At 69.0% G+C, this 54,328-nt stretch carries 52 protein-coding genes, 1 tRNA gene and 1 pseudogene (2 of these 54 only partly in view); 24 read left to right on the forward strand and 30 right to left on the reverse strand.

The features are described 5' to 3' along the window. On the reverse strand, positions 1–375 hold the 5' portion of the coding sequence (locus SGCZBJ_RS13900; RefSeq protein WP_165799325.1) for a putative Ig domain-containing protein. The gene continues 8,298 nt to the left of window position 1, outside the view; the window shows 375 of its 8,673 coding nt (coding positions 1–375); its start codon is at positions 373–375; the stop codon falls past the left edge of the window. A gap of 426 nt (positions 376–801) precedes the next feature. Here SGCZBJ_RS13900 and SGCZBJ_RS13905 point away from each other — a divergent pair, with 426 nt between their 5' ends. Beyond that, a complete protein-coding gene (locus SGCZBJ_RS13905; RefSeq protein WP_101718594.1) occupies positions 802–1,419 on the forward strand; it encodes a phage tail protein in 618 nt (205 codons plus the stop codon). A gap of 97 nt (positions 1,420–1,516) precedes the next feature. Here SGCZBJ_RS13905 and SGCZBJ_RS13910 read toward each other — a convergent pair whose 3' ends face one another. Further along, complete coding sequence (locus tag SGCZBJ_RS13910; RefSeq protein WP_101718595.1) at positions 1,517–1,801, reverse strand: DUF6916 family protein; 285 nt, start codon at positions 1,799–1,801, stop codon at positions 1,517–1,519. 96 nt (positions 1,802–1,897) lie between these two features. Between SGCZBJ_RS13910 and SGCZBJ_RS13915 the strand changes: the two genes are divergently transcribed. Beyond that, positions 1,898–2,422: a GNAT family N-acetyltransferase gene (locus SGCZBJ_RS13915; RefSeq protein WP_101718596.1), complete on the forward strand. Its 525-nt coding sequence runs from the start codon at positions 1,898–1,900 to the stop codon at positions 2,420–2,422. 746 nt (positions 2,423–3,168) lie between these two features. Beyond that, on the forward strand, positions 3,169–6,285 hold the full coding sequence (locus tag SGCZBJ_RS13920; RefSeq protein WP_101718597.1) for a TonB-dependent receptor: 3,117 nt from the start codon (positions 3,169–3,171) through the stop codon (positions 6,283–6,285). Between the two features lie 272 nt (positions 6,286–6,557). On the opposite strand, the gene divL is transcribed toward SGCZBJ_RS13920, so the two are convergent. Further along, positions 6,558–8,867: a cell cycle protein kinase DivL gene (divL, locus tag SGCZBJ_RS13925; RefSeq protein WP_101718598.1), complete on the reverse strand. Its 2,310-nt coding sequence runs from the start codon at positions 8,865–8,867 to the stop codon at positions 6,558–6,560. A 118-nt stretch (positions 8,868–8,985) separates the two neighbouring features. On the opposite strand from divL, the gene SGCZBJ_RS13930 reads away from it, so the two are divergent. The 5 genes from SGCZBJ_RS13930 to SGCZBJ_RS13950 all read left to right on the forward strand — a co-directional run bounded on the left by SGCZBJ_RS13930 (position 8,986) and on the right by SGCZBJ_RS13950 (position 11,702). After that, positions 8,986–9,399, forward strand: coding sequence for a metallopeptidase family protein (locus SGCZBJ_RS13930; RefSeq protein ID WP_101718599.1), 414 nt, complete (start codon positions 8,986–8,988; stop codon positions 9,397–9,399). Then, the gene (locus SGCZBJ_RS13935; RefSeq protein ID WP_101718600.1) at positions 9,396–9,806 is read left to right on the forward strand and encodes an SWIM zinc finger family protein; all 411 of its coding nucleotides are present in this window, start codon (positions 9,396–9,398) and stop codon (positions 9,804–9,806) included. Before SGCZBJ_RS13930 ends, SGCZBJ_RS13935 begins: the two co-directional genes overlap by 4 nt. Positions 9,807–10,069: 263 nt before the next feature. Further along, positions 10,070–10,261, forward strand: a complete 192-nt coding sequence (locus tag SGCZBJ_RS13940) for a hypothetical protein (protein WP_240621507.1) — start codon at positions 10,070–10,072, stop codon at positions 10,259–10,261. A 27-nt stretch (positions 10,262–10,288) separates the two neighbouring features. Further along, positions 10,289–11,182 (forward strand): LysR substrate-binding domain-containing protein, encoded by an 894-nt coding sequence (locus tag SGCZBJ_RS13945; protein ID WP_101718601.1) that lies wholly within the window; start codon positions 10,289–10,291, stop codon positions 11,180–11,182. Positions 11,183–11,216: 34 nt separating this feature from the next. Continuing rightward, the gene (locus SGCZBJ_RS13950; RefSeq protein ID WP_101718602.1) at positions 11,217–11,702 is read left to right on the forward strand and encodes a tetratricopeptide repeat protein; all 486 of its coding nucleotides are present in this window, start codon (positions 11,217–11,219) and stop codon (positions 11,700–11,702) included. Here SGCZBJ_RS13950 and SGCZBJ_RS13955 read toward each other — a convergent pair. After that, the gene (locus SGCZBJ_RS13955) at positions 11,699–12,403 is read right to left on the reverse strand and encodes an NAD-dependent deacylase (protein WP_101718679.1); all 705 of its coding nucleotides are present in this window, start codon (positions 12,401–12,403) and stop codon (positions 11,699–11,701) included. The genes SGCZBJ_RS13950 and SGCZBJ_RS13955 overlap by 4 nt on opposite strands. A 166-nt stretch (positions 12,404–12,569) precedes the next feature. Here SGCZBJ_RS13955 and SGCZBJ_RS13960 point away from each other — a divergent pair, with 166 nt between their 5' ends. The 6 genes from SGCZBJ_RS13960 to SGCZBJ_RS13985 all read left to right on the forward strand — a co-directional run bounded on the left by SGCZBJ_RS13960 (position 12,570) and on the right by SGCZBJ_RS13985 (position 18,266). Next, positions 12,570–13,694 carry a ferritin-like domain-containing protein gene (locus SGCZBJ_RS13960; RefSeq protein ID WP_101718603.1) on the forward strand — a complete coding sequence of 375 codons (1,125 nt, stop codon included), beginning with the start codon at positions 12,570–12,572 and terminating at the stop codon, positions 13,692–13,694. Between the two features lie 132 nt (positions 13,695–13,826). Then, positions 13,827–14,348 carry a lipocalin family protein gene (locus tag SGCZBJ_RS13965; protein WP_101718604.1) on the forward strand — a complete coding sequence of 174 codons (522 nt, stop codon included), beginning with the start codon at positions 13,827–13,829 and terminating at the stop codon, positions 14,346–14,348. Next, on the forward strand, positions 14,345–14,905 hold the full coding sequence (locus tag SGCZBJ_RS13970) for a lipocalin family protein (protein ID WP_101718605.1): 561 nt from the start codon (positions 14,345–14,347) through the stop codon (positions 14,903–14,905). The genes SGCZBJ_RS13965 and SGCZBJ_RS13970 overlap by 4 nt, the downstream gene beginning before the upstream one ends. A 43-nt stretch (positions 14,906–14,948) precedes the next feature. Continuing rightward, complete coding sequence (gene mmcB / locus SGCZBJ_RS13975; RefSeq protein ID WP_101718606.1) at positions 14,949–15,422, forward strand: DNA repair putative endonuclease MmcB; 474 nt, start codon at positions 14,949–14,951, stop codon at positions 15,420–15,422. A gap of 268 nt (positions 15,423–15,690) precedes the next feature. Beyond that, positions 15,691–16,215: a hypothetical protein gene (locus tag SGCZBJ_RS13980; RefSeq protein ID WP_101718607.1), complete on the forward strand. Its 525-nt coding sequence runs from the start codon at positions 15,691–15,693 to the stop codon at positions 16,213–16,215. A 26-nt stretch (positions 16,216–16,241) separates the two neighbouring features. After that, the gene (locus tag SGCZBJ_RS13985; RefSeq protein ID WP_101718608.1) at positions 16,242–18,266 is read left to right on the forward strand and encodes a TonB-dependent receptor plug domain-containing protein; all 2,025 of its coding nucleotides are present in this window, start codon (positions 16,242–16,244) and stop codon (positions 18,264–18,266) included. Positions 18,267–18,470: 204 nt separating this feature from the next. Here SGCZBJ_RS13985 and SGCZBJ_RS13990 read toward each other — a convergent pair whose 3' ends face one another. After that, positions 18,471–19,115: a hypothetical protein gene (locus SGCZBJ_RS13990; protein WP_101718680.1), complete on the reverse strand. Its 645-nt coding sequence runs from the start codon at positions 19,113–19,115 to the stop codon at positions 18,471–18,473. Between the two features lie 270 nt (positions 19,116–19,385). After that, on the reverse strand, positions 19,386–21,584 hold the full coding sequence (locus SGCZBJ_RS13995) for a 3-hydroxyacyl-CoA dehydrogenase NAD-binding domain-containing protein (protein WP_101718609.1): 2,199 nt from the start codon (positions 21,582–21,584) through the stop codon (positions 19,386–19,388). A gap of 29 nt (positions 21,585–21,613) precedes the next feature. On the opposite strand from SGCZBJ_RS13995, the pseudogene SGCZBJ_RS26530 reads away from it, so the two are divergent. After that, positions 21,614–21,709, forward strand: a pseudogene (locus SGCZBJ_RS26530) (hypothetical protein); the annotation flags it as partial. Between the two features lie 14 nt (positions 21,710–21,723). On the opposite strand, the gene SGCZBJ_RS14000 reads toward SGCZBJ_RS26530, so the two are convergent. From SGCZBJ_RS14000 to SGCZBJ_RS14025, 6 genes are all read right to left on the reverse strand, one after another. After that, positions 21,724–22,929 carry an acetyl-CoA C-acetyltransferase gene (locus SGCZBJ_RS14000; protein ID WP_101718610.1) on the reverse strand — a complete coding sequence of 402 codons (1,206 nt, stop codon included), beginning with the start codon at positions 22,927–22,929 and terminating at the stop codon, positions 21,724–21,726. Positions 22,930–22,953: 24 nt separating this feature from the next. Then, entirely contained in the window at positions 22,954–23,445 is a 492-nt protein-coding gene (locus SGCZBJ_RS14005) for an OsmC family protein (protein ID WP_101718611.1), read from the reverse strand. 1 nt (position 23,446) lies between these two features. Next, on the reverse strand, positions 23,447–23,812 hold the full coding sequence (locus SGCZBJ_RS14010) for a hypothetical protein (RefSeq protein WP_101718612.1): 366 nt from the start codon (positions 23,810–23,812) through the stop codon (positions 23,447–23,449). Further along, on the reverse strand, positions 23,812–24,975 hold the full coding sequence (locus SGCZBJ_RS14015) for an acyl-CoA dehydrogenase family protein (protein ID WP_058348047.1): 1,164 nt from the start codon (positions 24,973–24,975) through the stop codon (positions 23,812–23,814). The genes SGCZBJ_RS14010 and SGCZBJ_RS14015 overlap by 1 nt, the downstream gene beginning before the upstream one ends. Positions 24,976–24,977: 2 nt before the next feature. Next, positions 24,978–26,771: an acyl-CoA dehydrogenase C-terminal domain-containing protein gene (locus tag SGCZBJ_RS14020; RefSeq protein WP_101718613.1), complete on the reverse strand. Its 1,794-nt coding sequence runs from the start codon at positions 26,769–26,771 to the stop codon at positions 24,978–24,980. A 100-nt stretch (positions 26,772–26,871) separates the two neighbouring features. Next, positions 26,872–27,351 carry a MerR family transcriptional regulator gene (locus tag SGCZBJ_RS14025; protein WP_101718614.1) on the reverse strand — a complete coding sequence of 160 codons (480 nt, stop codon included), beginning with the start codon at positions 27,349–27,351 and terminating at the stop codon, positions 26,872–26,874. 191 nt (positions 27,352–27,542) lie between these two features. On the opposite strand from SGCZBJ_RS14025, the gene SGCZBJ_RS14030 reads away from it, so the two are divergent. Next, positions 27,543–28,166, forward strand: a complete 624-nt coding sequence (locus SGCZBJ_RS14030) for a S24 family peptidase (protein WP_101718615.1) — start codon at positions 27,543–27,545, stop codon at positions 28,164–28,166. Between the two features lie 18 nt (positions 28,167–28,184). On the opposite strand, the gene SGCZBJ_RS14035 is transcribed toward SGCZBJ_RS14030, so the two are convergent. The 7 genes from SGCZBJ_RS14035 to SGCZBJ_RS14065 form a co-directional block, all read right to left on the reverse strand. Beyond that, positions 28,185–28,394 carry a hypothetical protein gene (locus SGCZBJ_RS14035; RefSeq protein WP_058348051.1) on the reverse strand — a complete coding sequence of 70 codons (210 nt, stop codon included), beginning with the start codon at positions 28,392–28,394 and terminating at the stop codon, positions 28,185–28,187. A gap of 329 nt (positions 28,395–28,723) precedes the next feature. After that, the gene (locus SGCZBJ_RS14040; RefSeq protein WP_101718616.1) at positions 28,724–30,382 is read right to left on the reverse strand and encodes a lysine--tRNA ligase; all 1,659 of its coding nucleotides are present in this window, start codon (positions 30,380–30,382) and stop codon (positions 28,724–28,726) included. 45 nt (positions 30,383–30,427) lie between these two features. Further along, positions 30,428–30,853 (reverse strand): RES family NAD+ phosphorylase, encoded by a 426-nt coding sequence (locus SGCZBJ_RS14045; protein ID WP_101718617.1) that lies wholly within the window; start codon positions 30,851–30,853, stop codon positions 30,428–30,430. After that, complete coding sequence (gene parS, locus SGCZBJ_RS14050; protein WP_101718618.1) at positions 30,850–31,281, reverse strand: type II RES/Xre toxin-antitoxin system antitoxin; 432 nt, start codon at positions 31,279–31,281, stop codon at positions 30,850–30,852. The genes SGCZBJ_RS14045 and parS overlap by 4 nt, the downstream gene beginning before the upstream one ends. Before the next feature lie 187 nt (positions 31,282–31,468). Next, positions 31,469–33,421, reverse strand: coding sequence for an acetate--CoA ligase (gene acs / locus SGCZBJ_RS14055; RefSeq protein ID WP_101718619.1), 1,953 nt, complete (start codon positions 33,419–33,421; stop codon positions 31,469–31,471). A gap of 345 nt (positions 33,422–33,766) precedes the next feature. Then, complete coding sequence (adh, locus tag SGCZBJ_RS14060) at positions 33,767–35,287, reverse strand: aldehyde dehydrogenase (protein WP_101718620.1); 1,521 nt, start codon at positions 35,285–35,287, stop codon at positions 33,767–33,769. A 300-nt stretch (positions 35,288–35,587) separates the two neighbouring features. Then, positions 35,588–36,523 carry a GAF domain-containing protein gene (locus SGCZBJ_RS14065; RefSeq protein WP_101718621.1) on the reverse strand — a complete coding sequence of 312 codons (936 nt, stop codon included), beginning with the start codon at positions 36,521–36,523 and terminating at the stop codon, positions 35,588–35,590. A gap of 215 nt (positions 36,524–36,738) precedes the next feature. Here SGCZBJ_RS14065 and SGCZBJ_RS14070 point away from each other — a divergent pair, with 215 nt between their 5' ends. After that, on the forward strand, positions 36,739–37,488 hold the full coding sequence (locus tag SGCZBJ_RS14070) for a creatininase family protein (RefSeq protein ID WP_101718622.1): 750 nt from the start codon (positions 36,739–36,741) through the stop codon (positions 37,486–37,488). A 120-nt stretch (positions 37,489–37,608) separates the two neighbouring features. Here SGCZBJ_RS14070 and SGCZBJ_RS14075 read toward each other — a convergent pair whose 3' ends face one another. The 6 genes from SGCZBJ_RS14075 to tsaD all read right to left on the reverse strand — a co-directional run bounded on the left by SGCZBJ_RS14075 (position 37,609) and on the right by tsaD (position 42,438). Next, positions 37,609–38,571: a KpsF/GutQ family sugar-phosphate isomerase gene (locus SGCZBJ_RS14075; RefSeq protein ID WP_101718623.1), complete on the reverse strand. Its 963-nt coding sequence runs from the start codon at positions 38,569–38,571 to the stop codon at positions 37,609–37,611. A 220-nt stretch (positions 38,572–38,791) separates the two neighbouring features. Further along, positions 38,792–39,583, reverse strand: coding sequence for a class I SAM-dependent methyltransferase (locus SGCZBJ_RS14080; protein WP_101718624.1), 792 nt, complete (start codon positions 39,581–39,583; stop codon positions 38,792–38,794). 57 nt (positions 39,584–39,640) lie between these two features. Continuing rightward, complete coding sequence (locus SGCZBJ_RS14085; protein ID WP_101718625.1) at positions 39,641–39,997, reverse strand: Rieske (2Fe-2S) protein; 357 nt, start codon at positions 39,995–39,997, stop codon at positions 39,641–39,643. Positions 39,998–40,005: 8 nt separating this feature from the next. Further along, on the reverse strand, positions 40,006–40,287 hold the full coding sequence (locus tag SGCZBJ_RS14090) for a YciI family protein (protein ID WP_101718626.1): 282 nt from the start codon (positions 40,285–40,287) through the stop codon (positions 40,006–40,008). Between the two features lie 58 nt (positions 40,288–40,345). Continuing rightward, complete coding sequence (locus SGCZBJ_RS14095; protein WP_101718627.1) at positions 40,346–41,338, reverse strand: NAD(P)H-dependent glycerol-3-phosphate dehydrogenase; 993 nt, start codon at positions 41,336–41,338, stop codon at positions 40,346–40,348. Beyond that, positions 41,335–42,438: a tRNA (adenosine(37)-N6)-threonylcarbamoyltransferase complex transferase subunit TsaD gene (tsaD, locus tag SGCZBJ_RS14100; protein WP_101718628.1), complete on the reverse strand. Its 1,104-nt coding sequence runs from the start codon at positions 42,436–42,438 to the stop codon at positions 41,335–41,337. Before tsaD ends, SGCZBJ_RS14095 begins: the two co-directional genes overlap by 4 nt. Before the next feature lie 71 nt (positions 42,439–42,509). Between tsaD and hemC the strand changes: the two genes are divergently transcribed. The 7 genes from hemC (at position 42,510) to SGCZBJ_RS14135 (ending at position 49,713) form a co-directional block, all read left to right on the forward strand. Next, on the forward strand, positions 42,510–43,478 hold the full coding sequence (gene hemC, locus SGCZBJ_RS14105; protein ID WP_101718629.1) for a hydroxymethylbilane synthase: 969 nt from the start codon (positions 42,510–42,512) through the stop codon (positions 43,476–43,478). Then, positions 43,475–44,182 carry a uroporphyrinogen-III synthase gene (locus tag SGCZBJ_RS14110; RefSeq protein WP_101718630.1) on the forward strand — a complete coding sequence of 236 codons (708 nt, stop codon included), beginning with the start codon at positions 43,475–43,477 and terminating at the stop codon, positions 44,180–44,182. Before hemC ends, SGCZBJ_RS14110 begins: the two co-directional genes overlap by 4 nt. A gap of 44 nt (positions 44,183–44,226) precedes the next feature. Continuing rightward, the gene (locus SGCZBJ_RS14115; RefSeq protein ID WP_101718681.1) at positions 44,227–45,165 is read left to right on the forward strand and encodes a COG4223 family protein; all 939 of its coding nucleotides are present in this window, start codon (positions 44,227–44,229) and stop codon (positions 45,163–45,165) included. Further along, on the forward strand, positions 45,162–46,715 hold the full coding sequence (locus tag SGCZBJ_RS14120) for a heme biosynthesis protein HemY (RefSeq protein WP_101718631.1): 1,554 nt from the start codon (positions 45,162–45,164) through the stop codon (positions 46,713–46,715). Before SGCZBJ_RS14115 ends, SGCZBJ_RS14120 begins: the two co-directional genes overlap by 4 nt. Before the next feature lie 40 nt (positions 46,716–46,755). Further along, positions 46,756–46,831, forward strand: a tRNA-Thr gene (locus tag SGCZBJ_RS14125). A 258-nt stretch (positions 46,832–47,089) separates the two neighbouring features. Further along, the gene (locus tag SGCZBJ_RS14130) at positions 47,090–49,012 is read left to right on the forward strand and encodes an acyltransferase family protein (RefSeq protein ID WP_101718632.1); all 1,923 of its coding nucleotides are present in this window, start codon (positions 47,090–47,092) and stop codon (positions 49,010–49,012) included. A 65-nt stretch (positions 49,013–49,077) separates the two neighbouring features. After that, positions 49,078–49,713: a glutathione S-transferase family protein gene (locus SGCZBJ_RS14135; RefSeq protein ID WP_101718633.1), complete on the forward strand. Its 636-nt coding sequence runs from the start codon at positions 49,078–49,080 to the stop codon at positions 49,711–49,713. Between the two features lie 31 nt (positions 49,714–49,744). On the opposite strand, the gene SGCZBJ_RS14140 is transcribed toward SGCZBJ_RS14135, so the two are convergent. The 5 genes from SGCZBJ_RS14140 to sdhA form a co-directional block, all read right to left on the reverse strand. Next, the gene (locus SGCZBJ_RS14140; protein WP_101718634.1) at positions 49,745–50,065 is read right to left on the reverse strand and encodes a 2Fe-2S iron-sulfur cluster-binding protein; all 321 of its coding nucleotides are present in this window, start codon (positions 50,063–50,065) and stop codon (positions 49,745–49,747) included. Positions 50,066–50,091: 26 nt separating this feature from the next. Next, on the reverse strand, positions 50,092–51,321 hold the full coding sequence (locus SGCZBJ_RS14145; protein ID WP_101718635.1) for an NAD(P)/FAD-dependent oxidoreductase: 1,230 nt from the start codon (positions 51,319–51,321) through the stop codon (positions 50,092–50,094). Between the two features lie 77 nt (positions 51,322–51,398). After that, complete coding sequence (locus tag SGCZBJ_RS14150) at positions 51,399–51,836, reverse strand: hypothetical protein (protein ID WP_101718636.1); 438 nt, start codon at positions 51,834–51,836, stop codon at positions 51,399–51,401. A gap of 116 nt (positions 51,837–51,952) precedes the next feature. Then, positions 51,953–52,735, reverse strand: a complete 783-nt coding sequence (locus tag SGCZBJ_RS14155; protein WP_101718637.1) for a succinate dehydrogenase iron-sulfur subunit — start codon at positions 52,733–52,735, stop codon at positions 51,953–51,955. 10 nt (positions 52,736–52,745) lie between these two features. Next, positions 52,746–54,328: the 3' portion of a succinate dehydrogenase flavoprotein subunit gene (sdhA, locus tag SGCZBJ_RS14160; RefSeq protein ID WP_101718638.1), read on the reverse strand. Its footprint extends 205 nt past the window's final position; the window shows 1,583 of its 1,788 coding nt (coding positions 206–1,788); its start codon lies off the right edge, out of view; the stop codon is at positions 52,746–52,748.

Consider the following 54,328-nt stretch of genomic DNA (forward strand, 5'->3'; position numbering starts at 1 on the left):
GGTGCCGTTGACCAGGCTGCCGATCGAGATGTCGCTGGCGCCTCTATATAGACGCGCGTTCAGATTGGAGCCGATGATCGTGGCGGTGACGGTGATCTGCTCGCCCACCGTATAGTTGTACTTGGCCCCGCCGTTGTACCAACTGGCTCTCGCCGCGTGGTTCGATAGCTGGGTCAAGAGCCCGTTCAGGGTGGTGAGGCCGCTCGTCATCCGCGCGTCCGTGGTGTTGAGCACGCCGGCCGTGTAGCTCGAACTCTGGTTCAGGGCGCCGGCGTTGATCGCATCGCAGTACGCCGAGGCGAAGGCCGCCGAGGGTCCGACCGCAGCCGCCAGCAGGGCGACCATGGCCATGACCATGTAGCGCGCACGCTGCATGACCGTGCGTTCACGGCCACGCTGGACTTGCGCCGCGCCAGACTGTGTTTCGCCAGACCGCGCTGCAGTCGCGTCACCCCGCAGAACGCGGGTCAGCCACCCCTGGAACATCTATTCCCCCAAACCCCAATTATCCACGCGCGGTCGTCCGCCCCGGACTCTACATCCGCGCGCATTACCCGCTCACTACACGTAACTGTACATTATGCACAGCCCCAAGGCGTTTCCCGTGTGAATTGTCACATCGCGCGCCAAGAGTGTGTCCCAAAGTTGAGACACCGATGTGCGCGACCGGTTTTCAAGGGATTTCCGGGACTTGCCGCGCGCCTGATCGGAGCCGGGGCCTACAGGTGAAACGAGCGTCTTGCGCGCTACGGGCGTCGCTGTGTAGCCTGGCAACTCAACATTGTGGGAGGGCCTGACGCCATGGACTTCTATATGGCTATGATCGTGCAGTTCGCGGGTAATTTCGCCCCGCGCAACTTCATGTATACCAACGGACAACTGATCGCGATCTCGCAGAACACCGCGCTGTTCTCGCTGCTGGGGACCACCTTTGGCGGCAACGGCCAGACCACCTTCGGCCTGCCGGACCTGCGCAGCCGCACCTTCATCGGCCCCGGCCAGGGCCCCGGCCTGCCGGCCTACGTCCAGGGCGAGATGGCCGGTACGCCGACCACCACCCTGAACATCACCAACCTGCCGGCTCACAACCACGCCGCCGTGTTCACCCCGACGGGTTCGCCGACCGTGAACGTCTCGGCTCTGGCCAACGTCGCCAACGGCTCGCAGATCGTCCAGCCGACGGCCGGCGCGCACCTCTGCAACGCCTATGACCCCATCAACCTGACCGAGGCCGGCGTCTACGCACCGGCCGCCGCCACGGGCACCGCGGTCAATCTGGCCGCTGGCAGCGTCACCGGCATCTCCGGCAGCGTCACCGTCGGCATCACCGGCAACAACGCGCCGTTCGACAACATGCAGCCCTACCTCGGCCTGCAGTCGATCATCTGCGTCGCGGGCATCTTCCCCTCGCGCAACTAATCGACGGAAACGAAAGACGCCGGCCCGTGGCTTCCCACGGGCCGGCGTTTTCTATTTCAGCCCAGGCCTTTTGAACTCTGGCCTTCGCCGGCGGGCATCAGTTGAAGACCGCCTGATAGACCCGGGCGCCCGGCAGCGGCTTCAGCTGGGTGATGACGATCGTATGCGGGCCGCCCTTGCCGCAGTCGAATTCATAGGCCCCGTCGATCAGGTTGATGTTCATCGGCGCCTCGAACATCAGCGAGAAGGGCTCGCGGATGTCGTGCGCGAACCCGGGACGGAAAATGGCCGCCAGCGTGATCTCCACCGGATGCGGAATGGTCGCCACCCGCACCTGCTTGCCCACCCACGGTTCGAAATCTTCCGGCTTGAGCAGCAGCATGGCGTCCCCCTCGTCTGTCCTGAACTTGTCTTGGCCGATCGCGCTGGAAGCGCAACCTATGCGTCGATCTAGCCCATTCACCCGCGAGTCGTCGCGATGAAAACACCGTCCGACATGCCGCCCCTGCCCGCGGCCCTGCAGGCCCGCGACGTGGCCGTCCGCCCGATCGAGGACAGCGATGCGCCCCTGCTGATGGACTGGCACGCAGCCTTCCGGGGCGCGTCCTTCCTGGCGATGGGCTGGCCCCGCGAGCAGGTGGCTGCGATGATGGCCGACCAGCTGCGTATGCAGCAGATCCACATCGCCGGCGCCTATCCCAGGGCCGACCGCTGGCTGGTGCTGGCGGGCGACATTCCGGCCGGCCAGCTGCTGCTGGACCGCGCCCGGGACGACTGGCGGCTGATCGATCTTCTGCTGGCGCCGGAGGCCCGGGGCCTTGGCCTGGGCTCCGGCCTGATGGCGTGGATCCAGGACGCGGCCGCCCGGGCCGGCGCCGCGTCGATCACGCTGGACGTCGGGTTCGACAACGCCCCGGCCCAGGCGCTCTATCGCAAGGCCGGCTTCGTCGAGACGCCGTCGGAGACCGAGATCGCCGTCGCCATGCGCTGGCGTCCGGCCTGACCCGCCCCGCCCCGTCCCGGCGGGGTGTTCGGTGGCGCACAAACAAAACCCGCCACGCGTAGTTCCAATCCAATCCGTGAAGTCCGCCGGCCCCGCCGCGCGCGTCTTGGCGCGCCGGCCAGGCCGATGATCCTGGTCCTCCCGTTTCCCCTTCCCAGACAGGCCCGTCCTAGGGTCGAGACCTGCCGCCTGAGCCCGTCCACTAGGACCACGCCGCCCATCTGGCAAGATGAATCCCGCTTTCTGCGATGTAGTTTCATAAGTTGAGAATAGCACGTATCGATAGTTTCAAAATGGAAACGATTCGAAATCAAAATAACTGACCAGTTTTCACTACCGCAAAGACTGACGAATACATGGTTATGTTGCCAAAACTCAGACAACAGAGATTGACAACAGCGCCCATCCGATAAGATTTTTGACGCCGTCGCAGAGATCAAGAGATCCGCGACGACCGTGAAGACCGCTCTACACCCGCGACGGCGCGAAAACCCCCGCCCGACCGCGACACGCCGAAGCCAGACGCCGGACATCCGGCGACCGGCCAGCGCTCCGACGCCCGCCGCGTCGCCCGAGCCCCGGCGTCCATGCAAGCCCGCATCGACATCCGTTCCGTCGCGCCCTGCCGGTCGCGGCCGCCGCGTCGCCGCGCCTTGCCTCCAGCCATCCACCAACACGCCCAAGGGCCCCGCGGCCCGGCGGCGAAAGAAGGCGGGACACCGCCAGTCTCTCATCGGAGGAAACCCATGAAACACCAACTGCTGGCGACCACGGGCCTCGCCGTCGCCATCCTGGGGACCGGCGCGCCCGCCGCCCTCGCCCAAACCGCCGAACAGACCCCCGCGACCACCGTCGAGAACAAGGTCGAGGAGATCGTCGTCGTCGGCACCCGCGCCAGCCTGCAAAGCGCCATGGGGCGCAAGAAGCGGGCCGGCACGATCTCGGACTCCATCGTCGCCGAGGACATCAGCCAGTTCCCCGACAAGAACGTCGGCGAGGCCCTGGGCCGGGTGACCGGCGTGCAGCTGGCCCGCGACTTCGGCGAAGGCAACGCGGTGTCGATCCGCGGCGTCGAGCCCGACCTCAACCGGGTCGAGATCAACGGCATGAGCACCCTGTCGACGGCCGGCAACCTGCAGGTCTACGGCGGCGGCGGCCGCTCCAACGACTTCCGCGAACTAGCCTCGGAGCTGGTCAAGTCGATCGACGTGTTCAAGGGCTTCACCGCCGACATGACGGAAGGCGGCGTCGGCGGCACGGTCAGCGTCACCACCCGCAAGCCGCTGGACTTCAAGAAGCCGACCCTGTCGTTCACCGGCTCGATGCAGAACCTCGACACGGCCAAGGGCTGGAAGCCGCGCGGCAATATCTTCGCCGCCACCCAGCTGTTCGACGGGCGCCTGGGCCTGATGGCCAACGTCACCTACGACAAGGTCGACACCCGCGGCGACTATGTCCGCAACTCGTCCTGGGGCCGGTTCGCCGACTTCGACAACTCGGCCGACAAGACCGTCGACTACTATTCCACCGCCTACAGCCAGGACATCGTCGACCTGGCCAGCGGGGTCAGCACCTATGCCGGCTGCTCGTCGCTGGTGACGCCCGACGCCACCCAGATCTCGACCAGCAACCTGCGCACGGCCTGCCAGAGCCAGTGGTACGACTACGCCCCGCGCGTGGCCCGCTACGGCGTCTGGACCCGCACCGACGAGCGGATCTCGGCCGAGTTCACGGCCCAGTACAAGTTCAGCGACAAGATCGACGCCTGGGTCAGCTACAACCGCAATGAGCGCAGCCAGCAGCTGAACGACATCAACTACGGCACCGACTTCACTTCGGCGACCAGGCTGCGCAACACCGCCGCCAACGGCACGTCGTGCTCAAGCACCGACACCACCGCCGGCTCGGTGGTCACCGACGCCAACCACAACGTCATCCAGTACACCCTGGGCAACTGCCTGACGACCTCGGGGGCCGGCGGCTACAACGGCTTTGGCATCAGCGCCCGCGACTTCGCCTACGAGTCCACCAGCGACTACTACAACATCGGCGCCAACTACCGCGGCGACCGCCTGCAGATCGAGTTCCAGGCCTCCAGCGCCGAGACCTCGACCGTCTCGCAGACCAACAATGTCAGCGTCAGCTTCGACACGCCCGGCATGACGGTGACGCTGGACCCGTCGACCGGCAATCCGTCCTTCACCTTCGCCCAGGGTTACAGCCCCTCGGACGCCTCGGCGATCCGCCAGTGGCAGATCCAGTACCGTCCGTCGAACTCGCAGTCGGAGGAGAAGCAGTACAAGATCGACTTCGACTACGAGGTCGACCTGCCGTTCCTGAAGAAGATCGAGTTCGGCGGCCGCGCCACCGACTTCTCGACCTCGGGCTACGGCTATGGCGGCTACATCATCGACGGCGGCGCCAACGCCTATTCGACCACCGACGACACGGTGATCTACAGCAACGCGGTCAATTCGACGGCGACGATCCTGGCCAGCCAGACGGCCGACCAGACCAATCCGACCAACGCCTCGGCCGCCTACACCACCGGCTACTGGTCGACGAGCGAGACCTGGTCGCGGGCGTTCTCCAACGCCGTCTTCGCCCAGGCCATGACCCAGCTGCCCGACGCCTTCTATTTCGGCGGCGGCAAGCTGCCGACGACCTGGCTCTATCCGAACTTCAACTCTGTGGCCCAGTACCTCGACACGTCGCACTTCAACCTGAACAACCTGGAAAGCACGACGGGCAACGACGGCAATACCTACGAGCAGATCCCCTACCGGATCCAGGAACAGACCGACGCCCAGTACCTCAAGTTCAACTACGCCTTCCCGCTGCTGGGCTACGACGTGAACGGCAACTTCGGCTGGCGTCGCGTCCACACCAAGACCCAGGGCGCCGGCGCCCAGACCCGCAGCGAGACCTATGCGGCGACCAACGGCGGCGCCTCGACCACCTACGTGCTGAGCAACAGCATCGCCACCATGACCAAGGACTACACGGTGTGGCTGCCCAGCTTCAACGTGGGCCTGTGGCTGGCGCCCAACAAGCTGGCCGCCCGCGCCGGCTTCGCCCAGCTGATGGCCCGGCCGCGCATGGACTACCTGATGCCGACGGTCAGCTGCACCACCGACAACTCGCCCGACGCCAACGGCGAGTTCGACGAACCCAGCTGCACGGCCGGCAATCCGGAACTGAAGCCCTATCGCGCCAACCAGTACGACCTGTCGTTCGAATACTATCCCAACAGCGACACCCAGATCTCGCTGGGGCTGTTCTACAAGGACATCAAGTCGTTCTATGTCTCGTCGCGCACCCTGATCGGCAAGGTCGACTACTACGGCGACGGGGTGCTGTATAACTACAGCACCTACATCAACGGCGACGGGGCCAAGATCTCGGGCCTGGAGCTGACCGGCAAGACCGCCTTCACCTGGCTGCCGGGGGCGCTGTCGGGCCTGGGCGTCGACGCCAACTACACCTACCAGGAAGCCAAGGACGTCGAGCTCTATTCGACGCTGGACGGCTCGCCCCTGCCCTTCCCGGGCCTGTCCAAGAGCAGCGCCAACTTCACGGTCTGGTACGACAAGGGCCCGATCAACGCCCGCCTGGCCTACAACTACCGCTCCAAGTACCTGGTCTCGGCCGCCGACACCTCGGGCCAGCCGGTGTTCCGCGACCCGACCGGCTATCTGGACGGCAAGATCACCTGGAAGCCGGGCCCCAAGGGCCTGTCCTTCTTCGTGGAAGGCAAGAACCTGACCAAGGAGGAGGAACGCTCCACGGCCGGCGACATCCGCCTGACCGAGCTGGGCTACTTCGGCCGCCGGTTCTTCATGGGCTTCACCTACAAGTATTGAGGGTGAGCGGGGCTCCCGGGCGACCGGGAGCCGTCTCCATGCGACAAGGGCCTCCCGAGGATCTCGGGAGGCCCTTTTTCATTTCACTTCGTTATCCCGGCCATACGCCCGCGAAGGCGGGCGGGAGAGCCGGGACCCAGGGGCCAACCGCAACGCCTCGGCCACGCCCTGGTGGCGGCGAACCCGACCACGGCGCCCAGTCGCCTGGGTCCCGGCTCTGCGCGCTACGCGCTCCGGCCGGGATGACGACGGGGTGGGCGATCAGGAAGACCCTAGAACCCGAACTCCGGCTGAGCCGCGCCCGGATGCTGGGTCTCGGGCAGGTGGCAGGTGAAGGTCGAGCCGGCGCCGGGCTCGCTCTCCAGGGCCACCCAGCCGCCGTGCAGCTCGACCAGCGCCTTGACCAAGGCCAGGCCCAGGCCCGGGCCGCCGCGGTCGCGGCCGACGAAGCGGTCGAAGATGTGGGCCTGGACGTGGAAGGGCACGCCCCGGCCGGTGTCCTTGACGTGCAGCTTGACCTCTCCGAGGGCGCGCTGGGCCGAGATCGTCACCTTGCCGCCCGGCGGGGTCTGGCGCAGGGCGTTCTCGACCAGGTGGTCGACGGTCTGGTTCAGGCGCTTGGCGTCGCCGCGGATCAGGCCGACGTCCTCATCGCAGATCACCTCCAGCGTCACGCCGCCGATCTCGGCGTCCTTGCCGCCGCGCTGATAGGCGCCCTGCAGCAGGTCGACGACGCGGATGTCCTCGATCTCCAGCGCCATCTCGCCGGCGTCGATCTGGGCCATGTCGAGCACATCGTCGATCGAGCGGGCCAGCTGGGTGGCGGCGGCGCGCACGGCGGCCACGTGGCCCTTGCCGCGCTCGTGCAGGCCCTCGGCGCGCTCGAGCAGTTCGGAATAGCCGATGATCGTGGTGAGCGGCGTGCGCAGTTCGTAGGAGACGTTGCCGACGAAGTCGCGCTTGAGCCGCTCGGCCTCGGCCAAAGCCGCGGAGCGGTCTGCAAGAGCGCTTTCCAGGTGGCGGGTGTCGGTGACGTCCGCGAAGGCGATCAGGGTCGCGCCGTCGGGCAGCGGCCGGCTCTGGTAGACGACGATGCGGCCGTCGGACGTGCGCACCTCGCCCGAGGTGGGGGCGCGCATCTGCGGATCGGGGTCGGCGACCCGGCCCTTCAGCTCGCGCCAGAAAGACAGGTCGTGCAGGCGGCGCACGCACAGCTCGACGACACCCTCGAAGTCGCCGGCGGCCTGCAGGGCCTGGGGCGTGACGTTCCAGAAGGTCTCGAAGGCCTCGTTGTGCAGGCGCAGGCGGCCGTCCGAGCCGAACACGGCCACGGCGTCGTTCAGCTTGTCGAGCGTGGCCTGCTGCACCTGGATCAGGGCGTTGTACTGGGCCTTCAGGCGCAGCTCGCCGGTGATGTCGGAATAGAGCAGCAGCATGCCGCCCAGCGGGTGGGGCTGGCGCACGACCTTCAGGGTGCGGCCGTCGGGCAGGTCCCACAGCTCGTCGGCCTGGGGACCCAGGTCCTCGTAGCGGGCCAGTTCGGCGGCCTTCCACCGCGCATAATCAACCGTTTCGGGAAGCCTGCGGCGCTGGCGCAGGCGGTCCAGCACCTCGCCGTGGGTCGGGCGCTCGGCCAGCCAGGCCGGCTCCAGGCCCCAGAGGTCGGCGAAGGCGGTGTTGTGGAACGACAGGCGGCGGCTGGCGCTGAAGATCGCCACGCCGTCGGCGATGTGGTTGAGGGTCTCGTCGTGGGCCGCGACGTGGTTCTTCAGCGTCTCGCGGACGTCCTCGACCTCGGTGACGTCGGCGCTGAACACCCCGGCCCCGCCGCCGTCCAGCGGCTTGACGGTGAAGCGGAAGGCCCGGCGGCGGCCGTCGATCGGCGTCCAGCGCACGGTCTCGCGGCGCTCGGCCTTGGCGGCGGCCTCGACGGCCAGGGCGTCGACGGCGCGGTCGAAGGTCTTGCCGGCGCGCGCGGCCTCGCCGGCGTTGTCGACCCCCACGGCCCGCAGATAGGCGCCGTTGGCCCAGGTCGGCGCGCCGTCGGCGGCGGCGATCCAGGCCGGCTCGGACAAACCATCGACGAAGGCGGCGAAGCGGGCGGCGCTGGGCAGGCCCAGGTCGCCGGTCTGGGCGGCCAGGCGCAGCCAGGCCAGGGCGCCGGCCGCGCGGCCCTCGACGATGACCCGGCCGCCGGGGCCGCGGGCCTCGAAGGCGCAGGCCTCGCCGCGCTCGAACAGGGCCTTCAGGCGGGCGGCGTGGTCGGGATCGCCGGCGATCAGGGCCTCGACCAGGGCGTCGGGCGTGGCCTCGACGTTCAGCACCTGGGCGCAGGCGTGCAGGCTGTCGTCGCCCGACACCAGGCGGGCCGCGCCGTCCTCGACCGCCACCAGGGCGTTGTCGAAGGCTTCAGCCGAGGCCTGGGCGGCCACGGAGCCGTTTTCCAGAGCGTCGAGGCGCAGCCTCATGCCGGCCAGGCGGGCGTCGAAGGCGCGCCGTTGAGCGAGGGCCCACAGGGTGGCGCAGATCGCCAGGCAGACCGCGCCGGCCGTCGCGGCCAGGATCAGATCGAGCGATGTCATCCGGCGTGTCGCTAGCCCCAAAGGCATAAGGGTCGAATCAGATTTGGCAGCTTAGACCGCGCGTGGCGAGAGCGCGATCAGGCCTTCCCCGAGCCACGGATCACGCTATCTCAGGATCATGACCTGGACCGACCGCCTCGCTCCCTCGCTGGCCCCGTCGCTGGACGACTTCGCCGCCCTGGCCAAGGCCGCCTTCGACGCCCTGCCCGACGAGTTCCGCCGCCTGACCGGCGACGTCGTCTTCCGCATCGACGACTTCGCCACCGACGAGGTGCTCGACAGCCTGGGCATCGAGGATCCGTTCGAGCTGACCGGCCTCTACCAGGGCGTGGACCTGTCGCGCCGCTCGGTGCTGGACTTTGGGGCCCAGCCTTCGATGGTCTTCCTCTATCGCCGGCCGATCCTGGACGAATGGTGCGAACGCGGCGATGTGACCCTCGGCGCGCTGATCGAGCACGTGCTGGTCCACGAGATCGGCCATCACTTCGGACTGTCGGACGACGACATCCACCGCATCGAGGACGAGGCATGAGCCTTTTCGACACCGAGACCTGGCGCGAGCGGATGGACGAGCGCTGGTTCGAAAGCGGCGCGGCCATCGCCGACAAGGGCGACGTCGCCCTGGTGTCGATCGAGGACGACGCGGTCAGCGCCCACGTCACCGGCAGCGCCGGCGACCTCTACGTGGTCGAACTGCGCGCGCCCGCCGGCGAGGGCCGCTGCGACTGCCCGGGGTTCGAGAAGTTCGGCGCCTGCAAGCACCAGGCGGCCGTGGTCGTGGCGGCCAACGCCCTGGACGAGCCGGGCCTGCAGGCGGTGCGCGATCGAATGTCGAGGCTGCGCGACGGCCTGGCGCTGGACAGCCGCGAGGCCCTGGTCGAACGACTAGTGGATCTGGCCCGTCGCCACCCGAAAGTGCTCGCCATTCTGGAAGGCTGACCGCCGATATTCAAAATATATGGAGCAATAGTTTCCAGATATACCTGGAACCCCGTCCATATTTTGCCCCAAAATTCGCCCAACGAACGGTGCGTAAATACACAACATCCCCCGTCGCGGGAGTTTGCGATTGAATATCACGGATTCTGCGCAATACTTCCCGCAGATTCGTCGGAGGTCGATGCAACACCGCTGACGACTGGCCTGGATGCGCTCGCTCGCCGCGCGCAGTCTTGCCAGCCGCGTTGCGAGAGATTGCGTCAGTGTCCATCCCGCGCCCCAAGGCAAGCAAGCCGGAGAACAAGGCCTTCGTGGTCGCGTTATCGGTGTTGCAACTGACGGTCGTGGTGATCGTATGGTTGGCGGCTCTCGTTCCAGCGGCGCTGGCGGCCCTGGCCGTCATTCTCTGGAAAGCGGCCCGCCCGACCGTCCGGGGCAAGTTTCCGCCCGCCTGAGTTTTCCGCCGAGTTTCGCGCCACCCCATGGAACTGCGCCACGTCCGCTATTTCGTCGCCCTCGCGGAAGAGCTGAACTTCACGCGGGCCGCCGCGCGCCTGGGCATCGGCCAGCCGCCGCTGAGCCAGCAGATCCGCGACCTGGAAAAGGAGATCGGCTATCCGCTGTTTCTGCGCCGGCCGCACGGCGCCGAGCTGACCGAGGCCGGGCGCGCCTTCCTGGCCGAGGCCCGGCTGATCCTGGAACAGGCCGAACGGGCCAAGGAGGCCGCGCGCCGCGCCGGCGGCGGCCATGTGGGCGCCCTGCGGGTGGGCTTCACCTCGTCGGCCAACTTCCACCCGGCGGTGACCGAGGCCTTCGCCGTCTTCCACTGGAAGTATCCCGACGCCAGCCTGATCGTCGAGGAGAGCCACTCGGCCCGCCTGGCCGAGCGCCTGCTGTATTCGGAGCTGGACGCGGCCTTCGTGCGCCCCGGCAATGTCGCGGCCGAGGGGCTGGACCTGCTGGCCCTGGGCGAAGAGCCGCTGATCCTGGCCCTGCCTGCCGGCCACCGCCTGGCCGCCCAGGCCCGCGTGCCGGTGGCGGCGCTGGCCGGCGAGCCGTTCGTGATCTTCTCGCAGGGGATAGGCCGCACGTTCCTGGGCCTGATCCGCGAGGCCTGCGCCCAGGAAGGCTTCGAGCCGACCATCGGCCAGGAGACGCCGCACATCGTGGCGATGATCAACATGGTCGCCGCGGGCCTGGGCGTGGCCATGGCTCCCGGCTCGATCGCCCAGTTGGCCGTGCGCGGGGTGGTCTATCGCCCCCTCGACGGCGCCGTGCCGAAGGTGCCGCTGGCCATCGCCACCCGCGCCGGCGACGCCTCGCCCCTGGTGCGCAACTTCCTGGCCCTGATGCCGCCGCCGGCGGTGGAGGACTAGGCCCAGGCGGCGCCATCGTGCCATAGCTTGGCCGATGATCGAGACCGACGCCCTGCTGCACATCGCCTTCGACGCCGAGGAGGCCGGGGACTACGCCCGCGCCCGCGAAGGCTATGCGCGCTGCGCCGAGTTCGGGGACATCACCGCCCTGACCAACCTGGCCTACCTGTACGACAACGGCCTGGGCGCCCCGCCCGACAAGGCCGAGGCGATGCGTCTCTATCAACAGGCCTGGCGCCGCGCCCGCTGCACGGTTTCCGCCAACAACATCGCCATCCTCTATCGCGAGCGCGGCGACCACCGCGCCATGGTCCGCTGGTTCGCGCACGGCGCAGCGGCCGGCGACGATTCCGCCTGCCTGCCGCTGGCCAAGTGCTACCTGGAGGGCCTTGGCGTGCGGCGCTCGGTCGAGGCCGCCGTCCGCTGCCTGGCCAGGGTGCTGTCGTCCGACGCGGTCGACGAGGACGATGTCGAGCAGGCCGAAGCCCTGATGGACCAGTTCCGCCCGCGCCTGGCCTAGGACAGCACCGCCTCCACCCAACGCGGAACCACCTCGCCGGCCGGGCCATAAAGCCGCTCGTCGAAGGCGCGGGCGTTGTCGGAGGGCGCAAGGTTGATCTCGCAGGTGCGGATCCCCATCCGCCGCGCCTCGGTGACGAAGCCGGCCGCCGGATAGACCGAGCCCGAGGTGCCGATGGCGACGAAGAGGTCGCTGTCCTCCAGCGCCTCGAAGATCTCGTCCATGAACAGCGGGACCTCGCCGAACCACACCACGTGCGGCCGGGCCATGCCGCCCGCGCCGCACGACCCGCAGACCGCCTCTCCGTCCAGCGGCCCGGGATCGGGGCGCACGGCCTCGCAGGCGTGGCAGCGGGTGACAGCCAGCTCGCCATGCATGTGGACCACCGCGGTCGAGCCGGCCTTCTCGTGCAGGTCGTCGACGTTCTGGGTGCACAGGAAGAGCCGCCCGCCCCGCGCCGCCAGTTCCCGCTCCAGCCGCGCCAGGGCGAAGTGGGCGGGGTTGGGCGCGGCGGCCGCCAGGTTGGCCCGGCGGGCGTTGTAGAACGCCCGCACCTTGGCCGGGTCGCGGGCGAAGCCCTCGGGCGTGGCGACCTCGGCCAGGTCGTATTGCGTCCATACCCCGCCTTCGTCGCGGAAGGTGCCAAGCCCGCTCTCGGCCGAGACCCCCGCGCCCGTCAGCACAAAGACGTTCAAGCCCATGGCGATGTTTCCCATTCTCGTTCAAGCGGCTGCGGCAAAGGTGACGCCGTCGTCATTTTTAATTTGACCGTACCGGAAGTTTGAGTGGACAGTGTTCACTCGAGGAGAGACCCGCGCCAGACGGGCCCCGTCGAGCAGCCGAGAGGCCACAGGAGAGGAGCCGACCGTGACGGACAAGAACATCACCAAGGACGCCATGTACGACGCGGTGGCGCCCGACGACTTCGAGTCCATGCTCGAGCTCGACCGGTACGGAAACCGCTCGAGCGCCTTCGACAAGATCATCTCGGCCACCCACGACCACTTCTGGGACCCGCTCGACAAGGCCTATATCGATTTCGACGAGCCGTTCGACATGGAGAACCAGCCGCTGGTTCCCGAGGACCTCGTCATCGCCCTGTCGACCGAGTACGTCTCCAACCACCTCTCCGATCCCAAGCAGCGCACCCGCTTCATCAACCAGTCGGTGCTGCGCAGCTTCTCATCGATCCTGCACGGCGAGCAGGGCGCGCTGAACCTGTCGGCCAGCCTGTGCCACGTGCTGAAAGACCAGGGCGCGCAGGAATACGCCGCCAACCAGACCCGCGAAGAGGCGCGCCACGTCACCGCCTTCGCCAAGTACATCAAGGCCCGCTGGGGCAAGCCGGTCGAATGCGGCCCGGCGCTGAAGAGCCTGCTGGTCGAGATCATCGCCGCCCCCGAGGTCTACAAGAAGATCATCGGCATGCAGATGCTGGTCGAGGGCCTGGCCATGGGCGCCTTCGCCACCTTCTTCAAGGAAATCCACGATCCGCTCGGCAAGAAGCTCTTGCAGCTGGTGATGACCGACGAGGCCTTCCACCACAAGTTCGGGAAGATCTGGGCCGACCGCACCGTGCCCAAGCTGACGGCCGAAGAGCACGCGATCATCGAGGACTGGGCGGCGCACTGCTTCCAGACCCTGCTGTTCAACCTCGTCTCGCCGCACCAGCAGCTGGACCTCTACCGCGAGTTCGGCCTGGACCCCGACAAGGTGGTCGAGGAGTACGGGCAGATCATGACCGACGACCTGCGCCGCGAGCACATGAAGGAACAGACCAACATCTTCCGCGTGCTGGTGAAGACCCTGCTCAACGCCGGCATCATCACCGACCGCACCAAGGCGTTCTACGCCATGTACGTCGACCTCGACGAACTGAAGGCCGAGGGCGACCGCATGGTCGGCGACGACATCGCCGAGGAGGGCATCCGCCACCTGCAGGCCATCAACTTCAAGGACCGCGTCGCCCCGGTGACCATCGCCGCGGAGTGATCGAAAGACCCCTCTCTCTTCGAGAGAGAGGGTTTTGCGCGTGGGAACACCCTTCCCTCCCCTTGCGTTTGCCTCCGTTCGGGGGATGAACTTGAGCAGGGCGCAAAGCCCGCCAAGCAGCAAGGTGTCGGAATGCGCGTAAGCCTGATCCTGTCCCTCGCGGCGTGCCTGGCCATTCCTTCCATGGCCATGGCCGGCGCCCAGCCGCCGTCCAAGCCGGTGGCGGCGGCCTTCTATTCGGGCAAGTGGTACGAGATCGCCCGCACCCCCAACTCGGGCCAGCGCAACTGCGAAGCCCCAACCACCGAATTCACCGCCAAGACCGCCGAAACCTTTTCGGTGCGCCAGATCTGCCGCCGCGACAGCGCCACCGGCAAGGCCAAGACCTTCAACACCAGCGGCAAGATCGTCGCCGGGTCCGAGAACGCCAAGTTCTCGATGAACTTCCTGGGCGGCCTGAAGAAGCAGGAATACTGGGTGCTCGACCACGCCGACGACGCCTCTTGGGCGATCATGGCCACGCCCGGCGGCAACTTCGTCTGGCTGCTGTCGCGCAAGCCGGTGATGGACGAGGGGGCCAAGACCGCCGCCCTGGCCCGCGTGAAGGCCCTGGGCTACGAGAAGCTGGTCTTCCCGCAGCAGCCCGAGGCATGAGGGTGGCCGTCATCCGCCTCGCCGTCGCCGGCGCCTGCGGCGTCGCCCTGCTGGCCATGGCCGCCTGCGCCGGGGCCGGCCCGACCGGCAATCCCCGCCCGCCGCAGCCGGCCAAGCGCGTGGAGCTGAGCAAGTACCTGGGCCTGTGGTACGAGGCGGCCCGCTACGACTTCCGCTTCGAGAAGGGCTGTGACGGCGTCACCGCCGAATACTCTCTGCGCCCCGACGGCCTGGTCGAGGTGCGCAACACCTGCCGCCAGGGCGGCCCCGAGGGCATCGAGAAGGTCAGCCTGGGCAAGGCCAAGGTGGTCGACAAGGCCACGGGGGCCAAGCTGAAGGTGTCGTTCTTCGGCCCGTTCTTCCTGGGCGACTACTGGGTGCTCGACCACGCCGACGACTACAGCTGGGCGATCGTTGGCGAGGGCTCGGGCCGCTATCTCTGGCTGCTGACCCGCGACAAGCCCACGCCGGGCCTGACCCAGAACCTGACGGCCCGGGCCAAGGCCATGGGCTACGACGTCTCGCGCCTGCGGGTGACCAAGCACGCGCGGGGCTGAGAGCGCGCTTGCAGCGCGAACAAAGATGGAACATGGTGGCGACATGGACGTCGTCGTCGACATCAGCCTCACCCCCTCAGCCATGGGGCGTCCCGAGACCACCCTGGCCGTCACCCGCGGCGCGGCAAGGCTGCTGGTGGACCTGGGCTATGCGCCGCTGGCCGAGGTGACTCTGCCCAACGGCCGGCGGGCCGACCTGATGGCCCTGGGGCCCAAGGGCGACATCGTCATCGTCGAGGTGAAGTCGGGGCTGGACGACTATCGCGTCGACCGCAAGTGGGGCGAGTACGGTCCCTATTGCGACGCCTTCCACTTCGCCGTCGCCCCGCAGTTCCCTGACGGGATCCTGCCGCAGGAGCCGGGCCTGATCGTCGCCGACGGCTTCGGCGGCGCGGTGGTGCGGGCCGCGCCAGTCACGCCGCTGGCCGGCGCCCGTCGCAAGGCCCTGACCCTGGCCTTCGCCCGCCTGGCCGCCCTGCGCGCGGCCGGCGTCGCCGCCGAGCGCCTTTCGGTCTGAAAGCTGTCAGGCTGATATCAGGCGATCCGAAAATAAATCACCGACTGCGACATTCTGTCCGAACACAACTCAAGATGACGCGTCGGCGGCCATAGAACTTGCCTGCCGCAAGGTCACGCGCAGACCTGGAGTTGTCTCAGCGTCGGCTACCCGACCGGTGCAAGTTTTTGCATAACGGCGTCACCCGGGCGGCGTTACGTCTTCTTTACATCCGCCGCGCCATCACCCCGCCCCACAAGCCCAACAAAGGGCAGGGGATTTCAACAGAATGTCGAAAAACAAACCCGTCGTGGCGCTGGCCGCGACGCTCCTCGCCGTCGCGCCGATCAGCGCCCATGCCGACGCCGCCAAGGACGTGCAGATCGCCGGGCGCGCGCTGACCTTCCTCGAGAACGGTCCCTCCGGCAAGGCCGTGCTGGGCGTCGTGTTCGACCCGTCCAAGCCCGCCTCGGTGGCCGAGAAGAACGCCGTCATGGCCGCCATCGGCGGCGGCCTCACCACCGGCGCCCTGACCCTGACGGCCAAGCCGGTCGAAGCCGGCGCCGTCTCGGGCGTCTCGGGCGTGGCCGCCCTCTACGTCACCACCGGCGTGACCGCCGGCCCGGTGGGCGCGGCCGCCAAGGCCAAGAAGATCATCACCATCGGTTCGGACGCGTCCTGCGCCGCCAGCGGCGCCTGCGTCATGAGCGTCTCGGCCGACCCCAAGGTCGAGATCATCGTCAACCGCGGCGCCGCCGCGGCGGTGGGCGCGGTCTTCAAGTCCGCCTTCCGCATGATGATCCGCGAAGTCTGATCGCCGCCAGCACAAGAGATATCCAGATGAAGAAGACTCTCCTGGCCGGCGTTTCCGCGGGCCTCCTCGTCGCCGCCGCCTCGGCCGCACACGCCCAGTCGATCGACTACGGCTCGCTCGAGCAGCTGTTCAACGAACCGGTCACCACCAGCGCCACGGGCGCCCCGCAGCGCTCGACCGAAGCGCCGGTGGACATGACCATCATCTCGGCCGCCGACATCGAGCGCTCGGGCGCCGTCGACCTGCCGACCATCCTGTCGCGCGTCGCGGGCCTGGACGTCACCACCTGGGGCGCCGGCACCGCCGACGTCAGCGTGCGCGGCTACAACCAGGCCATGTCGCCGCGCCTGCTGGTGCTGATCAACGGCCGCCAGGTCTATCTCGACCACTACGGCTACACCGCCTGGGCCACCCTGCCCGTGCAGCTGTCGGAGATCCGCCAGATCGAGGTGGTCAAGGGCCCCAACAGCGCCCTGTTCGGCTTCAACGCCGTCAGCGGCGTGGTCAATATCATCACCGCCAACCCCAAGTTCGACCAGACCGGCGACATCACCGTGCGCGGCGGCTCAGCCCGCTACGGCGAGGTCTCGCTGGCCAAGTCGTTCAAGCTGGGCGAGCGCTTCAGCGCCCGCTTCTCGGCCGGCGCGGCCAAGTCGGACGAGTTCGACAACACCGTCGGCGTGGCCAAGAGCCAGCAGAACGAACCCTCGCGCGTGTCGGCCAACCTCGACACCGTCACCCAGCTGACCGACAAGGCCGAGCTGCGCATCGAGGGCTCGTACTCGAACGTCCAGGTCAGCGACATGCTGTCCAACTACGCCTACTCGCCCAGCAAGTACCTGACGGGCTCGCTGAAGGGCACGCTGACCGCCGACACCAGGGCCGGCCAGCTGCAATTCTCCGCCTACCAGAACGACCTGACCGCCAAGCACGTGATCCTGGGCCAGCAGGCGCGTTTCGAGAACAAGATCACGGTCGTCTCGGCCCAGGACCTGTTCAAGATCGGCGCGAAGCACACGATCCGCCTGGGCGGCGAATACCGCCACAACGAGGTCAACACCGCTCCGATCGGCGGCGCCGAAGTCAGCTATGACGTGCTGTCGGCCTCGGCGATGTGGAACTGGGCGATCACCGACAAGCTCGCCTTCACCGCCGCCGGCCGCTACGACAGCCTGGACCTGTCGCGCGAGGGCGCCTTCCCGGCCGGCTCGCCGCCGCTGGGCAACGGCTACTGGGATCGCAAGATCGAGGAGCCGTCGTGGAACCTGGGCCTCGTCTGGCGCGCCACCGCCGCCGACACCTTCAAGGCCAGCGCCGCCCGCGGCGTGCAGGTGCCGACCCTGGTCGACCTGGGCGCCCTGCAGGCCCGCGTCAGCGTCGGTCCCTACACCCTGGGTCTGGCCGGCAACCCGACCCTGGAGCCGGCGATCGTCACCAACTACCAGCTGACCTACGAACGCGCCCTGCCCGCCCTCAAGGCCCAGGTCAGCGCCAAGGCCTTCGTGCAGAAGACGGAAGACGTGAAGGGCCAGCCGACCTCGGCCCAGATCGACGTCGCGCCGACCCTGGTCAGCCTGCCGGTGCTCAGCTACCGCAACATCGGCGAGAGCAAGATGACCGGCTTCGAGCTGGCCGCCTCGGGCGAGTTCGGCGCCGGCTTCCGCTGGAACGCCGACTGGACCCACACCGAGGTCGACGACGAGCCGCTGGCCGGCTTCTCGCCGGTGCTGCGCTCGGCCGCCTTCGGCGCCACCACGCCTGAGAACCGCGGCAACGTGGCCCTGGGCTGGGCCGGCGGCCCGTGGACGGCCGACGCCTTCGTCACCCTGGTGGGCGACCATCAGGCCTACGCCCTCTACGCGGTGGGCGCCAATCCGCGCCTGGTGGACATCGACGCCTACGCCGCCATCGGCGGCCGCGTGGCCCGCACCTTCGAGGGCGACGTCACCGTGGCCCTCAGCGGCCAGAACCTCGGCGACAGCCGCCAGCGCCAGAGCGCCGGCCTGGAAGTCGAGCGTCGCCTGTACCTGAGCGTCAGCAAGCGCTTCTAGGCGCCGGCTTTCTTGGGTTGAAGACGGAAAGGGCGGCTCGCAGGGGCCGCCTTTTTTGTTTGAACCTCCCCCTGTGGTGGAGGCGGCCGAAGGCCGGAGGGGGGACGTTTTCAGCTGGCAGGGGGCGGCGGCCGAGCCCGCAACCACTCCCCCACCGATCGCTGTGCGATCGCCTCCCCCACAGGGGGAGGTTCCTTCAAGGCTTCACCACTCGTCCTTTTTCTTCTTCATCAGGGCCAGGAGGCCCGGATACGGCCCCTGCCCGGTGCGGTAGAGGCACCACTCGTCGTCCTTCTTGCAGGCCCCGTCGAAGAAGTCCTTCTTGGCCTGGTCGATCACCGCGTACATCGGCGCGTCGCGGGACTTGATCCCCAGCTTGTCGTCGCAGGCGGCGCGTTCGGCCTTGGTCAGGCGGTAAAGGTCGGCGTCGTTGCAGCCGCCGCCTTCGCGGGCCGCGGTGCGCAAGTCATCGCCGCCGGGCATGGGCGTTCCGCGCGACTTGAAGCCGGGCGGCGCCGTGGCGGCGCGCGGGGCCGGCGGCGCGGCCGGAGCCGGGCTCGGCGCGGGGGCGGTCGCGACCTGGGCCGGAGGCGGCGGCGCGACGGCGCGGGCCGGCGGGGTCTTGGGCGCGGAGGGCGTCGGGACGGACGCGGCGCGCGCCTCGCCCCGGGGCGCCGGTGGCGGGGCGACGTCCACCAGGTCGACGATCAGGTTCTGCTCGACCAGCGGCGGCATCACCTTGATCCCCGCCAAGAGGCCCACGCCCAGCAGCACGTGCAGGCCGCTCGCCACGATCAGGGCGAGGGTGAAAGGCCTCTTGCGGCGAACTGTCGATCGCCTGCCGGCCATCCCAAACCCCTGCTCGCCGCCATAACGCGCGGCCGGCGTCGAGGTAGCCGCGCGATGGGGCGCGGCGATGGCGGCATTGATGCGGCGGCGCAAAGAAAAAGGCCCGGCGTCGCCGCCGGGCCTCCTCATTTCGCCTTGCGGGCGACCGCTGATCCGAGAACCCCGCCCTTGGACAGGCTCAGGGTAAGGTTCTCTACTGTCGCCGCCTGCCCATGATCCTCATCCTGAGCTTGTCGAAGGACGAGGATCACGCAAGGTGTCTGACGTCGCCTAGGCGGCCGCCTTTTCCTTGACGCCGAAGCGGCCGTAGAAGGTCTCGCCCTTGGCGGCCATTTCGCGCAGCAGGGCCGGCGGGGTGAAGCGCGCGCCGTAGGCGGCGGCCAGCTGGTCGAGGGTCTCGACGAACGTGGCCACGCCCACGCCGTCGATCAGGCTGATCGGGCCGCCGGTCCAGGGCGCGAATCCCCAGCCCAGGATCGCGCCGACATCGGCTTCGCGCGGATCGGTGATCACGCCTTCCTCGAAGCAGCGCGCGGCCTCGACGGCCTGGCGGTACAGCAGGCGAGTGCGGATCTGCTCGATCAGCGCCTTGTCGGCGTCCTTGACGGTCACTTCGACGAGGTCCGAAAGGCCCGGCCACAGGGTCTTGGGGCCGTTTTCCGGATAGTCGTAGAAGCCCTTGCCGTTCTTGCGGCCGTAGCGGCCCAGGTCCTCGACCATCTTGGCGATGATCGCGGTGAACGGACGCTCTTCGTACTTGTCGCCGAGGTCCTTCTTCGTCTGGACAGCGATCTTGTGCGACAGGTCCAGCGCGACGTCGTCGTGCATTTCCAGCGGGCCGCGCGGCATGCCGGTGGCGCGACCGACATTGTCGATGATCGCCGGCGCGATGCCGTCGCTCAGCAGCTCCATGCCTTCCTGCACGAAGGTGCCGAAGCAGCGCGACGTGTAGAAGCCGCGGCTGTCGTTGACGACGATCGGGGTCTTCTTGATCTTCAGGACGTAGTCGATCGACTTGGCGATGGTCGCCTGGTCGGTCTTCTCGCCGAGGATGATCTCGACCAGGCCCATCTTGTCGACCGGCGAGAAGAAGTGGATGCCGATGAAGCTTTCCGGACGGATCGAGGCCTCGGCCAGGCCGGTGATCGGCAGGGTCGAGGTGTTGGAGCCGAACACGGCGGTGTCGGCCAGTTGGGCCTCGGCCAGCTTGGTGACGGCAGCCTTGACTTCGCGGTTCTCGAACACGGCCTCGACGACCAGGTCGCTGCCCTTGACGTTGGCGTAGTCGGCGGTCGGGTGGATGAGCGCCAGGATGGCCTCGCCCTTCTCCTGGGTCAGCTTGCCGCGCGAGACGGCCTTCTTGACCAGGCCCTCGGCGTAGCCCTTGCCCTTGTCGGCGGCTTCTTGGCTCTGGTCGATCAGCACGGTCTCGATGCCGGCCATGGCTTGGACGTAGGCGATGCCCGCGCCCATCATGCCGGCGCCGAGCACGGCGACCTTCTTGACGTCGTAGTGCGGCACGCCGTCCGGGCGGCCGGCGCCCTTGCCCAGCTCTTGCAGGCTGAGGAACAGGGTGCGGATCATGCCCTTGGCCTGCGGCGTCATCAGGGTCTTGATGAAGTAGCGGGTCTCGATGCGGATCGCGGCGTCGAACGGAACCTGCAGGCCTTCATAGACGGCCTTCATGATGTTCTGCTGGGCCGGGTAGTTGCCGTAGGTGTTCTTGCGCAGCATGGCGTTGCCCATGATGAACACCTGGGCGCCGGTCGGGGTGTAGGGGCCGCCGCCGGGGATCTTGAAGTCCTTCTTGTCCCACGGCGCGACCGGGTCGCCCTTGGTCTTGATCCAGGTCTTGGCGGCCTCGACTTCCTGGCCCGCCGGCACGACCTCGTGCACGACCTTGAGGCCCAGGGCCTCGGCCGGCTTCATCGACTTGCCTTCGAGCAGGTACGGCGCGGCGGCCATCACGCCCATCAGGCGGGTCAGGCGCTGGGTGCCGCCGCCGCCCGGCAGCAGGCCGACCTTGGCTTCCGGCAGGCCAAGTTGCAGTTTCGGCAGGTCGGCGACCACGCGGTAGTGGGCAGCCAGGACGAATTCCAGGCCGCCGCCGAGCGCCAGGCCGTTGATGGCCGCGGCCACCGGCTTGCCGCTGGTTTCCAGCTCGCGGAAGGCCTTGTTCAGCGCGAAGCCCGCGTCGAACGCGGCTTGCAGCCCCTCTTGTCCCTTACTGGCGCCGCCCAGGCCGCCGCTGCCGCCGAGTTCACCAAGGTCGGCGCCGGCGCAGAAGCCGGTGGTCTTGCCCGAGGTGATGACGACGCCCTTGATCTCGGCGTCGGTCTTGATGCGCTCGACCAGCTCGCCGACTTCCTTGATCACCGAAGCGGTCAGAGTGTTCATCGTGCGGCCGGGGACGTCGAAGGTGACCAGGGCGATGCCGTCGCCGTCGACCTCGATCTTGAAGTTTTCCATGTGGACTAGTCCTTCAGAATTTGGGTCGTCATCCCGGCCGTAGCGAAGCGGAGAGCCGGGACCCAGGTGAACCGCAGTGCGCCGGCCCCTGGGTCCCGGATCGGCCTACGGCCGTCCGGGATGACGATCTGTGCTTGGATCAGACGCGTTCGATGACCGTGGCGGTGCCCATGCCGGCGCCGACGCACAGGGTGATCAGGGCGGTTTCCTTGTCGGAGCGTTCCAGCTCGTCGACCATGGTGCCCAGGATCATCGCGCCGGTGGCGCCCAGCGGGTGGCCCATGGCGATGGCGCCGCCGTTGACGTTCATCTTGTCGTGCGGGATGTCCAGCGCCTGCATCATGCGCAGGACGACGGCGGCGAAGGCTTCGTTCAGCTCGTAGAGGTCGATGTCGCCGACTTCCATGCCGAGCTTCTTGAGCAGCTTCTCGGTGACCAGCGAGGGGCCCGTGAGCATGATCGACGGCTCCGAACCGATCGAGGCCATGCCCTTGATGCGGGCGCGGGCCTTGAGGCCCAGCGCGTCGCCCATTTCCTTGGTGCCGATCAGCACGCCGGCGGCGCCGTCGACGATGCCCGAGCTGTTGCCCGCGTGGTGCACGTGGGTCATGCGCTCGACCTGCGGGTAGCGCTGGGTGGCGACCGCGTCGAAGGCCATCTCGCCCATGCCCGTGAACGAGGGGTTCAACGAGGCCAGAGTCTGCATGGTGGTCGAGGCGCGGACGGTCTCGTCGTGGCTCAGGATGTTGAGGCCCAGCTGGTCCTTCACCGGCACGACCGACTTGTTGAAGCGACCTTCGGCCCAGGCCTGGGCGGCGCGCTTCTGGCTCTCGACGGCGTAGGCGTCGACGTCGTCGCGGCTGAAGCCGTAGAGGGTGGCGATCAGGTCGGCCGACACGCCCTGCGGCATGAAGTAGGTCTTGAAGGCGCTCGACGGATCGGTCGGCCAGGCGCCGCCGTCGCTGCCCATCGGCACGCGGCTCATGCTCTCGACGCCGCCGCCGATGGTCAGGTCGGCTTCACCCGAGATGACCTTGGCCGCGGCCATGTTCACGGCTTCCAGGCCCGAGGCGCAGAAGCGGTTGATCTGCACGCCGGCGACGCTCTCGGCGTAGTCGGCGGTCAGCACGGCGGTGCGGGCGATGTCGGAGCCTTGCTCGCCGACCGGGGCCACGCAGCCCAGGACGACGTCGTCCACCTTGGAGGTGTCCAGGTTGTTGCGGTCGCGGATGGCTTCCAGGACCTGGCTGGCCAGCGACAGGGCGGTGATCTCGTGCAGAGAGCCGTCCTTCTTGCCCTTGCCGCGCGGGGTGCGCACGGCGTCGAAGATGTAAGCGTCGGCCATTGAATGGCTCCTTCCTGCGATCTTTTAAGTGTGTTGTCCCTGACGGGATTCTTTGACCGCCGGCTCGACCCGGACGTCCGTCCGGACCGAGTTGGCGATGAAACAGGCGTGGTGGGCGGCCTCGTGCAGGGCCGCCAGCTTGGCTTCGTCGGGCGCGTCGCCCTCGAAGACGATGTCAGGGCGAAGGGCGACATGGCTGACCCAGTGAGCGCCGTGCTCGTTCTTGGTCATCACGCCCTCGGCCCTGTCACGATAGGCGCTGATGAAGAAGCCGGCGCGACGGGCCAGATCCAGGAAGGTCAGCATGTGGCAGGACGACAGCGCCGCCACGAACATCTCCTCGGGATCCACGCCCGCCGGGTCCGACCAGGGCAGCGGCACCACCGACGGCGACGCCGAGCCGAGCGCCGTCACCCCGCCGTCGAACGACAGGGTGTGGGCGCGGCTGTAGCGGCCCCGGGGAAAGTCCGCCCCGGGCTCCAGCTTCCAGTCGACGATGGCGACGTGGGTCGACATGCTACTTCTTCCAGGTCCCGATCGGCGACTTGTGGATCGGGGCGCAGGAGAGGCCGCGCGCGCTGGCCTTGGCCGAATAGACCACCCGCTGGCCAAACTCCGGCGCGGGCAGGCGGCAGGGCGTGAAGCCCGGCGTGTTCACCGTCAGGGTCCAGGTGGCGATCTTGGAGCGCAGCAGGTTGTTGCACTGCTCGACGCCGGGCTTCAGCGGCAGGTCGAAGGCGCCGGGCTGGGGGCGCTTGCCCTCCAGCTTGCCCGAGAACTGCAGCGGGCGGCGGCCCTCGGCCTTGACGCAGACCACGGCCGAGCGGGCCGCGTCATTGGCAAGAGAGGGGGGCGGCGGAGGCGGAGCGTCGGCGAAAAACATCAGAGCGTCCTCGCGATCAGCAGCTTCATGATCTCGTTGGTGCCGCCGTAGATGCGCTGGACGCGGCTGTCCTTGTACATCCGGGCGATCGGGTACTCGTTCATAAAGCCGTATCCGCCGAACAGCTGCAGGCAGCGGTCGACGATCTTGTTCTCCAGGTCCGTCACCCAGTACTTGGCCATCGAGGCCGTCGAGGCGTCGAGATCGCCCTTCAGGTGACGCTCGATGCAGTGGTTGACGAACACCTTGGCGACGGTCGCCTCGGTCTTGCATTCGGCCAGCACGAACTGGGTGTTCTGGAAGGCGATGATCGGCTTGCCGAACGCCTGGCGCTCCTTGACGTAGGCGATGGTCAGCTCCAGCGCCCGCTCGATGGTCGCCATGCCCTGCACGGCGATGTTCAGCCGCTCCTGCGGCAGCTGGGCCATCAGCTGGAAGAAGCCCTGCCCTTCTTCGGTCCCGAGCAGGTTCTCGGTCGGGATCTTCACGTCGTTGAAGAACAGCTCGGAGGTGTCCTGGGCCTCGTGCCCCAGCTTGTCGAGGTTGCGGCCGCGCTCGAAGCCCTCGGCGCCGTCGGTCTCGACGACCACCAGGCTGGTGCCACGCGCGCCGCCGGCCGGGTCGGTCTTGGCGACGACGATGATCAGGTTGGCCGTCTGGCCGTTGGTGATGAAGGTCTTGGAGCCGTTGACGACGTACTGGTTGCCGACCTTCTTGGCGCTGGTCTTCACACCTTGCAGGTCGGAGCCGGCGCCCGGCTCGGTCATGGCGATCGCGCCGACCAGCTCGCCGGTCGACAGGCGCGGCAGCCACCGCTGCTTCTGCTCCTCGGTGCCGTAGTGGAAGATGTACGGCATGACGATGGCGTTGTGCAGGCTGGCGCCGAAGCCGTCGACGCCCTTCTTGCCCAGCTGTTCCATCAGCACGACCTCGTGGCGATAGTCGCCGCCGGAGCCGCCGTATTCTTCCGGCGTGGAGAGGCCGAGCAGACCGGCCTCCCCCGCCTTGTTCCACATCGAGCGATCGACGCAGTGGTTCTTGCGCCAGGTCGCCACGACGTTTTCAGGCGCGTGCTCGTCGAAGAACTTGCCCACCGCATCCTCGAAGATCGCGATGTCTTCTTCGGCCATGAAGGCGGGTTTTGCGACGTCGAGCACGCTCATGATCAGAAGGCCTCCGCGGGCAGCGCCATCAGGGTCGCCGAACCGGTCTTCAGTTTGGCCAGATGCGCCCCTGCGTCAGGCAAGACCCGCTCGATGAAATAACGCGCGGTGGCGACCTTGGTCGTGAAGAACGGGTCGGTGGAGCCTTCAGCGATCTTGGCGTTGGCCGCCTTGACCATCAGGGCCCACATGTAGGCCAGGCCCGTCAGGCCGAAGAGGTGCATGTAGTCGGTCGAGGCGGCGCCGGCGTTGTCGGGGTTCTGCAGGCCGTTCTGCATCAGCCACATGGTGCCGTCCTGCAGTTGGGCCTTGGTCGCCGCCAGGGCGTCGACGAACGGCTTCAGCTCGGCGTCGCCGTCGTTCTCGCCGACGAACTGGTCGATCTCCTGGAAGAAGGTCATCACGCCGCGGCCGCCCTTGGCCGCCAGCTTGCGGCCGACGAGGTCGAGGGCCTGCACGCCGTTGGTGCCTTCGTAGATCAGGGCGATGCGGCAGTCGCGCAGGTACTGGCTGACCGGGAAGTGCTCGGTGAAGCCCGAGCCGCCGTGCACCTGCACCGCGTTGGAGCAGACCTGGAAGCCGCGGTCGGTCAGGTAGCCTTTGAGCACCGGCGTCAGCAGGCCCATGTAGTCCTCGGCCTTGGTGCGCACCGCTTCGTCGGGGTGGGCGTGGGCCAGGTCGCCGTGCAGGGCGGTCCAGAACAGGAAGGCGCGGCCGCCTTCGATGATGGCCTTGTTCTCCAGCAGCAGGCGACGCACGTCCGGGTGGACGATGATCGGGTCGGCCGGGCCGTCGGCGTTCTTCGGACCGGTCAGCGAGCGGCCTTGCAGGCGGTCCTTGGCGAAGGCGACGGCGGCCTGGTTGGCCGCTTCGGCCTGGGCCACGCCTTGCAGGCCGACGCCCAGGCGGGCCTCGTTCATCATCACGAACATCAGCTTCAGGCCGCTGTTCTCTTCACCGATCAGGTAGCCCTCGGCGTCGTCGTACTGCATGACGCAGGTGGCGTTGCCGTGGATGCCCATCTTCTCTTCGAGGCCCACGCACTTGGCGCCCTCGTTGCGCGCGCCGACCGAGCCGTCTTCCTTGGGGAAGAACTTCGGCACGATGAACAGGCTGATGCCCTTCACGCCGGCCGGGGCGCCCTCGATGCGGGCCAGCACTAGGTGGACGATGTTGTCTGACATGTCGTGCTCGCCGGCGCTGATCCAGATCTTCTGGCCAGTGATCTTGTAGCTGCCGTCGGCCTGCGGGACGGCCTTGGTGCGCAGGAGGCCCAGGTCCGTGCCGCAGTGCGGCTCGGTCAGGTTCATGGTGCCGGTCCACTCGCCCGTGATCATCTTGGGCAGGTAGGTCTGCTTCTGCTCGTCGGTGCCGCCGGTGTGGATGGCCGAATAGGCGCCGTGGGCCAGGCCCGGGTACATCGAGAAGGCCATGTTGGCGCTGCTCGACATTTCCGAGAACGACAGGTTCACGACGTGCGGCAGGCCCTGGCCGCCATAGGTCGGATCCGAGCCGAGGCCCGTCCAGCCGCCTTCGCACAGGGCCTTGTAGGCTTCCTTGAAGCCCGGCGGGGTGGTGACGGTGTTGGTGACCGGGTCCAGCTTGCAGCCGGTCTTGTCGCCGACGCTGTTGAGCGGGGCCAGGACTTCGCCGGTGAACTGGGCCGCGCCCTCGACGATCTGCTCGACGACGTCGATCGAGGCGTCGGCGAAGGCCGGCAGATTGCCGTACTGCTCGATGTTGAGCACGTCGCGCAGCAGGAACATGTGATCGCGAACGGGCGGCTGATAGGTCATTTAAAGCAGTCCTGATGGGTCGGATCGGGGAGGTGGAACCAAGGCCGCGCCGCCCCGCCGGTCTTGGCGGAAACGGGCGCGACCTGGGAATTTCGTGGCCTTACTTGCCCAGCGCCATTTCGGCGCCGTCGAGGCGGGCGCGCAGCAGCTGCTCGTAGTCGGCCGAGCGCGGCAAGAGGTCGGGGCGGATTTCGGCCAGGCGCTTCTCGAGGCGGTCGCAGGCCTCGCGCAGTTCAATCAGGGCGCCGTCGATGTCCTCGCGCTGCTGCTCCAGGGCGCTGGCGCGCTCGCGGAACTTCTTCAGCGACCGGGCCATCTGGGCCGCGCCGTCGTCGTTCTCGTCATAGAGGTCGAGCAGCTCGCGGATTTCCGACAGCGACAGGCCCACGCGCTTGCCGCGCAGGATCAGCTGCAGGCGGACGCGGTCCTTGTGGGAATAGACGCGGTTGAGGCCCTCGCGGGCCGGCGTCAGCAGGCCCTTGTCCTCGTAGAAGCGCAGCGCCCGGGGCGTGGCTTTGAATTCGTTGCACAGCTGACGGATCGAGAACGTGCGCTCGGGACGTCGAAGATCGGCTGCCATCGGTACCCTCCCAGGGTGCGGCCGGCCTTCCGGGCCGGGTCATTGGTTATCGCCGTTCACGCTAGACCGGACCCTGCGGAACGTCAACGCTTACGTAAACGTCAACCTTGACCTTGGGGCATAGGTTTACATTCCTATGGCGCGGGCTTAATTTCCTTTCGGTCCCGTCACTTGGACGTGTGGAGGACCCGATGCTCTCGCACGCCGAACTGTGGACCGCGATCGACGCCCTGGCCAAGCGGTTCGACATGAGCCCCTCGGCCATGGCCAAGCTGGCGGGCCTGGACCCCACCGCCTTCAACCGCTCCAAGCGCGGCGACGTCGAGACGCGCCCCCGCTGGCCCTCGACCGAGAGCCTGGCCAAGGTGCTGGAAGCCACGGGGGTGGGATTTTCCGAATTCGCGGCCCTGACCGAGAGCGTGCAGGGCAAGCGCGCCGGCATTCCGCTGATCGGCCAGGCGCGGGCCGCGCCGGGCCTGTTCGACGAGGCGGGCGCGCCGCGCGGGGCGGGCTGGGAGGAGATGGAGCTTCCGGGGCCGCGTGAGGACGGACTCTATGCCCTCGAGGTCGAGGGCGACGCCCTGGCGCCGGTCTATCGCGACGGCGACCGGCTTCTGGTCTCGGCGACGGCCGAGCCCCGGCGCGGCGACCGCGTGGTGGTGATGACCACGAACGGCGAGGTGCTGGTCAAGGAGCTGGGCCGGCTGACGGCCCGGACGATCGAGCTGACCTCGGTGCTGCGCGACGGCGACGACCGCACGCTCGACCGCATGACGGTGGCCTGGGTCGCCTGCGTGCAGTGGGTCAGCCAGTAAGCCGACCCGACCTGAACACTAGGTGCGCGGGCAGTCGGCGTGGTGGCCGTTGAGCCAGTCGCGCAGGGCCGCGGCGCGGGGGTCCTCGCAAGACACGTCGACCCGGTAGGAGGCCCAGGTGTCGTTGTGGGCGGCCTCGATGCGGGCGCCAGGGAACTGCGAGGCGATGCCGCCGATCAGGGAGTCGAATTCCGAACGGTCGTGCGGGCGAAGGGTGAAGGAAGCCATCGGACTATTCCTGGTTCTGATGGTTCCAAGCCTAGACTCCGAAGTTCGCACAAACCCTTAATTCGAAATTCAGAAAGCGTTCATGAAACGAGGCACGGTGTCGCAGGAAGCCGTAGATCCTCCCCCTCTGGGGGAGGTGGCCCGAAGGGCCGGAGGGGGTCGTTTTCAGCTTCCGTTGACTTAAGCTCCTCCCCCGAGAAACGGGGGAGGTGGCGCGGCGCGGATACGCGACGTGACGGAGGGGGCGACCGCGGGCACGGAGCCCAGTCTCGCCCCCTCCACCACTTCGTGGTCCCCCTCCCCCGCCTTGCGGGGGAGGAGTTAAGACCTCAGCCCAGCTTCTCTTCGATCAGGGCGATCGTGCGGTCGATCCCGAAGATCGCCGCGAACGAGCCGAAGCGCGGGCCCTGGCTCTGGCCCAGCAGCACTTCGTAGAGGGCCTGGAACCAGGCGCGCAAGGGATCGAAGCCGTGGGTCTTGCCGACCTCGAACACCTCGTTCTGGATCAGTTCGGCGTCCTGGGTCCCCGCCGGCATGGCCTTCAGCTTGGCCAGCAGGTCGAGGATCGCCGCGCGCTCGACGTCGGTGGGCGCGCGGAAGGTCTTCGTGGGCTTCACGAAGTCCTCGTAGTAGTTGATCGCATAGCCGGCCAGGCGGTCGAGCAGCGGCTGGCTCTCGGCCGAAGCGCCCGGGATGTAGCGCGACAGGAAGCCCCAGAGGATCTCCTTGGTCGAGGCGTCGGCGGCCGACACCAGGTTCAGCATCAGGCTGAACGACACCGGCGAGCCCTGCGTGGGCGGCTTGCCGGCGTGGATGTGCCAGACTGGGTTGTCGAGCTGCTTGGCGGGCTCTTGCCGACCGAAGGCGTCCAGTTGCTGCAGGTACTCGTCCGTCGCCTTGGGGATGACGTCGAAATAGAGCTTCTTGGCCGACTTGGGGCTCTGGAACATGTAGTACGACAGGCTTTCCGGCGCGCCGTAGCGCAGCCAGTCCTCCATCGACAGGCCGTTGCCCTTGGACTTCGAGATCTTCTGGTTGTTCTCGTCCAGGAAGAGCTCGTAGTTGAAGCCTTCCGGCGGAACCCCGCCCAGCGCCTTGCAGATGGCGCCCGAGGCCTTGACCGAGTCGATCAGGTCCTTGCCCGACATCTCGTAATCGACGCCCAGGGCGGTCCAGCGCATGGCCCAGTCGGGCTTCCACTGCATCTTCACGTGGCCGCCGGTGACCGGGACCTCGACCTTGGAGCCGTCCTCGTCCTCGAAGACGATCGTGCCCTTCTCGACGTTACGCTCCAGGGTCGGGACCTGCAGCACCTTGCCGGTGCTGGGGCTGACCGGCAGGAACGGCGAATAGGTGGCGCGGCGCTCTTCGCCCAGGGTCGGCAGCATCACCTTCTGGATGGCGTCGAAGCGGGCCAGGGCCGTCAGCAGGGTCTCGTCGAACAGGCCGCCCTTGTAGCATTCCGTCGAGCTGACGAACTCGTACTCGAAGCCGAAGCCGTCGAGGAAGGCGCGCAGGCGGGCGTTGTTGTGGGCGCCGAAGCTGTCGTGGGTGCCGAAGGGGTCGCGGACGACGGTCAGCGGCTTGCCCAGGTCCTCGATCAGCGGCTGCTTGTTCTCGATGTTGTCGGGAACCTTGCGCAGGCCGTCCATGTCGTCGCTGAAGGCGATCAGGCGCGTGGGGATGTGGTCGTCCACGAGAGCGCGGAAGGCCTGGCGCACCATGGTCGTGCGCGCGACTTCACCGAAGGTGCCCAGGTGGGGCAGGCCCGACGGACCATAGCCGGTCTCGAAGATCACGGCCTTGGACAGCGCCGGATAGGCTTTCACCGCCTCGTCGGTCTTGCCGGCGTCGATCAGGGCCTTAGCGGCCTCCTGGTCGGCGCGGTCGGGGAGGCGCACGCGCAGGACGCGGGCGATGGTGGCGCGCGCCTGCTCGAACGGCCAGGAGCGGGCTTCACGGGCGAGGGGGGAGAGGCCTTCAAACATGGCCGCGCGTATAAACCCTGGCGCGGGATGAGGCTAGGGCGTGGGTCAGAACAGGCGCGGATCGAACCGGAACGCCTCCTCGCGCTCGACCCGGACGGCGGCGAAGGCCGGATGGCGCGGATTGATCAGGGTGTTGATCTCCTGGGGCACCACCTGGCTGGGCACGCGCAGGCACAACGCCGCGCCGGCGCTCAGGAAAGCGTCGCCGGCCGCCACGCTGTCTCGCGGAACGGCTTCGAGCACCAGACTCGGCGCATCGTCGGGCACGTGGATCCACAGCAGGCGGTAGTCCAGCGGCAGCAGGTCGGGCGGCAGGTCGAGATGCACCAGCACCTCCAGCACGGCCAGGCTCGGGCTGGCGGCGGTGTAGAGCATCGGCCGACCGGGCGAGTTCCAGCGGCCGCCGTAGAGCCGCGCCCCCTCCCCGTCCAGGCCGACGTGCGCAGCCTTGGCGATGCGGTGGACGATCAAGCCGCCAGGCCATGCGCGATCTGGCCCAGCAGCCGCTCGACGCCCTGAGCGCCCAGGTCGGTGTCGGCCATCGAGATCGGGGTCTGGCCTTCCAGCGTGCGGTTGGGCCGCTCCAGCCAGCGCCAGGCCCGTTCCTGGTCGCCCAGCACGTCCTCGGCGGCCGCCACCATGCGCGCGATGCGCACCATGCGGTCGGACTCGGCCGGATCCAGCGGCTGTCCGGCGTCGCGGCGGCGATTGAAGGTCCGCCGCGGCATCACATAGGGCTCTATGGCCGAGAACGGCTGATGCGTGGCCGCCAGGAAGCCGTCGACCGCCGCCACTGACAGGCCTTTACGGACCAGCCGGACCACGTCGAACTCCGTGACGAGCGGGCCAGTCACGGCCTCGCCGCCGAGCAGTTCCTGGATTTTCACGACCGGGGCCATGCGATCCCAACCAAACGCCGCCACCTTGGCGGCGTTTTGAATATAGACCGATGGCGGGTTGTGGACAAGCTGGCGACCGCCAAGCGTGGTCCTCGTCCTTCGACAGGCTCAGGATGAGGACCACGGAACTGCCGTGCAGTAGAAAACCTCACCCTGAGCTCGTCGCAGGACGAGGTTTTCGCATCCCCTAAGCCGCCTTCGCGCCCGCCCGGTTGCGCACCAGGTCGTCCACCACCGACGGATCGGCCAGGGTCGAGGTGTCGCCCAGGGCGTCGACCGCGTTCTCGGCGATCTTGCGCAGGATGCGGCGCATGATCTTGCCCGAGCGGGTCTTGGGCAGGCCCGGAGCCCATTGCAGCACGTCGGGGGCGGCGAAGGGGCCGATCTCGTGGCGGACCCAGAGCACCAGCTGCTTGCGCAGTTCCTCGGTGGCGACCGCGTCGGCCTTCAGGGTGACGTAGGCGTAGACGCCCTGGCCCTTGATGTCGTGCGGATAGCCGACCACCGCGGCCTCGGCGACGGCCTCGTGGGCGACAAGCGCGCTCTCGATCTCGGCGGTGCCCAGGCGGTGGCCCGAGACGTTGATGACGTCGTCGACCCGGCCGGTGATCCAGTAGTAGCCGTCGGCGTCGCGCTTGCAGCCGTCGCCGGTGAAGTACTTGCCGGGATAGGTCGAGAAATAGGTCTCGAAGAAGCGCTGGTGATCGCCATAGACCGTGCGCATCTGGCCCGGCCAGCTGTCGGTGATCACGAGGTTGCCCTCGGTCGCCCCCTCCAGCACCGCGCCTTCGGCGTCGACGAGTTGCAGCTTCACGCCCGGCAGCGGCTTGGTGGCCGAGCCCGGCTTGAGGGCCGTGGCGCCCGGCAGCGGCGAGACGAGGATCCCGCCCGTCTCGGTCTGCCACCAGGTGTCGACGATCGGCAGGCGGTCCTTGCCGACCACCCGATGATACCAGAGCCAGGCTTCCGGATTGATCGGCTCGCCGACGCTGCCCAACAGGCGCAGCGACGACAGGTCGTTCTTCAGGACGTGCTCGTCGCCCTCGCGCATCAGGGCCCGCAGGGCCGTGGGCGCGGTGTAGAAGATCTCGACCTTGTGCTTGTCGACCACGTCCCAGAAGCGCGACGGGGTCGGATAGTTGGGCACCCCCTCGAAGATCAGGCTCGTCCCGCCATTGGCGAGTGGACCGTATACGACGTAGCTGTGGCCGGTGACCCAGCCGACGTCGGCCGTGCACCAGAACACTTCTCCTGGGCGGTAGTCGAACACGGATTCGAAGGTCCAGCTGGCCCAGGCCAGGTAGCCGCCGGTGGTGTGCAGCACGCCCTTGGGCTTACCCGTCGAGCCCGAGGTGTAGAGGATGAACAGCGGATCCTCGGCGTTCATCGGCTCGGGCTCGCAGACCGGCGAGGCCGCGTCCTTGACGTCGTTCCAGACCACGTCGCGGCCTTCGACCACCGGCACCTCGGCGCCGGTCCAGCGGACCATCAGCACCTTCTCGACCTGCGGGCAGTGGGTCAGGGCCTCGTCGATATTGGCCTTCAGCGGGACCGTCTTGCCGCCGCGACGGCCCTGGTCGGCGGTGATGACCAGGCGGGAGTCGCAGTCCTGGATGCGGCCGGCGATGCTGTCGGGCGAGAAGCCGCCGAACACGACGGAGTGGATGGCGCCGATGCGGGCGCAGGCCAGCATGGCAATCGCCGCCACCGGAACCATCGGCAGGTAGATGGTGATCCGGTCGCCCTTCCTGGCGCCCAGGTCCTTCAGCACATTGGCCATGCGGCAGACCTGGTCGTGCAGCTGGCCGTAGGTGATCTTGTCGGAGACGCCCGGCTCGTCGCCCTCGAAGATCAGGGCGACGTCGTCCTTGCGGCTGGCTAAGTGCCGGTCGATGCAGTTGGCGCTGACGTTCAGGACGCCGTCCTCGTACCAGCGGATGCGGAAGTCGTCCTTGGCGTAGGAGACGTCCTTGATCTTGGTGGGGGCCTTGATCCAGTCGAGGCGGGCGGCGAGATCGCGCCAGTAGCCCTCGGGATCGCTTTCGACCCGGGCGACCGCGGCCTCGTAGCCCTCGGCGTCGATATGGGCCTTGCCCGCCCAGTCTTCCGGCACCGGAAACAGCTGTCCGTCGCTCACCACGCGTCTCCCTAACGTCTCTTCAGTCGATCTTGTCGTCGCCAGCGATGTTGCCGCTGCGTCAGTCGTCGTCTTGCGAGCGGGAGTATGCGAAGCGCCGCCTCCCGCGCAAGAAGACCAATTCTGTTTCGTGCGGCAGAATTCTGGTCTTGTTCGATTTGTCGGTTTTGGGGCCGTCGGCGCCCACTCCATCAACCCGTCATTCCCGCCCTTGTGGCGAGAACCCCGGGTTCAACCCGCAAGGGCGGAGCAAGCGGCGCGCTCAGCGCGCCGCCCCTTCTGCATCTGCGGCGGATAGAGGGTTTCCCGCCACGAGGGCGGGAATGACGGGAGCTAGGTGGCGGCTCCCTAGAAGAAGCCCAGCGCCTTGGCGCTGTAGCTGACCAAGAGGTTCTTGGTCTGCTGGTAGTGGTCGAGCATCATCTTGTGGGTCTCGCGGCCCACGCCCGACTGCTTGTAGCCGCCGAAGGCCGCGTGGGCGGGATAGGCGTGGTAGCAGTTGGTCCACACCCGGCCGGCCTGGATGCCGCGCCCGAAGCGGTAGGCGCGCGAGCCGTCGCGGGTCCACACCCCGGCCCCGAGGCCGAAGGCGGTGTCGTTGGCGATCTCCAGCGCCTCTTCCTCGGTCTCGAAGGTGGTCACCGCCAGGACGGGTCCGAAGATCTCCTCCTGGAAGATCCGCATCTTGTTGTGGCCCTCGAACACGGTGGGCTCGACATAGAAGCCGTCGGCCAGCTGGCCCGGCAGCACGGTGCGCGATCCGCCGGTCAGCAGGCGCGCGCCCTCGTTGCGACCCACGTCCATATAGCCGAGGATCTTGTTCAACTGCTCCTCGGAGGCCTGGGCGCCGATCATGGTCGAGGGATCCAGCGGATTGCCCTGCACCACCGCCTGCACGCGCTTGAGCGCCTTCTCCATGAACCTGTCGTAGATAGACTTCTGCACCAGGGCCCGGCTGGGGCAGGTGCAGACCTCGCCCTGGTTCAGGGCGAACATCGCAAAGCCTTCCAGCGCCTTGTCGAGGAAGTCGTCGTCCTGCGCCGCCACGTCGGCGAAGAAGATGTTGGGCGACTTGCCGCCCAGCTCTAGCGTCACCGGGATCAGGTTCTGGCTGGCGTACTGCATGATCAGCCGCCCGGTGGACGTCTCGCCGGTGAAGGCGATCTTGGCGATGCGCGGGCTGGACGCCAGCGGCTTGCCGGCCTCCAGGCCGAAACCGTTGACGACATTGACCACGCCCGGCGGCAGGAGGTCGCCGATCAGCTCGAACAGCACCATGATCGAGGCCGGGGTCTGCTCGGCGGGCTTCAGCACCACGCAGTTGCCGGCGGCGATCGCCGGGGCCAGCTTCCAGCAGGCCATCAGCAGCGGGAAGTTCCACGGGATGATCTGGCCGACCACGCCCAGCGGCTCGTGGAAGTGATAGGCGATGGTGTCGTGGTCGATCTCGGAGATCGCGCCTTCCTGGCTGCGCAGGCAGCCGGCGAAATAGCGGAAGTGGTCGATGGCCAGCGGCAGGTCGGCGGCCGTGGTCTCGCGGATCGGCTTGCCGTTGTCCCAGGTCTCGGCGTTGGCCAGGACGGCGAGGTTCTCCTCCATACGGTCGGCGATCCTCAGCAGGATGCGCGAGCGCTTGGCGACGCTGGTCCTGCCCCAGGCGTCCTTGGCGGCATGGGCGGCGTCCAGGGCGCGCTCGACATCGATCGCCTGCGAGCGGGCGATCTCGCAGATCTTGCGGCCGGTGATCGGCGAGGCGTTGTCGAAATAGCGACCGTCGGCCGGCGCGACCCACTGGCCGCCGATGAAGTTGTCGTAGCGCGCCTTGAACGGCGGGCGGGACAGCGAGTCGATGAACTCGGGCTTGGTCATGGTTTCCTCCGTCGCGCCGTGTTCGGCGTCATGGGGAGGAGGTTGCGCCCGGATTTTTGATGTGGCGCGGCGGCGCGGCGGAGACGGGCGCGGGGTGTCTCAGGTTTGCGACAGATGGGGCGGCCTCTTAGGGACCCTCTCCCAGAGGGAGAGGGAGGGGCCCAGGCGAAGCCTCGGAGGGTGAGGGGTTTCAGCGTGTCAGGTTGAAGCGCTGGGCCGTGGTTTTTCCGGAAAGGGTGTAACCACTCACCCTCCCACCGCTTCGCGGCGGGCCCCTCCCTCTCTCAAAGAGAGAGGGTTCTAGGAGCGCCCCAGCCCCAGGCGGTTGATCTTCCGGTGCAGCGTCGCGCGGCTCACCCCCAGCGCGCCGGCCGCCGCAGACACGTTGCCCCCCGCCGCGCCCAACGCCCGACGGACGGCGGCGCGTTCGGCGTCTTCCAGGTCGGCGCCGCGATCGGGAGACGGCAAGCCGCGGCGCAGCTTGTCGTCGGTCAGCTCCAGGGCCTGGCGGGCGGCGCGGGTGGCGCCGATGACCACGTCGTCAGCGTCGACGGCCAGCATCGGGGTCGAGGCGCGGTCGGCGCGGCCGTCGGCCAGCAGCACGATGCGCGCGCCGGGGAAGGCCTCGCGGAAGGCCTTGGACTCGATACGACGCGCCGCGTCGTTGACCACCGCCTCCATCAGCCCGGTCATGCCGTCCAGCCCCGGCCGGCATGACGAAACGTCGAGCGCGCCGGCCAGCCTGCCTTGCGGATCGAACAGCGGCGCGACGGTGCAGCTAAGGCCGATGTTGCGGGTGTGGAAGTGCTGGTCGCGGTGGATGGTCAGGGTGCGCTGCTCGGCAAGGCAGGTGCCGATGCCGTTGGTGCCCTCGCGCGCCTCGCTCCACACCGCCCCGGTCCACAGACCCCAGCGGTGGAACACCGGATCGTCGGCCGACGCGCCCCGGCGGTCGACCGGCACGCCGGCGCTGTCGGTCAGCAGCACGCAGGATCCTTGCGCGCCCACGGCCTGGAACAGGGCGTCCAGCGTGTCGGACGCCGCCGCGCGCAGGGCGCCCATGCGCTCCTGGGCCTGCGAAAGCTCGCGTTCGGTGAGGGTGTCGGGGGCCTTGCGGTTCTCCGGATCCAGGCCGTGCAGCACCAGGCTGCGCCGCCACGAGGCCGCCACCGGCGACAGAGCGGGTCCCGCGCCGTCGAGCACGGCCAGCACGTCGCGGGCGTGGGCTTGAGCCATCAGCGGTCTCCTCCCCGGCTTTCTTCGGGCGACGCCAGGCCGGCACCTTGCGCGCGGTAGGCGGCCCGGGGCAAGCACGCACAGGTCGAGTTGACCGCCGCTCCGTCGCACGCCGTTCGGGCAGATTGGGGGTCGGCGAAGCCCGACTTCGGGCGTAAAGCGCTGGCAAGGCCGGTCGCAACCCCGGCCGCCGACGCCTTTCGGAGTACCCCGCCATGCTGCTCGCCCTCTCGACCTGGCCCGAGATCGAAGCCTACCTCCAGCGCTCGAAGACGGTGATCGTGCCGATCGGCTCCAACGAGCAGCACGGGCCGACGGGCCTGCTTGGCACCGACTGGCTGTGCCCCGAGATCATCGCCCACGAGGCCTCCAGGCGCTCGGACGAGGTGCTGGTGGCGCCGACCTTCAACGTCGGCATGGCCCAGCACCACCTGGCCTTCCCGGGCACCATCTTCCTGCGCCCGTCGACCTTCATGGCCGCAATCGGCGACTGGACCCGCTCGCTGGGCGCCCACGGGTTCGAGAAGATCTATTTCCTCAACGGCCACGGCGGCAACGTCGCCACCATCGAGGCGGCGTTCTCGGAGATCTACGCCGAGTACAGCTTCCGCAAGGAGCGCTGCCCCTTCGCCATGAAGCTGAAGAACTGGTGGGACCTCGAGGGCGTCAACGCCCTGGCCATGCGCCAATTCCCGGTCGGCCACGGCAGCCACGCCACCCCGTCGGAAATCGCGGTGACCCAGTGGGGCTATCCCGACAGCATCAAGACCGCCGACTACGAGCCAAAGATCGCCCCGACGGGCCCGATCCGCGAGGCGCTCGACTTCCGCGCCCGCTACGCCGACGGCCGCATGGGCTCCGACCCCGCCCTGGCCACGCCCGAAAAGGGCGGCGAACTGGTCGAGCAGGCGGTCGTGTCGCTGATAAAGGACTTGGCGGCTTTTGCGGGTGAGGCGCGGCCGTAGCGCCAAAGATGCTCCCCCTCTGGGGGAGCTGTCGCGAAGCGACTGAGGGGGTTGCTCGGCATCGGCCGCGCGCCCCCCTCCGGCCCTCTGGGCCACCTCCCCCAGAGGGGGAGGATCGATCTAAATCACCCCCGCGCGCAGCAGGTCGTGGACGTGCAGCACGCCCACGGGCCGGCCGGCCTCGACGACGAACAGCACGGTGATCCGGCGCTCGTTCATCACCTTGAGGGCCTCGGCGGCCAGGGCGTGGGGGCCGATCACCAGCGGCCCCTTGGTCATCACCTCGCCGGCGGCGTGGGTCATCAGGCCGTCCATGTGGCGGCGAAGGTCACCGTCGGTGATCAGGCCGACCAGGGCGCCGGCGGCGTCGATCACGCCGACCGCGCCGAAGCGCTTCTGGCTCATGACCAGCAGGGCCTCGCTCATCGGCGCGCCTTCCCCGATCAGCGGCAGCTCGCCCTGGCCATGCATCAGGTCGGCCACGGTGCGCAGCATCGCCCCCAGCTTGCCGCCCGGGTGGAAGACGCGGAAGTCGCTGGCGGTGAAGCCGCGGCTTTCCAGCAGCGCCACGGCCAGCGCGTCGCCCAGGGCGATCTGCAAGGTGGTCGAGGTGGTCGGCGCATTGACCTCCGCCGTCGCCTCCGGCGCGTCGGGCAGCAGCAGCAGCACGTCGCCAGCCTGGCCCAGCTGGCTGCCAGCGACGGCGGTGATGGCGATCAGCGGGATGGAGAAGCGCTTGCAATAGGCCATGGTGTCGGCCAGCTCGCGGGCCTCGCCCGACTTCGACAGGGCCAGCACCACGTCGTCGGGGCCGATCATGCCGAGGTCGCCGTGGCTGGCCTCGGCGGGGTGGACGAACATCGCCTGGCTGCCGGTCGAGGCCAGGGTGGCGGCGATCTTGCGCGCCACGTGGCCCGACTTGCCCATGCCGGTGCACACGATGCGGCCCTTGGCGTCGTGCAGCACCTGGACGGCGCGGGCGAAGGCCTCGCCCAGCTCGTCGGCCATCTGGGTCAGGGCCTGGGCCTCGATGCTCAGCACCCGGCGGCCCACGGCCACGGCGTCGGAAATCGTATCGGTCATGTGGTCAGAAACTCCGTGCGCAGCCCATATCAGGCCCCGCGCGGTTGATCGACCCCGGGGCTTGGCCCTAGCGCGGCCCGACATTCGGCGCTCGAGAAAAACCTCGTCCTTCGACAAGCTCAGGATGAGGTTTTTCTACTGCCGCGGCCTTCCAATGGTCCTCATCCTGAGCCTGTCGAAGGACGAGGGCCACGCACTACGACTGCCCCCCGATCCACGCCTAGCGCGGGATCTCGGCCGTCTTGACCAGGGCCACCTGGCGATAGACCGCGGCCACCTCGAAATAGCGGCCGAAGGCGGCGTGGAAGTGGTCGACCGCCTGCTTCACGCCCGGGCCGCCGATCTCGCTGATGTCGTGCCAGTAGTCGTCGAGCACCATCATGCCGCCCACCTCGAGCAGGCTGGCGCAGCAGCACAGGTCGATCATCACCGCCAGGGCGGTATGGCTGCCGTCGACATAGATCAGGTCGAACTTGTCGCCCACCTCCAGCATCTTGGGCAGCTCGTAGGTCGAAAAGCCCTTGTGGGTCGCCACCTTGCCGAAGGTGGTGCGGGCCATGTTGCGGTGGAAGCGCGGCTCGACCGCCAGGTACTTCTCTTCCGGGTTCAGGCCCTCGTCGAACCAGGGATCGATCACCGTCACGTCGAGGCGGTCGGGGAACATCCAGTCCATGAAGGCGAGATTCCGGCCCTCATAGGCGCCGATCTCCATGTAGCGCGTCTTGGGACCGCCGGCCGGGCGTTTGGCCATGAAGTCGCGCAGCAGCGGGGCCACGAAGGGAATGTTGTTGGCGGCCCAGGCCGAGGTGAACTCGAAGCCCTTGGTCTCGCAGTAGGCGGAAAAGGCGCCGGCGCTGTCGTTGTCGCGCGCCTTGCCCAGCATGGTGCGGGCCAGCTGCGGGGCCAGGCGCGGATTGATCTTGCCCAGCGAGCGCAGCTTGGCGCCCGCACCGCGCGCGTCGACGGCGTCGGTCAGTTCGGCGTCGAAAGCAGGGGTCGATCCGTCGGCCATGGCGGCGCGCTCCTCTCAAGGTCGAGGAACCCTAACCGACCATCGGTTAAGGAAGGGTCAGGCCGCGAGGACCTGGCCGTCCTCGACCGTGATCGGCCAGACGGTCAGCTGCTTGCCGGCGCAGGGGCCCGCCACGCAGGCGCCGTCGGCGATGCGGAACAGGGCCGCATGGCCGGCGCACAGGATCAGGTCGTTCTCGCGGGTGAGAAAGCGGCCATTGATCCCGGCGAGGGGCCAGCCGGCGTGGGGGCAGCTGTCGACATAGCCGAACACCCCGCCGTCCTTGCGGACGACGAAGCCGGCGAACATCGCCTGCCCCTCACGGTAACGGAAACCCGCCGCGCCCGGCTCGGGAATGTCGGCCAGGGCGCAGATCGCCTGGCCGGGCGCGGGGCGGGCGGGATTGTCGTCCATCAGGGGCGTCAGACCGAGCCGACGGCCAGGCGCCAGGGATTGATCTCGACGCTCTCGAAGATCCCGGCGGCGGTGTAGGGATCGTTGTCGGCCTGGGCCTGGGCGACGGCCTTGTCGTCGGCCTCGACCACCAGGATCGAGCCGATCGGATTGCCGGCGTCGTCCAGCAGAGCGCCGGCCAGCTTCAGATTGGCCGACTGGGCCAGGTATTCCAGGTGCTTGGGGCGCACGGCCAGGCGGGTTTCGAGCGCGCCGGGCTTGTCCTTGCAGACGATGGCGTAGAGCGGCATGGGCGTTCCTTCCAGAAGATGAGTGGATCCTCCCCCAGAGGGGGAGGATCTTGATCGACTACTCCGCCTTCAGCGGGCGGGACAGCAGGCCGAGGATGGCGCTGTCGACGTCGACCTCGCCGGCCAGGATGGCGGCGACGGCTTCGCAGATCGGGGTCTCGACGCTTAAGCTTCGGGCCAGGGCGCGCACGGCCGGGGCCGAGGCGACGCCTTCGGCGACGCTGACCTTGCCGGCCAGGGCCTGTTCCAGGGTCTGGCCAGCGCCCAGCGCCAGGCCGACGCTCATATTGCGCGACTGGCTGGACGAGCAGGTGAGCACCAGGTCGCCCAGGCCGCACAGGCCCGCCACTGTCTCGGCCTTACCGCCGGCGGCCACGGCCAGGCGGGTCAGTTCGGCGAAGCCGCGGGTGATCAGAGCGGCGTGGGCGTTGCGGCCCAGGCCCTTGCCCTCGGAGATGCCGCAGGCGATGGCCAGCACGTTCTTGACGGCCCCGCCGGCCTCGGCGCCGATCACGTCGGCGGCCCAGTAGGGTCGGAAGGTCGGGATGGCGATGGCCTCGACAATGGCCTTGCCCAAGGCCTCGTCCTCGCAGGCCAGGGTGGCGGCGGCGGGCAGGCCGCGGGCGACCTCGCCGGCGAAGCTGGGGCCCGACAGCACGGCGATGGCCACGCCCGGCAGGGCCTCGGCCGCCACCTCGGTCATCAGCTTCAGCGAGCCCTGCTCGACGCCCTTGGAGCACAGCACCACCGGAACGCCAGGCTTCAGATACGGCGCCAGCGCGGCCATGGCCGAGCGCAGGTGCTGGGCCGGCGGCACGGCCAGGATGAGGTCGCAGGTCGCCAGGCCCGCCATGTCGGAAACGGCGGTGACCGCCGGTTCCAGCGTCACGCCCGGCAGGAACATCGTGTTCTCGCGCTTGTCGGCGATCGAGGCGACGACCTCGGGCTCACGGGCCTGCAACGTCACCTCGAGGCCGGCGCGCGCGGCCACCTGAGCCAGGGCCGTGCCCCACGCCCCAGCGCCGACGACGCCTGCGTGCTTGAAGGTCATGCCTTGGCTCCCTTGCGACCGAAACTGTTGCTCGGATTGGATAACGCCGCGGCCTCGTCGAGGGGCCAGCGGGGACGCGCCACGGCGTCCAGATCGTCGGAAATGCCCGCCGCCAGGCGCTCGGCCCCGGCCAGGGCGATCATGGCGGCGTTGTCGGTGCAGTAGGCCAGCGGCGGGGCGTCGAACGTAAAGCCGTTGTCCTCACAGATCTTCAGCAGGGCCGCGCGGACGGCGCCGTTGGCCGCCACCCCGCCGGCGACCACGAAGCGGCGCTCGCCGGCCGCGTGGCCTTCGGCATAGAGCTTCATGGCCCGGTCGGTGCGCTCGGAAAGCTGGCGGGCGATGGCGAACTGCACGGCGGCGGCCAGGTCGGCGCGTTCCTGGTCCGTCGTCAGCGTCGCGGCGATGCGGGCGGCGGCCGTCTTCAGGCCCGAGAACGAGAAGTCGCAGTCCTTGCGGCCCAGCAGGGCGCGCGGCAGCTCGTACCTGGACGCGTCGCCCGCCTTGGCCAGCTTTTCCAGCGCCGGACCGCCCGGATAGGGCAGGCCCAGGCTCTTGGCGATCTTGTCGAAGGCCTCGCCGGCCGCGTCGTCGATGGTGGTGCCCAGGCGTTTGCAGGCGCCCACCCCGCCGACTTCCAGGAGTTGGCAGTGCCCGCCCGAGACCAGCAGCAGCAGGAAGGGATAGGCGATCTCGGCGCCCAGCCTGGCCGAGACCGCGTGGCCCTCCAAGTGGTTGACCGCCACCAGCGGCAGGTCGCGCGCCAGGGCGACCGCCTTGCCGAACGCCAGGCCGACCATCACCCCGCCGACCAGACCCGGGCCGGCCGTGGCCGCCACGCCGTCCAGCGCGTCGTAGCCGATCCCCGCCGCACGCATGGCCTGGGCGGCGACGCTGTCGATCACCTCGACATGGGCGCGGGCGGCGATCTCGGGCACCACGCCGCCGAACGGGGCGTGCTGTTCGAACTGGGTGCCGACGATCGACGACAGCACCTCGACGCGGCCGTCCGCGCTCCGGCGCACCACCGAGGCGGCGGTCTCGTCGCAGCTGGTCTCCAGTCCGAGGACCGTGAGGCCCGAGTTCGTAAGGGTTGTCATTCGGTTGCGGGGTTCCCGCCGCTCCTGTAGCAGCGAAGGCTTGTCTTTCGCATGCAGGTAACGTCCCGACCGTGTCCCGGCAACCCATCCGCATCGGCGCCCGCGGCTCGAAGCTCTCGCTCGCCCAGTCCGGCCACATGCAGGCGCGGATCGCCCACGCCCTCGGCGCGCCGCTGGACGCCGGTCCGGAAGAGATCGCCTCCTACGCCCAGCTGATCCCGATCGTCACCAGCGGCGACCGCATCCAGGACCGCCGGCTGATGGAGATCGGCGGCAAGGGCCTGTTCACCAAGGAGATCGAGGAGGCCCTGCTCGACGGCCGCATCGACTGCGCGGTGCATTCGCTGAAGGACATGCCGGCCGAGCTTCCGCCGGGGCTGGTCCTGGCCGCGACGCCGGAACGTGAAGACCCGCGCGACGCCTTCATCAGCAAGGTCGCCCAGCGGCTGGAAGACCTGCCCCGCGGCGCGCGCCTGGGCACCGCCAGCCTGCGTCGCCAGGCCCAGGCCCTGCACGTGCGCCCCGACCTCGACGTCGTCATGCTGCGCGGCAATGTCGACACGCGCCTGGCCAAGCTGGAGCGCGGCGAGGCCGACGCCATCCTCTTGGCCCAGTCGGGCCTAAACCGCCTGGGCATGGGCCACATCCCGCAAAGCTGGCTCGACCCGCTGGCCGCCCCGCCCGCCCCGGGCCAGGGCGCCCTGGCCATCGAGAGCCGGGCCGAAGACGTCGACGCCCCCTGGCTGGCCGCCATCCGCTGCCGCCCGACCACCATCGCCGTGGCCGCCGAACGCGGCGCGCTCTACGCGCTCGAAGGCTCGTGCCGCACGGCCGTCGGCGCCTATGGCCGCCTGGACGGTACGCGCCTCTGCCTGCTGGTCGAGGCCCTCAGCCCCGACGGCGTCATCCGCGTCCGCCACGAGGGCGAGGTGGTGCTGACCGGCGACGACGACGCCGGCCAGGCGCTCGCCCTGGGCCTGTCGCTGGGCGCGGCGGTCAAGGCCGAGGGCGGCGACGCCATCATCGCGCCGACGGAATGACGAAGGACGCCCACCGCGTCTGGATCACCCGCGCCCGCCCCGGCGCCGAGGCCACCGCCGCACGCCTTTCGGCGCTGGGCTTTTCGCCCCTGATCGACCCGCTGCTGGAGGTCCGCGACCTGCCGTGGACGGCCGACCTGGCCGGCGTCGGGGCCCTGGCCTTCACCAGCCGCAACGGCGTGGCCGCTTTCGCCCGGGCCAGCGCCCAGCGTGGCCTGCCGGTGTTCGCGGTCGGGGCCGCCACCGCCGACCTCGCCGCCGCGGCCGGCTTTTCCCGCATCGAATCGGCCCACGGCGACGTCGCCGCCCTGGCCGCCCTGATCGCCGCCCACCGCATGAGTTTCGAAGGCGCGGTGCTGCATCCGGCCGCCGCCGAGCCCGCCGGCGACCTCGTCTCGCCTCTGGTCCGCGCCGGGATCGCGGCTCGTACGGTCGCCATCTACGAAAGCGTCGTCCGCGCCCCGGCCGCCGAGACCCTGGCGGCGCTTTCCGATCTTCACGCCGTGCTGCTGCACTCGCCCAAGGCCGCCCGGGCGCTGGCCGCCTTGCTGACCGAGCATCCCGCGCCCGGCCTGAAGGCCTTCTGCCTGTCGCCGGCCGTGGCCGCGCCGCTTGTCGCTCTTTCCGTCGACGGACGTCTGGGGCCTGTGGCCGCCGCGCCGCGCCCCCGCGAAACAGCGTTGTTCGACCTCATCTCGCCTTAAGGCGAAGTTGCACCCAAATCGCGCGTGGGGCACGAATGGGGATCATGAGCGCCGCCCCCGACCCCGCCGAAATCGCCGCCCCCAGCGACCCGGCCCTCTACGCCAGGAAGCCCCTGCTGGGCCCGATGTTCTGGGTGATGATCGTGCTGTGCATCGCCTGCGTCGGCGCGGGCGTCGCCATCGCCCGCTTCGGCCCGACCTGGTTCACCAGGAAGGACGCCGCCCCGCAGGCCGCGCCGACGGCCCAGCAGCCCGTCGCCGCCGGCTTCGCCGCGCCCGCCCCCGACGCGCCCGTGGTGGCCGCTCCGCCCGCGCCGTCGCCCTCCGCCGAGGTCGACCGGCTGGAAGCCCGCATCGCCCTGCTCGAATCGGGCCAGCAGCGCACGTTGGACGCCGCCGGCGCGGCCCTGGCCGCCGCCAGCCTGGCGCAGGCGGCGCAAGGCGCAGAGCCCTTCGCCGACGCCGTCGCCGCCCTCGAACGCGTGCTGCCGCCGTCGTCGGAGGTGCGCGCCCTCGAACGCCTGGCTCGACAGGGCGCCCCCACGGTCGCGGGCCTGGCCGCCGGCTTCGAGGACCTGGCCGGCCGCGCTTCGGTCGCCGCCCACGAGCCGGGTCCCGACGCCGGGGCCCTGGCCAAGCTGCAACACGCCCTCTCGCGCGTCGTCACCATCCGCCAGGTCGGCTCGACGGTCGGAAGCGGCCCCGACGCCGCGCTGGCCCGCGCCGAGGCCCGGCTCGACGCCGGCGACCTGACCGGCGCCCTGCGCGCCCTCGACGCCCTGCCGCCCAGCGCTCGCCCGGTGCTGGCCGCCTGGCGGGCCGAGGCAGAGCGCCGGGCCGAGATCGACCGCCTGGTCGCCGCCGTCCGCGACGAGGCCCTGGCCGGCCTGATGCAGGTCTCGCGCGCCCAGCAGAACGCCCGCCTGGCCGGTGCGCCGCCCGCGAGCTCGCCCCCCGCGACCTCCGCCGGGGCCTCCCGATGATCCGCGCCCTCCTCGCCCTCGTCCTGATCGCGGTCATCGCCGTGATCGTGGTCTCGCTGACCGGCGAGCCGGGCGCGGCCAGCCTGGAATGGCTGGGCTGGCGGGTCGAGATGACGGCCGCCGCCGCCGCCCTTTCGACCCTGCTGCTGGCCCTGGTCGCCGCCGGCCTGTGGCGCGGCCTGCTGTGGATCATCGAGGCGCCCAAGCGCGCCGCCCGCGCCCGCGCCGAGGCCCGTCGCAAGCAGGCTGTCGAGGCCCTGTCGCGCGGCTTTCTCGCCGTGGCCGCCGGCGACGGCTCCGAAGCCCGCCGCCTGGCCCAGAAGGCCGCCGACCTCAATGACGACGCGCCGGCCCTGGTCCGCGTGCTGGCCGCCCAGGCCGCCGAGGCGGCCGGCGACACCACCGCCGCCCGCCAGGCCTGGAACGCCATGCTGGGCTTTCCCGAGATGCGCCTGGCCGGCCTGCGCGGCCTGATGCAGTTGGCCCTGGCCGAGGGCGACCGCGCCTTGGCGCTGCGGCACGCCGAAACCGCCTATGGCCTGGCCCGCTCGGCCCTGTGGGCGTGGCGCGCCCTGCTGGAAGCCCGGCTGGAGGCCGGCGACTGGGCCGCAGCCCTGCAACTCGTCCAGAGCGGCCAGGAGCGCAAGATCGTCTCGCCGCTGGTGGCCGAGCGCGCCCGCGCCGCGCTGCTGGCCGCCTCGGCGGCGAACCTGGAAGACAGCGACGATCCCAAGGCCCTGGACCAGGCCCTCGACTTCGCCCTGCAGTCGGTGAAGCTGAAGTCCGACTTCGCCCCCGGCGTGGTCATGGCCGCCCGCCTTCTGGCCGCCGACGGCAAGGCCGCCAAGGCCGCGACCCTGATCGAGGCCGCCTGGAAGGGCGCGCCCCACCCGGCCCTGTGGCTGGCCTATCGCGACCTCAAGACCAGCGAGACCCCCAAGGCCCGCGCCGCCCGCCTCTCTGCCCTGGCCCAGCTCAAGCCCGAGGCCCGCGAAAGCCGCATCCTCAAGGTCGAGAGCGCCCTGATCGCCGGCGACCCGGTCGCCGCCCGCGCCGCCGCCCGCCTGCTGCCCGAGGAAACCTCGCCCACGGCCCGCCTGGCCGGCCTGATGGCCCGCGTCGCCTTCGCCTGCGCCGAGCCCGACGAAGCCCGCGCCTGGGTCGCCCGGGGCGTGGCCGCACCGCAGGAGCCCGACTGGAGCGATCTTGACCCCGAGGGCCAGGCCTTCGCCTACGGCCGCGAGGACTGGGCCCGCCTGGCCGCCAGCTACGCCGAGACCGGGGAACTGATCCACCCGCGCTTCGAGCGCCGCGAACGCACGATGAGCGACCTGCCCCAGCTGCCCTCGGCCTACGCCCAGTCGACCCTGGCCGAATCCACCGCCTTCGTGCACGCGGCCGAGACCGGCGGGGCCCTGATCCCGTTTCCGGACGACCCCGGCGTGCTCGACGAACCGCCCTCGCCCGACGCTCCCGGCCCCGCTCCGGCGCCCCGTCGCAACACGGGCGCACGACGACGCTTGGCAAGCGGCCCGCGCCCCGCTAAATAGGCCGCTCCTCGCGCCCGGCGATTCTGCCGAAGCGCCGTGGGCCGCCTTAGCTCAGCCGGTAGAGCGGCGCATTCGTAATGCGTAGGTCAGGTGTTCGAGTCACCTAGGCGGCACCACCACTTCCCCCTTCCTAATATCGGCTCGCCCATTCGGGCCGCGTTCGCGCGCCCGCGAGGCGGGAGCGATGCGGCATGTGCGCGCCTCGCGCGCAACCCTCAATGGCCAAGCTTTGACTGCACAACCTTTCCACAGCTTGCGCGCCGGTCGAACAAGCAACGGTCACAAGCCGGCCCTATCCCCCTCGATCCAAGGTTGACGTTGACGCGCGGGGGCGGGACGCGCGCGATCGGCTGATCCGGATTTCGGGGATCGAGATGCAGTACCGCAAGGACATCGACGGCCTGCGCGCCGTGGCCGTGCTGCCGGTGGTGGCCTTCCACGCCGGCTTCAACCAGCTGCCCGGCGGCTTCGTTGGGGTTGACGTGTTCTTCGTCATCTCCGGCTACCTGATCACCGGCAACATCTTCGCCGAGCTCTCGCGGGGCGACTTCTCGCTGCTGCGGTTCTACGAGCGGCGGGTCCGGCGGATCGCGCCGGCCCTGCTGGCGGTGCTGGTCGCGGCCACGGCGCTGGCCTATTTCACCCTGTTGCCCGGCGAGATGCTGGAATACGCCCGCAGCCTGATCGCGGCGGTGTTCTCGGCCTCGAACGTCTTCTTCTGGACGCAGGCCGGCTATTTCGACTCCGACTCCTCGACCAAGCTCCTGCTGCACACCTGGTCGCTGTCGGTGGAGGAGCAGTTCTACATCGTCTTCCCGCTGTTGCTGTCGTTCCTGCTGCGGGCGTTCCCCACCCGGCTGAAGCCGATCATCTGGGGCCTGATGGCCGCCTCGTTCGCGAGCGCCGTGGCCAGCGTGGCCCTGGCGCCCAGCGCGGCCTTCTACCTGCCGCACAACCGCGCCTGGGAGCTGATGATCGGCTCGGTGCTGGCGCTGGGCATGGTTCCGAAGATCCGTGCCGCCTGGCTGCGGGAAGCCGCCGCCCTCTCGGGCCTGGCCATGATCGGCGCGGCGGTGCTCTTCTACCGCGAGCAGATGCCCTTCCCCGGCGCCGCCGCCATCCTGCCCTGCCTGGGCGCGGCCCTGGTCATCGCCGCCGGCGAGACGGGGCCGACGCTGATGGGCCGCCTGCTGTCGTGGCGGCCGGTGGTGTTCATCGGCCTGATCTCCTACTCGCTGTACCTGTGGCACTGGCCGGTGATGGTCGGCGCCCAGATGAACAGCTTCCTGTTCGGCGGCGCCCCGGCCATGGCGATCAAGCTCGGCACGGTGCTAGTCTCGCTGGTGCTGGCGACGATCTCGTGGTGGCTGATCGAGCGGCCGTTCCGGGTCGGACCACTGAAGCTGCCCCGCAAGGCGCTGTTCCAGGCCGCCGGCGCGGCCGCGGCCGTGCTGGTCGCCGTCGGCGCGGCCGGCCAGGTCGACCACGGCCTCTCCTACCGCTACTCGCCGCGCGTCCAGCAGATCGCCGACCTCTTGACCGACAAGAGCCACCGCCAGATGCGCGAGGGCACCTGCTTCCTGCCGTCGGGCTCGACCGTCGACGACTTCGACATGGCGTGCGTGCGCCAGGACCCCAAGCGCCGCGACTACCTGCTGATCGGCGACAGCCACGCCGCCCACCTGTGGTACGGCCTGGCCAAGGCCATGCCGGGCGTCAACGTGATGCAGGCCACCGCCTCGGGCTGCAAGCCGACCCTGACCCATCCCGGCTCGGCCGAGGAGCGCTGCGTGGCGCTGATGGACCGGATGTTCGACGACTACCTGCCGGCCCACAAGGTCGACACCGTGGTGCTGGCCGCCCGCTGGAAGCGCGAGGACCTGCCGCGCCTGGAGTCCACCCTGACCAGGCTGCGCGGCCAGGGCCTGGACGTCATCGTGTTCGGCCCGATCATCGAGTACCGCTCGCCCCTGCCCCGCCTGCTGGCCGTCTCCGACCGCCTGCACGACCCCGATTTCGTCGACGAGCAGCGCATCGACGTCAGCGGCGTCGATCGCGAGATCGGCAAGCTGGCGCGCAAGAAGGGCGCCCGCTACGTCTCGCTGGCCTCGGCCATGTGCCCCGCCGGCCATTGCCTGGAGATCGATCCCAAGGGCTATCCGGTGCAGTTCGACTATGGCCACCTGACCGGCAGCGGCTCGGAAATCCTGGCCCGGCGGGTGATCGCCCAGGATCCGACCCTGAGCCAGGGCCCGATCGCCGCCGCGCCCGTGGCGGCGAGCGCCAAGGGCGCCTGAGCCCTTCGGTTGCAAGCCGCGCCCTAGCGCGCGAAGGTCGCGCCCTAGATTAGAGGGGGCCTTCCATGCAGCTGATCAGCCTTCCGGCCTCGCCGTTCGCGACCCGGGTCAGGATCGCGCTCCGGGCCAAGGGCCTGGACGTCGAGATCGTCCCGCCGCCGTCGGGCTGGCCCCAAGACCGGCGGTTTCGCGACATCAGCCCGACGGGCCGCGTGCCGGTGCTGATCCTCGACGACGGCGAGGCGGTGTGGGAGTCGGCCGTCATCCTGGAGCTTCTGGAGGAGCTCTTCCCCCAGGCGCGCCCGCTGCTGCCCGCCGGCGTCCTGGAACGCGCGCGGGCGCGGCAGCTGGTGCGCGTGGCCGATCTCTACCTGATGCCGCCGATGGTCGCGCTGGCTGCGCCCCAGAGCCCGACCGAGAACCGTCGGCTGCTTGAGCAGCTGACCGACGCCCTGTCCATGCTCGACGACCTGCTGGAAGACGGCCCCTACGCCGTCGGCGGATCACTGTCTCACGCCGACTGCGCGATCGCGCCGGTGCTGCTGGCCGCCCGGATCACGGGCAGCCGCCTTGGGATCGATGTGATCGAGGCGCTGCCGCGCGTGGAGGCCTATACGCGCGCGATGATCCGCGACGAGCACATCCTGGAGGCGCTCCTGGAAATGCAAGAGGGGATCCGGCGCCTCGTCCCGAGCCGCTGAGATCCCCTCGCCTGCCCAGTGCTGGCAAGTATCAGTGCTGGCTTTCCGGCAGGCGCACGACCAGGCCGTCCAGGGCGTCGCTGACCTTGATCTGGCAGGACAGGCGGCTGTTGGGCTCGACGTTCTCGGCGAAATCGAGCATCGACTCTTCCATGGCCGACTTGTCGCCGGTCTTGTCGGTCCAGGCGTCGTCCACATAGACGTGGCAGGTCGCGCAGGCGCAGGCGCCGCCGCAGTCGGCGTCGATGCCCGGGACGTTGTTCTTCACCGCGCCTTCCATGACCGTCAGGCCCGGCTTGACGTCGAGGACGTGCTCGGTCCCGTCGAATTCGATGTAGGTGATCTTGACCATGGTTCCCCTGCACTATTCGGGCGGCTTCAGGCCGCCACTTCCTTCATGGATATCGCCGGATCGGACAGCTTTGTCTTAGACACGGGCGTCCGCTTGGCGATCAATTGTTTGCCGGCCATGAACTCGGGCGGCGCGTTGACGGCTTCCACGGCCTGGACGAGGTCGCCCTTGAGGTGGAAGACGGCGAATTTGGCGGCGGCCACGTCGCCGCGCACGATGGTGCTGTCGGCGTCGAACGGCAGGCCGGCGATCTGGAGCTTCAGGTCGTACTGGTCGGACCAGAACCACGGCACTTCCGGCGAAGGGCCCGCGCGGCCGACGATGGCGGCGGCGGCCTGCTTGGCCTGCTCCAGGGCGTTGGGCACGCTTTCGAGGCGGAACTGGCGCTCGTACAGCGGCAGCGGCCGGTGGGTCACGTCGCCGATGGCGAAGACGCGCGGGTCGCTGGTGCGGGCTTCCAGGTCGACGACGATGCCGCCCGTGCACTCCAGGCCCGCGTCCTGAGCCAGCTCGACATTGGGATGGGCGCCGACGCCGACCAGGGCGGCGTCGCAGGCCACGACCTCGCCGCCCTTCAGGCGCACGCCGGTGACGTGGCCGTTCTCGCCCTCGAAGGCCTCGACATTGGCGTTCAGCTCGAACGTCACGCCGTGGGCGCCGTGATAGTCCTGGAAGAAGGTCGACAGGGTCTCGCAGGCCACTCGGGCCAGCACGCGGCTCTCGCGCTCGATGACGGTGGCCTCGGCCCCCAGCGCACGGGCGGAAGCCGCCGCCTCCAGGCCGACATAGCCGCCGCCGACCACGGCCAGGCGCTTAGCCGGCCCCAGGGCGGCCTTCAGGCTTTCCGCGTCGGCCGCCGTGCGCAGGGCCAGCACGCCGGCCAGGTCCGCGCCAGGGATCGGCAGCTCGCGGGCGCGGGCGCCGGTGGCAAGGATCAGGAAATCGTAGGTAATGACCTCGCCCGAAGCGAGGCTCACGGTGCGGTCGCCGCGGTTGAGGCTGGTCGCCACGCCTTGCAGGCGCAGGGCGACATTGGCCTCGGCGTACCAGTCCTGCGGCTTCAGAGCGAGGCTCTCGGCGTCGGCCTCGCCCTTCAGCCAGGCCTTGGACAGCGGCGGGCGCTGGTAGGGCAGCAGCGGCTCTTCGCCGATCAGCACGATCGGGCCCTCGTGGCCGTACTGGCGCAGGAAGGCGGCGGCCGAGCCGCCGGCATGGCCGGCGCCGACGATCACCACCTTGGCCTTCGGATCGCTCACGACCGCTTCACTCAACGCGTTTGTCTCCCGCACGGAACAAAATTGACGACCCCGTCATCTTTTGCAAGCCGATCCGGCTAGCCCGGACGGGTCATCCAGAACCAGCCATAGAACAGCAACCAACCCGTCGTGAAGACGGCCAGCAGCGTCTTTGGCCCCACTCGCCTGCGCATCATGGCGCCGATCAGCGAAAACGCCGCCGCCACGAGCAGAAAGCGCGGCAGGCGAACAGGCAGGGCCGCGGGGGCGAAGGCCGGCAGGCTGGCGCCCGCCTGCGGGGCCAGGGCCGCATAGACCTTGTAGGGCGTCGAGGTCAGCGGTCCCTTCAGGCTGGCCAGGATCCAGCCCTCGCGGGCCATGTCGCCCCTAGCCTTGTCGATCATGGCGTCGGAGACCGACGGCACGGCCGCCACCGCCTTCAGCGCCTGACCGGGCGCATTGGCGCTCCACAGCCACATGGCCGCCCCGCCGACCATCGCCCCCAGGGCTGCGGCCAGGCTGGCCATGGCCCCCATGCGAAAGCCTCGCCGCAGAGCGACGAGGCTTATGAGCACGTCCGGAACGACGAAGAACAGGAAGCCCTCGGCCGCGCCCCACAGGAATGCGGCGAGACCGAAGGCCCGGGCAGTCGTCAGACCACCCGCTCCACCAGCATCTTCTTGATCGAGGCGATGGCCTTGGCCGGGTTCAGCCCCTTCGGGCAGACCTGGGCGCAGTTCATGATCGTGTGGCAGCGATAGAGCTTGAACGGGTCCTCGAGGTCGTCGAGGCGCTCGCCGGTGGCTTCATCGCGGCTGTCGATCAGCCAGCGGTAGGCGTGCAGCAGGGCCGCCGGGCCCAGGTACTTCTCGCCGTTCCACCAGTAGCTGGGGCACGAGGTCGAGCAGCAGGCGCACAGGATGCACTCGTAGAGACCGTCGAGCTTCTCGCGGTCTTCCGGAGCCTGGCGCCATTCCTTCTGCGGCTCGGGGGTCGTGGTGTGCAGCCACGGCTCGATCGAGGCGTATTGGGCGTAGAACAGCGTCAGGTCCGGGATCAGGTCCTTGACCACCGGCACGTGCGGCAGCGGGCTGATCTGCACGGCCTTGCCCGGGGTCTCCGAGTGACCGTGCGTGCAGGCCAGGGTGTTGCGGCCGCCGATGTTCATCGCGCACGAACCGCAGACACCCTCGCGGCACGACCGGCGGAAGGCCAGGGTCGGATCGATGGTGTTCTTGATGTAGAGCAGCGCGTCCAGGACCATGGGACCGCAGGCGTCGACGTCGACGTCATAGGTGTCCCACCGCGGGTTCATCCCGGTTTCGGGATCGTAGCGGTAGATCTTGAACGAGCGCACGTTCTTGGCGCCGGCCGGAGCGGGCCAGTGCTTGCCGCTCTGGACGCGGGAGTTCTTGGGAAGAGAGAGCTGGACCATCTGCGTTCCCCTAGTAAACCCGTTGCTTCGGCGGGATGTAATCGATGTCGGTCGACATCGTGTAGTTGTGCACCGGACGGAAATCGATGCTGACCTTGCCGGTCTCGTTGTCGAGCCAGGCCAGGGTGTGCTTCATCCACTCGGTGTCGTTGCGCTCGGAGAAGTCCTCGCGGGCGTGGGCGCCGCGGCTCTCGGTGCGGTTGGCCGCGCCGTTTACCGTCACGACCGCCTGGCCGATGAGGTTGTCGAACTCGAGGGTCTCCATGAGGTCGGTGTTCCACACCAGACCGCGGTCGGAGACCTTCACGTCGCCCTTCTTGTCCCAGACGGCCTGCAGGCGGGCCACGCCGCTGTCCAGGCTTTCGCCGGTGCGGAACACGGCGGCGTCTTCCTGCATCGCCTTCTGCATTTCGAGGCGCAGTTCGGCGGTCGGGGTCGAGCCGTTGGCGTTGCGCATGCGGTCGAAGCGCTCGATGTGCGCTTCGGTCTGGCTGGCCTTCAGTTCCGGCTGCTTGGCGCCCGGGACCAGGGTCTCGGCGCAGCGCAGGCCGGCCGCGCGGCCGAACACCACCAGATCGATCAGCGAGTTCGAACCCAGGCGGTTGGCGCCGTGCACCGACACGCAGGCGGCTTCACCCACGGCCATCAGGCCCGGGATCACCTGGTCGGGATTGTCGCCGGCCTTGGTCACCACTTCGCCGTGGTAGTTCGTCGGAATGCCGCCCATGTTGTAGTGGACGGTCGGCAGCACCGGGATCGGGGCCTTGGTCACGTCGACGCCGGCGAACACCTTCGCCGTCTCCGAGATGCCCGGCAGGCGCTCGGCCAGGATCTTCGGATCCAGGTGGTCGAGGTGCAGGAAGATGTGGTCCTTGTTGGGACCAACGCCGCGGCCTTCGCGGATCTCGATGGTCATCGCGCGGCTGACCATGTCGCGGGGCGCCAGGTCCTTAACCGACGGGGCGTAGCGCTCCATGAAGCGCTCGCCTTCCGAGTTGGTCAGGTAGCCGCCTTCGCCGCGGGCGCCTTCGGTGATCAGGCAGCCGGCGCCGTAGATGCCGGTGGGGTGGAACTGCACGAATTCCATGTCCTGCAGCGGCAGGCCGGCGCGCAGCGCCATGGCGTTGCCGTCGCCCGTGCAGGTGTGGGCCGAGGTGGCCGAGAAGTAGGCCCGGCCATAGCCGCCGGTAGCCAGGATCACGGTCTGGGCCTGGAAGCGGTGCAGGGTGCCGTCGTCGAGCTTCCACGCGGTCACGCCGCGGCAGGCGCCGTCTTCCATGATCAGGTCGAGGGCGAAGTACTCGATGAAGAACTCGGTGTCGTGGGCCAGCGACTGGCCGTACATCGTGTGCAGCATGGCGTGACCGGTGCGGTCGGCCGCGGCGCAGGTGCGCTGGATCGGGCCTTCGCCGAAGTTCTTGGTCATGCCGCCGAAGGCGCGCTGGTAGATCTTGCCCTCGGCCGTGCGCGAGAACGGCACGCCCCAGTGCTCGAGTTCATAGACCGCCGCCGGAGCGTTGCGGGTCAGGTACTCGATGGCGTCCTGGTCGCCCAGCCAGTCCGAACCCTTGACGGTGTCGAACATGTGCCAGC

Source organism: Caulobacter zeae, from assembly GCF_002858925.1.
Classification (GTDB): domain Bacteria; phylum Pseudomonadota; class Alphaproteobacteria; order Caulobacterales; family Caulobacteraceae; genus Caulobacter; species Caulobacter zeae.

Excerpts from the sequence above, each read along its gene's own strand:
- SGCZBJ_RS13905 (WP_101718594.1), top strand. The coding sequence starts at position 802 with ATGGACTTCTATATGGCTATGATCGTGCAGTTCGCGGGTAATTTCGCC.
- SGCZBJ_RS13910 (WP_101718595.1), bottom strand. The coding sequence starts at position 1,801 with ATGCTGCTGCTCAAGCCGGAAGATTTCGAACCGTGGGTGGGCAAGCAG.
- SGCZBJ_RS13915 (WP_101718596.1), top strand. The coding sequence starts at position 1,898 with ATGAAAACACCGTCCGACATGCCGCCCCTGCCCGCGGCCCTGCAGGCC.
- SGCZBJ_RS13920 (WP_101718597.1), top strand. The coding sequence starts at position 3,169 with ATGAAACACCAACTGCTGGCGACCACGGGCCTCGCCGTCGCCATCCTG.
- divL (WP_101718598.1), bottom strand. The coding sequence starts at position 8,867 with ATGACATCGCTCGATCTGATCCTGGCCGCGACGGCCGGCGCGGTCTGC.
- SGCZBJ_RS13930 (WP_101718599.1), top strand. The coding sequence starts at position 8,986 with ATGACCTGGACCGACCGCCTCGCTCCCTCGCTGGCCCCGTCGCTGGAC.
- SGCZBJ_RS13935 (WP_101718600.1), top strand. The coding sequence starts at position 9,396 with ATGAGCCTTTTCGACACCGAGACCTGGCGCGAGCGGATGGACGAGCGC.
- SGCZBJ_RS13945 (WP_101718601.1), top strand. The coding sequence starts at position 10,289 with ATGGAACTGCGCCACGTCCGCTATTTCGTCGCCCTCGCGGAAGAGCTG.
- SGCZBJ_RS13950 (WP_101718602.1), top strand. The coding sequence starts at position 11,217 with ATGATCGAGACCGACGCCCTGCTGCACATCGCCTTCGACGCCGAGGAG.
- SGCZBJ_RS13955 (WP_101718679.1), bottom strand. The coding sequence starts at position 12,403 with ATGGGCTTGAACGTCTTTGTGCTGACGGGCGCGGGGGTCTCGGCCGAG.
- SGCZBJ_RS13965 (WP_101718604.1), top strand. The coding sequence starts at position 13,827 with ATGCGCGTAAGCCTGATCCTGTCCCTCGCGGCGTGCCTGGCCATTCCT.
- SGCZBJ_RS13970 (WP_101718605.1), top strand. The coding sequence starts at position 14,345 with ATGAGGGTGGCCGTCATCCGCCTCGCCGTCGCCGGCGCCTGCGGCGTC.
- mmcB (WP_101718606.1), top strand. The coding sequence starts at position 14,949 with ATGGACGTCGTCGTCGACATCAGCCTCACCCCCTCAGCCATGGGGCGT.
- SGCZBJ_RS13980 (WP_101718607.1), top strand. The coding sequence starts at position 15,691 with ATGTCGAAAAACAAACCCGTCGTGGCGCTGGCCGCGACGCTCCTCGCC.
- SGCZBJ_RS13985 (WP_101718608.1), top strand. The coding sequence starts at position 16,242 with ATGAAGAAGACTCTCCTGGCCGGCGTTTCCGCGGGCCTCCTCGTCGCC.
- SGCZBJ_RS13990 (WP_101718680.1), bottom strand. The coding sequence starts at position 19,115 with ATGGCCGGCAGGCGATCGACAGTTCGCCGCAAGAGGCCTTTCACCCTC.
- SGCZBJ_RS13995 (WP_101718609.1), bottom strand. The coding sequence starts at position 21,584 with ATGGAAAACTTCAAGATCGAGGTCGACGGCGACGGCATCGCCCTGGTC.
- SGCZBJ_RS14000 (WP_101718610.1), bottom strand. The coding sequence starts at position 22,929 with ATGGCCGACGCTTACATCTTCGACGCCGTGCGCACCCCGCGCGGCAAG.
- SGCZBJ_RS14005 (WP_101718611.1), bottom strand. The coding sequence starts at position 23,445 with ATGTCGACCCACGTCGCCATCGTCGACTGGAAGCTGGAGCCCGGGGCG.
- SGCZBJ_RS14010 (WP_101718612.1), bottom strand. The coding sequence starts at position 23,812 with ATGTTTTTCGCCGACGCTCCGCCTCCGCCGCCCCCCTCTCTTGCCAAT.
- SGCZBJ_RS14015 (WP_058348047.1), bottom strand. The coding sequence starts at position 24,975 with ATGAGCGTGCTCGACGTCGCAAAACCCGCCTTCATGGCCGAAGAAGAC.
- SGCZBJ_RS14020 (WP_101718613.1), bottom strand. The coding sequence starts at position 26,771 with ATGACCTATCAGCCGCCCGTTCGCGATCACATGTTCCTGCTGCGCGAC.
- SGCZBJ_RS14025 (WP_101718614.1), bottom strand. The coding sequence starts at position 27,351 with ATGGCAGCCGATCTTCGACGTCCCGAGCGCACGTTCTCGATCCGTCAG.
- SGCZBJ_RS14030 (WP_101718615.1), top strand. The coding sequence starts at position 27,543 with ATGCTCTCGCACGCCGAACTGTGGACCGCGATCGACGCCCTGGCCAAG.
- SGCZBJ_RS14035 (WP_058348051.1), bottom strand. The coding sequence starts at position 28,394 with ATGGCTTCCTTCACCCTTCGCCCGCACGACCGTTCGGAATTCGACTCC.
- SGCZBJ_RS14040 (WP_101718616.1), bottom strand. The coding sequence starts at position 30,382 with ATGTTTGAAGGCCTCTCCCCCCTCGCCCGTGAAGCCCGCTCCTGGCCG.
- parS (WP_101718618.1), bottom strand. The coding sequence starts at position 31,281 with ATGGCCCCGGTCGTGAAAATCCAGGAACTGCTCGGCGGCGAGGCCGTG.
- adh (WP_101718620.1), bottom strand. The coding sequence starts at position 35,287 with ATGACCAAGCCCGAGTTCATCGACTCGCTGTCCCGCCCGCCGTTCAAG.
- SGCZBJ_RS14065 (WP_101718621.1), bottom strand. The coding sequence starts at position 36,523 with ATGGCTCAAGCCCACGCCCGCGACGTGCTGGCCGTGCTCGACGGCGCG.
- SGCZBJ_RS14070 (WP_101718622.1), top strand. The coding sequence starts at position 36,739 with ATGCTGCTCGCCCTCTCGACCTGGCCCGAGATCGAAGCCTACCTCCAG.
- SGCZBJ_RS14075 (WP_101718623.1), bottom strand. The coding sequence starts at position 38,571 with ATGACCGATACGATTTCCGACGCCGTGGCCGTGGGCCGCCGGGTGCTG.
- SGCZBJ_RS14080 (WP_101718624.1), bottom strand. The coding sequence starts at position 39,583 with ATGGCCGACGGATCGACCCCTGCTTTCGACGCCGAACTGACCGACGCC.
- SGCZBJ_RS14085 (WP_101718625.1), bottom strand. The coding sequence starts at position 39,997 with ATGGACGACAATCCCGCCCGCCCCGCGCCCGGCCAGGCGATCTGCGCC.
- SGCZBJ_RS14090 (WP_101718626.1), bottom strand. The coding sequence starts at position 40,287 with ATGCCGCTCTACGCCATCGTCTGCAAGGACAAGCCCGGCGCGCTCGAA.
- SGCZBJ_RS14095 (WP_101718627.1), bottom strand. The coding sequence starts at position 41,338 with ATGACCTTCAAGCACGCAGGCGTCGTCGGCGCTGGGGCGTGGGGCACG.
- tsaD (WP_101718628.1), bottom strand. The coding sequence starts at position 42,438 with ATGACAACCCTTACGAACTCGGGCCTCACGGTCCTCGGACTGGAGACC.
- SGCZBJ_RS14110 (WP_101718630.1), top strand. The coding sequence starts at position 43,475 with ATGACGAAGGACGCCCACCGCGTCTGGATCACCCGCGCCCGCCCCGGC.
- SGCZBJ_RS14115 (WP_101718681.1), top strand. The coding sequence starts at position 44,227 with ATGAGCGCCGCCCCCGACCCCGCCGAAATCGCCGCCCCCAGCGACCCG.
- SGCZBJ_RS14120 (WP_101718631.1), top strand. The coding sequence starts at position 45,162 with ATGATCCGCGCCCTCCTCGCCCTCGTCCTGATCGCGGTCATCGCCGTG.
- SGCZBJ_RS14130 (WP_101718632.1), top strand. The coding sequence starts at position 47,090 with ATGCAGTACCGCAAGGACATCGACGGCCTGCGCGCCGTGGCCGTGCTG.
- SGCZBJ_RS14135 (WP_101718633.1), top strand. The coding sequence starts at position 49,078 with ATGCAGCTGATCAGCCTTCCGGCCTCGCCGTTCGCGACCCGGGTCAGG.
- SGCZBJ_RS14140 (WP_101718634.1), bottom strand. The coding sequence starts at position 50,065 with ATGGTCAAGATCACCTACATCGAATTCGACGGGACCGAGCACGTCCTC.
- SGCZBJ_RS14150 (WP_101718636.1), bottom strand. The coding sequence starts at position 51,836 with ATGGGGGCCATGGCCAGCCTGGCCGCAGCCCTGGGGGCGATGGTCGGC.
- SGCZBJ_RS14155 (WP_101718637.1), bottom strand. The coding sequence starts at position 52,735 with ATGGTCCAGCTCTCTCTTCCCAAGAACTCCCGCGTCCAGAGCGGCAAG.